This window comes from Amycolatopsis dongchuanensis (genome assembly GCF_039542405.1).
Classification (GTDB): Bacteria; Actinomycetota; Actinomycetes; order Mycobacteriales; family Pseudonocardiaceae; genus Amycolatopsis_E; species Amycolatopsis_E sacchari.
This window is the reverse complement of sequence record NZ_BAABIB010000161.1, coordinates 1-55477: the sequence shown is the minus strand read 5'-3', so window position 1 is coordinate 55477 and position 55477 is coordinate 1. Positions and strand designations below refer to the sequence as shown.

54 protein-coding genes and 1 pseudogene (1 of these 55 cut by a window edge) are annotated in these 55477 nt (G+C 72.5%); 38 read left to right on the top strand and 17 right to left on the bottom strand.

The features are described from left to right. The 6 genes from ABFX51_RS36945 to fahA all read left to right on the top strand — a co-directional run. The coding region annotated (locus ABFX51_RS36945) for an MFS transporter (protein ID WP_428832534.1) crosses the window boundary (this coding region is incomplete at its 5' end): on the top strand, nt 1–1169 show 1169 of its 1327 nt. Its footprint begins 158 nt before the window's first position. 11 nt (nt 1170–1180) lie between these two features. Beyond that, nucleotides 1181–2140 (top strand): MBL fold metallo-hydrolase, encoded by a 960-nt coding sequence (locus ABFX51_RS36940; RefSeq protein ID WP_091505441.1) that lies wholly within the window; start codon nt 1181–1183, stop codon nt 2138–2140. Between the two features lie 23 nt (nt 2141–2163). Beyond that, nucleotides 2164–3789 (top strand): FAD-dependent monooxygenase, encoded by a 1626-nt coding sequence (locus ABFX51_RS36935; protein WP_091505440.1) that lies wholly within the window; start codon nt 2164–2166, stop codon nt 3787–3789. Beyond that, complete coding sequence (locus ABFX51_RS36930) at nt 3764–4957, top strand: homogentisate 1,2-dioxygenase (RefSeq protein WP_091505439.1); 1194 nt, start codon at nt 3764–3766, stop codon at nt 4955–4957. The genes ABFX51_RS36935 and ABFX51_RS36930 overlap by 26 nt, the downstream gene beginning before the upstream one ends. Then, nucleotides 4954–5775 (top strand): hypothetical protein, encoded by an 822-nt coding sequence (locus ABFX51_RS36925; protein ID WP_346056571.1) that lies wholly within the window; start codon nt 4954–4956, stop codon nt 5773–5775. Before ABFX51_RS36930 ends, ABFX51_RS36925 begins: the two co-directional genes overlap by 4 nt. Next, the gene (gene fahA, locus ABFX51_RS36920) at nt 5772–6941 is read left to right on the top strand and encodes a fumarylacetoacetase (RefSeq protein ID WP_346056570.1); all 1170 of its coding nucleotides are present in this window, start codon (nt 5772–5774) and stop codon (nt 6939–6941) included. The genes ABFX51_RS36925 and fahA overlap by 4 nt, the downstream gene beginning before the upstream one ends. Nucleotides 6942–6964: 23 nt before the next feature. Here fahA and ABFX51_RS36915 read toward each other — a convergent pair whose 3' ends face one another. After that, nucleotides 6965–7555 carry an LURP-one-related family protein gene (locus tag ABFX51_RS36915; protein ID WP_346056569.1) on the bottom strand — a complete coding sequence of 197 codons (591 nt, stop codon included), beginning with the start codon at nt 7553–7555 and terminating at the stop codon, nt 6965–6967. A 95-nt stretch (nt 7556–7650) separates the two neighbouring features. On the opposite strand from ABFX51_RS36915, the gene ABFX51_RS36910 reads away from it, so the two are divergent. The 4 genes from ABFX51_RS36910 to ABFX51_RS36895 all read left to right on the top strand — a co-directional run bounded on the left by ABFX51_RS36910 (nt 7651) and on the right by ABFX51_RS36895 (nt 9626). Beyond that, on the top strand, nt 7651–8520 hold the full coding sequence (locus ABFX51_RS36910) for a LysR family transcriptional regulator (RefSeq protein ID WP_091505436.1): 870 nt from the start codon (nt 7651–7653) through the stop codon (nt 8518–8520). Nucleotides 8521–8621: 101 nt separating this feature from the next. Continuing rightward, nucleotides 8622–8780 (top strand): hypothetical protein, encoded by a 159-nt coding sequence (locus tag ABFX51_RS36905; RefSeq protein WP_177228624.1) that lies wholly within the window; start codon nt 8622–8624, stop codon nt 8778–8780. Between the two features lie 52 nt (nt 8781–8832). Beyond that, on the top strand, nt 8833–9156 hold the full coding sequence (locus ABFX51_RS36900; RefSeq protein ID WP_091505435.1) for an ArsR/SmtB family transcription factor: 324 nt from the start codon (nt 8833–8835) through the stop codon (nt 9154–9156). Continuing rightward, complete coding sequence (locus ABFX51_RS36895) at nt 9153–9626, top strand: SRPBCC family protein (RefSeq protein WP_091505434.1); 474 nt, start codon at nt 9153–9155, stop codon at nt 9624–9626. The genes ABFX51_RS36900 and ABFX51_RS36895 overlap by 4 nt, the downstream gene beginning before the upstream one ends. A gap of 192 nt (nt 9627–9818) precedes the next feature. Here ABFX51_RS36895 and ABFX51_RS36890 read toward each other — a convergent pair whose 3' ends face one another. Then, nucleotides 9819–15275, bottom strand: a complete 5457-nt coding sequence (locus tag ABFX51_RS36890) for an ATP-binding protein (RefSeq protein WP_091505433.1) — start codon at nt 15273–15275, stop codon at nt 9819–9821. A gap of 183 nt (nt 15276–15458) precedes the next feature. Between ABFX51_RS36890 and ABFX51_RS36885 the strand changes: the two genes are divergently transcribed. Continuing rightward, nucleotides 15459–15911 carry a DUF6314 family protein gene (locus ABFX51_RS36885; protein WP_091505432.1) on the top strand — a complete coding sequence of 151 codons (453 nt, stop codon included), beginning with the start codon at nt 15459–15461 and terminating at the stop codon, nt 15909–15911. A 6-nt stretch (nt 15912–15917) separates the two neighbouring features. On the opposite strand, the gene ABFX51_RS36880 is transcribed toward ABFX51_RS36885, so the two are convergent. Beyond that, on the bottom strand, nt 15918–16856 hold the full coding sequence (locus ABFX51_RS36880) for an alpha/beta hydrolase family protein (protein WP_346056568.1): 939 nt from the start codon (nt 16854–16856) through the stop codon (nt 15918–15920). 171 nt (nt 16857–17027) lie between these two features. On the opposite strand from ABFX51_RS36880, the gene ABFX51_RS36875 reads away from it, so the two are divergent. Then, entirely contained in the window at nt 17028–17312 is a 285-nt protein-coding gene (locus tag ABFX51_RS36875; protein WP_346056567.1) for a hypothetical protein, read from the top strand. Here the strand turns inward: ABFX51_RS36875 and ABFX51_RS36870 are convergent. After that, the gene (locus ABFX51_RS36870) at nt 17306–18328 is read right to left on the bottom strand and encodes a nucleoside hydrolase (RefSeq protein ID WP_346056566.1); all 1023 of its coding nucleotides are present in this window, start codon (nt 18326–18328) and stop codon (nt 17306–17308) included. The genes ABFX51_RS36875 and ABFX51_RS36870 overlap by 7 nt on opposite strands. 65 nt (nt 18329–18393) lie before the next feature. Here ABFX51_RS36870 and ABFX51_RS36865 point away from each other — a divergent pair, with 65 nt between their 5' ends. After that, the gene (locus ABFX51_RS36865) at nt 18394–19311 is read left to right on the top strand and encodes an SDR family oxidoreductase (RefSeq protein ID WP_346056565.1); all 918 of its coding nucleotides are present in this window, start codon (nt 18394–18396) and stop codon (nt 19309–19311) included. Here ABFX51_RS36865 and ABFX51_RS36860 read toward each other — a convergent pair. Further along, nucleotides 19302–20267, bottom strand: a complete 966-nt coding sequence (locus ABFX51_RS36860; RefSeq protein ID WP_346056564.1) for a helix-turn-helix transcriptional regulator — start codon at nt 20265–20267, stop codon at nt 19302–19304. The two genes, ABFX51_RS36865 and ABFX51_RS36860, sit on opposite strands and share 10 nt — an antisense overlap. A 30-nt stretch (nt 20268–20297) precedes the next feature. Between ABFX51_RS36860 and ABFX51_RS36855 the strand changes: the two genes are divergently transcribed. Further along, nucleotides 20298–20894: a TetR/AcrR family transcriptional regulator gene (locus tag ABFX51_RS36855; protein WP_346056563.1), complete on the top strand. Its 597-nt coding sequence runs from the start codon at nt 20298–20300 to the stop codon at nt 20892–20894. On the opposite strand, the gene ABFX51_RS36850 is transcribed toward ABFX51_RS36855, so the two are convergent. Beyond that, entirely contained in the window at nt 20895–22103 is a 1209-nt protein-coding gene (locus ABFX51_RS36850) for an FAD-dependent monooxygenase (RefSeq protein ID WP_346056562.1), read from the bottom strand. A 62-nt stretch (nt 22104–22165) separates the two neighbouring features. Then, nucleotides 22166–23380 (bottom strand): FAD-dependent oxidoreductase, encoded by a 1215-nt coding sequence (locus tag ABFX51_RS36845; protein ID WP_346056561.1) that lies wholly within the window; start codon nt 23378–23380, stop codon nt 22166–22168. Between the two features lie 125 nt (nt 23381–23505). Here ABFX51_RS36845 and ABFX51_RS36840 point away from each other — a divergent pair, with 125 nt between their 5' ends. The 3 genes and pseudogenes from ABFX51_RS36840 to ABFX51_RS39760 form a co-directional block, all read left to right on the top strand. Beyond that, on the top strand, nt 23506–24369 hold the full coding sequence (locus ABFX51_RS36840; protein ID WP_346056560.1) for an SAM-dependent methyltransferase: 864 nt from the start codon (nt 23506–23508) through the stop codon (nt 24367–24369). 61 nt (nt 24370–24430) lie between these two features. After that, nucleotides 24431–25300 carry an SAM-dependent methyltransferase gene (locus ABFX51_RS36835; RefSeq protein ID WP_091505422.1) on the top strand — a complete coding sequence of 290 codons (870 nt, stop codon included), beginning with the start codon at nt 24431–24433 and terminating at the stop codon, nt 25298–25300. Between the two features lie 10 nt (nt 25301–25310). Further along, nucleotides 25311–25571 (top strand): annotated as a pseudogene (locus tag ABFX51_RS39760) (alcohol dehydrogenase catalytic domain-containing protein); the annotation flags it as partial. Between the two features lie 382 nt (nt 25572–25953). Here the strand turns inward: ABFX51_RS39760 and ABFX51_RS36830 are convergent. Beyond that, nucleotides 25954–26841: a LysR family transcriptional regulator gene (locus ABFX51_RS36830; RefSeq protein WP_346056559.1), complete on the bottom strand. Its 888-nt coding sequence runs from the start codon at nt 26839–26841 to the stop codon at nt 25954–25956. A 114-nt stretch (nt 26842–26955) separates the two neighbouring features. Here ABFX51_RS36830 and ABFX51_RS36825 point away from each other — a divergent pair, with 114 nt between their 5' ends. Together ABFX51_RS36825 and ABFX51_RS36820 are read left to right on the top strand one after the other, a co-directional pair. Continuing rightward, nucleotides 26956–27708: an LLM class flavin-dependent oxidoreductase gene (locus ABFX51_RS36825; RefSeq protein ID WP_346056558.1), complete on the top strand. Its 753-nt coding sequence runs from the start codon at nt 26956–26958 to the stop codon at nt 27706–27708. After that, a complete protein-coding gene (locus ABFX51_RS36820) occupies nt 27705–28763 on the top strand; it encodes a saccharopine dehydrogenase NADP-binding domain-containing protein (RefSeq protein ID WP_346056557.1) in 1059 nt (352 codons plus the stop codon). The genes ABFX51_RS36825 and ABFX51_RS36820 overlap by 4 nt, the downstream gene beginning before the upstream one ends. A gap of 139 nt (nt 28764–28902) precedes the next feature. Here ABFX51_RS36820 and ABFX51_RS36815 read toward each other — a convergent pair whose 3' ends face one another. Continuing rightward, nucleotides 28903–30471 carry a DUF11 domain-containing protein gene (locus ABFX51_RS36815; protein ID WP_346056556.1) on the bottom strand — a complete coding sequence of 523 codons (1569 nt, stop codon included), beginning with the start codon at nt 30469–30471 and terminating at the stop codon, nt 28903–28905. 146 nt (nt 30472–30617) lie between these two features. Between ABFX51_RS36815 and ABFX51_RS36810 the strand changes: the two genes are divergently transcribed. Beyond that, nucleotides 30618–30791, top strand: coding sequence for a hypothetical protein (locus ABFX51_RS36810; protein ID WP_177228620.1), 174 nt, complete (start codon nt 30618–30620; stop codon nt 30789–30791). Nucleotides 30792–30795: 4 nt separating this feature from the next. Here the strand turns inward: ABFX51_RS36810 and ABFX51_RS36805 are convergent, their stop codons facing one another. After that, nucleotides 30796–31860 carry a DUF2235 domain-containing protein gene (locus ABFX51_RS36805; protein WP_346056555.1) on the bottom strand — a complete coding sequence of 355 codons (1065 nt, stop codon included), beginning with the start codon at nt 31858–31860 and terminating at the stop codon, nt 30796–30798. 159 nt (nt 31861–32019) lie between these two features. Here ABFX51_RS36805 and ABFX51_RS36800 point away from each other — a divergent pair, with 159 nt between their 5' ends. Further along, entirely contained in the window at nt 32020–32883 is an 864-nt protein-coding gene (locus tag ABFX51_RS36800) for an AraC family transcriptional regulator (RefSeq protein ID WP_428832535.1), read from the top strand. 17 nt (nt 32884–32900) lie between these two features. Here the strand turns inward: ABFX51_RS36800 and ABFX51_RS36795 are convergent, their stop codons facing one another. Next, nucleotides 32901–33443, bottom strand: coding sequence for a DUF3455 domain-containing protein (locus tag ABFX51_RS36795; RefSeq protein ID WP_091505416.1), 543 nt, complete (start codon nt 33441–33443; stop codon nt 32901–32903). A gap of 190 nt (nt 33444–33633) precedes the next feature. Next, complete coding sequence (locus ABFX51_RS36790; RefSeq protein WP_091505415.1) at nt 33634–34275, bottom strand: TetR family transcriptional regulator; 642 nt, start codon at nt 34273–34275, stop codon at nt 33634–33636. Nucleotides 34276–34356: 81 nt separating this feature from the next. On the opposite strand from ABFX51_RS36790, the gene ABFX51_RS36785 reads away from it, so the two are divergent. Beyond that, the gene (locus ABFX51_RS36785) at nt 34357–35220 is read left to right on the top strand and encodes an SDR family NAD(P)-dependent oxidoreductase (protein ID WP_091505414.1); all 864 of its coding nucleotides are present in this window, start codon (nt 34357–34359) and stop codon (nt 35218–35220) included. Between the two features lie 29 nt (nt 35221–35249). On the opposite strand, the gene ABFX51_RS36780 is transcribed toward ABFX51_RS36785, so the two are convergent. Next, a complete protein-coding gene (locus ABFX51_RS36780) occupies nt 35250–35546 on the bottom strand; it encodes a DUF1540 domain-containing protein (protein WP_091505413.1) in 297 nt (98 codons plus the stop codon). A 313-nt stretch (nt 35547–35859) separates the two neighbouring features. On the opposite strand from ABFX51_RS36780, the gene ABFX51_RS36775 reads away from it, so the two are divergent. The 6 genes from ABFX51_RS36775 to ABFX51_RS36750 all read left to right on the top strand — a co-directional run bounded on the left by ABFX51_RS36775 (nt 35860) and on the right by ABFX51_RS36750 (nt 41599). After that, nucleotides 35860–36078, top strand: coding sequence for a hypothetical protein (locus ABFX51_RS36775; RefSeq protein ID WP_091505412.1), 219 nt, complete (start codon nt 35860–35862; stop codon nt 36076–36078). A gap of 242 nt (nt 36079–36320) precedes the next feature. Next, nucleotides 36321–36929: an exosortase/archaeosortase family protein gene (locus ABFX51_RS36770; RefSeq protein WP_143249835.1), complete on the top strand. Its 609-nt coding sequence runs from the start codon at nt 36321–36323 to the stop codon at nt 36927–36929. After that, nucleotides 36926–38299: an XrtP-associated glycosyltransferase gene (locus ABFX51_RS36765; RefSeq protein ID WP_091505410.1), complete on the top strand. Its 1374-nt coding sequence runs from the start codon at nt 36926–36928 to the stop codon at nt 38297–38299. The genes ABFX51_RS36770 and ABFX51_RS36765 overlap by 4 nt, the downstream gene beginning before the upstream one ends. Further along, nucleotides 38296–39195 (top strand): septum formation family protein, encoded by a 900-nt coding sequence (locus tag ABFX51_RS36760; RefSeq protein ID WP_091505409.1) that lies wholly within the window; start codon nt 38296–38298, stop codon nt 39193–39195. Before ABFX51_RS36765 ends, ABFX51_RS36760 begins: the two co-directional genes overlap by 4 nt. Further along, nucleotides 39192–40907, top strand: coding sequence for a glycan biosynthesis hexose transferase WsfD (gene wsfD / locus ABFX51_RS36755; RefSeq protein WP_346056553.1), 1716 nt, complete (start codon nt 39192–39194; stop codon nt 40905–40907). The genes ABFX51_RS36760 and wsfD overlap by 4 nt, the downstream gene beginning before the upstream one ends. Further along, the gene (locus tag ABFX51_RS36750) at nt 40907–41599 is read left to right on the top strand and encodes a class E sortase (RefSeq protein ID WP_346056552.1); all 693 of its coding nucleotides are present in this window, start codon (nt 40907–40909) and stop codon (nt 41597–41599) included. The genes wsfD and ABFX51_RS36750 overlap by 1 nt, the downstream gene beginning before the upstream one ends. Before the next feature lie 240 nt (nt 41600–41839). Here ABFX51_RS36750 and ABFX51_RS36745 read toward each other — a convergent pair whose 3' ends face one another. Next, nucleotides 41840–42334, bottom strand: coding sequence for a MarR family winged helix-turn-helix transcriptional regulator (locus ABFX51_RS36745; RefSeq protein ID WP_346056551.1), 495 nt, complete (start codon nt 42332–42334; stop codon nt 41840–41842). Nucleotides 42335–42421: 87 nt separating this feature from the next. On the opposite strand from ABFX51_RS36745, the gene ABFX51_RS36740 reads away from it, so the two are divergent. After that, nucleotides 42422–42985, top strand: coding sequence for an NADPH-dependent FMN reductase (locus tag ABFX51_RS36740; protein ID WP_346056550.1), 564 nt, complete (start codon nt 42422–42424; stop codon nt 42983–42985). Between the two features lie 3 nt (nt 42986–42988). On the opposite strand, the gene ABFX51_RS36735 is transcribed toward ABFX51_RS36740, so the two are convergent. The 3 genes from ABFX51_RS36735 to ABFX51_RS36725 are packed head-to-tail and all read right to left on the bottom strand — an operon-like array spanning nt 42989 to nt 46142. Then, nucleotides 42989–43930 (bottom strand): phosphotriesterase family protein, encoded by a 942-nt coding sequence (locus tag ABFX51_RS36735; protein WP_346056549.1) that lies wholly within the window; start codon nt 43928–43930, stop codon nt 42989–42991. Further along, nucleotides 43927–45414, bottom strand: coding sequence for a xylulokinase (gene xylB, locus ABFX51_RS36730; protein ID WP_346056548.1), 1488 nt, complete (start codon nt 45412–45414; stop codon nt 43927–43929). Before xylB ends, ABFX51_RS36735 begins: the two co-directional genes overlap by 4 nt. Then, complete coding sequence (locus ABFX51_RS36725) at nt 45411–46142, bottom strand: SDR family NAD(P)-dependent oxidoreductase (RefSeq protein ID WP_091505402.1); 732 nt, start codon at nt 46140–46142, stop codon at nt 45411–45413. The genes xylB and ABFX51_RS36725 overlap by 4 nt, the downstream gene beginning before the upstream one ends. A gap of 218 nt (nt 46143–46360) precedes the next feature. Here ABFX51_RS36725 and ABFX51_RS36720 point away from each other — a divergent pair, with 218 nt between their 5' ends. The 9 genes from ABFX51_RS36720 (at nt 46361) to ABFX51_RS36680 (ending at nt 55459) form a co-directional block, all read left to right on the top strand. Continuing rightward, entirely contained in the window at nt 46361–47896 is a 1536-nt protein-coding gene (locus ABFX51_RS36720; protein ID WP_346056547.1) for a sugar ABC transporter ATP-binding protein, read from the top strand. A gap of 88 nt (nt 47897–47984) precedes the next feature. After that, the gene (locus ABFX51_RS36715; protein ID WP_346056546.1) at nt 47985–48989 is read left to right on the top strand and encodes an ABC transporter permease; all 1005 of its coding nucleotides are present in this window, start codon (nt 47985–47987) and stop codon (nt 48987–48989) included. Nucleotides 48990–49020: 31 nt separating this feature from the next. After that, nucleotides 49021–50019, top strand: coding sequence for a substrate-binding domain-containing protein (locus tag ABFX51_RS36710; RefSeq protein ID WP_091505400.1), 999 nt, complete (start codon nt 49021–49023; stop codon nt 50017–50019). Then, nucleotides 50019–51035 carry a zinc-dependent alcohol dehydrogenase gene (locus ABFX51_RS36705; protein ID WP_346056545.1) on the top strand — a complete coding sequence of 339 codons (1017 nt, stop codon included), beginning with the start codon at nt 50019–50021 and terminating at the stop codon, nt 51033–51035. The genes ABFX51_RS36710 and ABFX51_RS36705 overlap by 1 nt, the downstream gene beginning before the upstream one ends. Nucleotides 51036–51151: 116 nt before the next feature. Then, a complete protein-coding gene (locus ABFX51_RS36700) occupies nt 51152–51766 on the top strand; it encodes a glucose-6-phosphate isomerase family protein (RefSeq protein ID WP_346056544.1) in 615 nt (204 codons plus the stop codon). After that, nucleotides 51763–52401, top strand: coding sequence for a bifunctional 4-hydroxy-2-oxoglutarate aldolase/2-dehydro-3-deoxy-phosphogluconate aldolase (gene eda / locus ABFX51_RS36695; protein WP_346056543.1), 639 nt, complete (start codon nt 51763–51765; stop codon nt 52399–52401). Before ABFX51_RS36700 ends, eda begins: the two co-directional genes overlap by 4 nt. Further along, the gene (locus tag ABFX51_RS36690; RefSeq protein ID WP_346056542.1) at nt 52398–53336 is read left to right on the top strand and encodes a shikimate dehydrogenase family protein; all 939 of its coding nucleotides are present in this window, start codon (nt 52398–52400) and stop codon (nt 53334–53336) included. Before eda ends, ABFX51_RS36690 begins: the two co-directional genes overlap by 4 nt. Further along, on the top strand, nt 53333–54250 hold the full coding sequence (locus ABFX51_RS36685; RefSeq protein WP_346056541.1) for an NAD(P)-dependent oxidoreductase: 918 nt from the start codon (nt 53333–53335) through the stop codon (nt 54248–54250). Before ABFX51_RS36690 ends, ABFX51_RS36685 begins: the two co-directional genes overlap by 4 nt. A gap of 192 nt (nt 54251–54442) precedes the next feature. Next, on the top strand, nt 54443–55459 hold the full coding sequence (locus ABFX51_RS36680) for a zinc-dependent alcohol dehydrogenase family protein (RefSeq protein ID WP_346056540.1): 1017 nt from the start codon (nt 54443–54445) through the stop codon (nt 55457–55459). The last annotated feature ends 18 nt before the right edge of the window (nt 55460–55477 follow it).

Sequence of the window (55477 nt, the reverse complement as noted above, 5' to 3'; positions counted from 1 at the left end):
CCCTCAACGGCACCGCGGCGCTCCTGGCCTCCTTCGCCACGTTGGGCGTCAGCTTCGTCGCCCGGCCTATCGGCGGCGTGGTGGCCGGGCACCTCGGCGACCGCCTCGGGCGCAAGGCCGTGCTCGTCGCGACGCTGCTCCTCATGGGCATCTCCACGGTCGGCGTCGGCGTGCTGCCCGGCTACGGCTCGATCGGCGTCGCGGCGCCCGTGTTGCTCGTCGTGCTGCGCCTGCTCCAAGGCTTCTCCGCCGGCGGCGAGTGGGGCGGCGCCGCGCTCATGTCCGTCGAGCACGCCCCGCCCGGCCGCCGCGGCTACCTCGGCTCCTACCCCCAGATCGGCGTGCCGATCGGCCTCCTGCTGGCGAACCTCGTGTTCTTCACCGTCTCCACGCTCACCACGAAGGAGCAGTTCCTGGCGTGGGGCTGGCGCATCCCGTTCCTGCTGTCCGTCGTGCTCATCGCGGTCGGGTTCTTCGTGCGCGCCAAGGTTTCCGAGAGCCCCGTCTTCACGGAACTGCGCGAACGCCGTGCCCGCCGGTCCGCGCCGCTGGCCGAGCTGTTCCGCGGCAACACCCGGGAACTGCTCGTCGCGATCGGGCTGTTCATCGCCAACAACATGGTCGGCTACATCCTGATCGCGTTCATCAACTCCTACGGCACGCGCACGCTCGGCCTGTCCAGCTCCACGATGCTGTTCGTGGGCATGGTCGGCGCGGTCAGCTGGGGCGTGTTCACCATGCTCGCCGGGCGCTGGTCGGACTCGTGGGGCCGCCGCCGCACGTACCTCGTCGGCACGGTCGCGATGGCCGCGTGGACGTTCCCGTTCTTCCTGCTGTTCGACACCCGTTCGCTGCCGCTGATGCTGCTTTCGGTGGTGGTGCTCGCCTTCGGGCTCGGGCTGACGTACGGGCCGCAGGCCGCCGCCTACGCGGAACTGTTCCCGGCCGCCATCCGCTACAGCGGGGTCTCGTTCGCGTACTCCTTCGGGGCCATCCTCGGTGGCGGGTTCGCCCCGCTGCTCGCCACCTGGCTCATCGGCCTCACCGGCACGTCGCTGTCGGTGTCGGCCTACATGCTGCTGACCTGCCTGGTCAGTCTCGCCGCCGTGCTCGCCCTGCGCGAGCGTTCCGCCGCCGAGCGCGAAGCCTTCGTGCTCGCGGCCGACTGAAAGGACACCCCATGCCCAAACCGTTCGCCTCCTCCGCCGACACCGCCGCCAAGGAGCAGACGCTGGAGGTCCTCGCCGACGGCGTCTACGCGCTGACCGCCGAGGGCGACCCGAACATCGGCGCCATCGAGGGCGAGGACTTCCTCGTCTGCTTCGAGGCCCTCGCCACGCCCGTCGCCGCGCGCAAGTGGCTCGCGAAACTGCGGGAGCACACCGACAAGCCCGTGCGCTACCTGGTGCTCAGCCACTACCACGCCGTCCGCGTGCTCGGTGCAAGCGCTTTCCAGGCGGAAACCATCGTGGCGCACGAGAACACCAAGGCGCTGGTCGCCGAGCGCGGCAAGGAGGACTGGGAAAGCGAGTTCGCCCGCATGCCGCGCCTGGCCGAGGGCGCGGACTCGGTGCCGGGCCTGACGTGGCCCACGCTCACCTTCGCCGACCGGCTGACCATCGACCTCGGCGGCGACCGCGGCGAGCTGGTGCTGCAGTGGCACGGCCGCGGGCACACCGAGGGCGACATCACCGCGTGGCTGCCGCGCGAGAAGATCCTGTTCGCCGGTGACCTCGTGGAGGCCGAAGCCGCGCTCTACACCGGCGACGCCTTCCACCGCGAGTGGTCGTCGTCCACTTTGGACAACCTGAACGCGCTCGGCGCGGAGCAGCTCGTCGGCGGCCGCGGCGGGGTCAGCAGGGGCCGGGACGCGGTGGACGCCGCGATCGAGCAGACCCGCAACTTCCTGCGGGTGATGATCCGCGAGGTCGGCGCCGTCCAGCAGCGTGGCGGCACGCTCAAGGAGGCCTTCGAGGCCACGCACGCCGCACTGGTCGACGACTACGGGCACTGGCCGATCTTCGAGCACTGCCTGCCGTTCGACGTCTCGCGGCTGTGGGACGAACTGTCCGGTGTGGAGCGTCCGGTGATCTGGACCGCCGAACGCGACCGCGAGGTCTGGGCCCAGCTGCAGGGCTGACCGCCCGCGGAACGGAGCATCCGATGATCACCGCATCCTGGCAGGCCGCACCGGTGCTCGTGCTCGGCGCGGGCCCGGTCGGCCAGACCACCGCACTGCTGCTCGCCCGCTGGGGCGTGCCCACGATCGTGCTCGACCAGCGGCCGCACCGCGACAAGATCGGCTCCAAGGCGATCTGCCAGCAGCGCGACGTCCTCGACGTGTGGGAGGCCGTCGGCGCCGGGCGGCGGATCGCCGACGAGGGCGTCACCTGGACCACGGCCCGCACCTTCCACCGCGGCACCGAGTTGTTCAGCTACACCTTCGCCGAGCCCGGCCGCCCGGCGTTCCCGCCGTTCGTCAACATCTCCCAGACCCGCACCGAGGAGGTCCTCGACGAGCGGATCGCCGCGGAGCCCTCGATCGACGTGCGCTGGGGGCACCGCGTGACCGGCGTCGAACAGGACGGCGAGGGCGTGCGCGTGCGGCTCGACGACGGGCGCGAGCTGGCAGGCTCGTACCTCGTGGTGTGCGCCGGCGCGCGCTGCGACGACCTGCGCCGCCTGCTCGGCGTCCGCTTCGACGGCCACTCCTTCGACGACCGGTTCCTGATCTGCGACATCCGCACCGACCTGCCCGGCTGGGCGAGCGAGCGGCGGTTCTACTTCGACCCGGAGTGGAACCCCGGCCGCCAGGTGCTGATCCACCCGTGCCCGGACTCGACCTTCCGCATCGACTGGCAGGTCCCGGCGGACTACGACCTCGAAGCCGAGGCCGCGTCCGGCGCGCTGGACACGCGGATCCGCCGCATCATCGGCGACCGGGACTACGAGATCGTGTGGAAGTCGGTGTACCGCTTCCACTCCCGCGTCGTCGACCGGATGCGGTGCGGGCGCGTGCTGCTCGCCGGGGACGCCGCGCACCTCGTCTCGCCGTTCGGCGCGCGGGGCCTCAACTCCGGGGTCGCCGACGCGGAGAACGCGGCCTGGAAGCTCGCCTACGTCGGCCACGGCTGGGCGCCGGACGCGCTGCTCGACAGCTACCACGACGAACGGCACGCCGCCGCGCGGGAGAACCTCGCCGTCACGACCGCGACGATGGACTTCCTCGTGCCACCGGACGAACAGCGGGCGCGCCGCCGGATCGACATCCTGACCCGGGCCGCCGAAGACCCCGAGGCGCGGAAAGACGTCGACTCGGGCCGGTTGTCGGAACCGTTCTGGTACGTCGATTCCCCGCTCACGACCGCCGATCCGCAGCGCCCGTTCGCGGGGCGGCCGCCCCGTGGCCAGGTGCCGCCCGCCGGTCCCGGCGTGCTGCTCCCGGACGCACCGGTCGTCACACCACGCGGGCCGGGCCGGATCCGGGAGCTGGCCCGCGACGGGTTCCTGCTGCTGACCGCGCCCGGTGCCGATGACGGCGTGCTCACCGCCGCCGCGGCGGCGCCAGGCCCGGTCCGGGTCCTCGCGCTCGACGAGATCGACCCCGGCGGCGCGCTGACGGCCGCGCTCGGCGCCCGGCCCGGCGAGGTGTGGCTCGTCCGGCCGGACGCGCACGTCGCCGCCGTCCTCACCGATCACCGAGACATCACCCCGGCGCTCACGCGGGCGCTGGGCCACGACACCACCCGGAAGGAGAACTCCGATGGCCTACTACCGGCGGGTCGGTGACATCCCGCCCAAGCGGCACACCCAGCACCGCACCCCCGAGGGCGGTCTGTACTACGAGGAGCTGATGGGGGAGGAGGGCTTCTCGTCCGACTCCTCCCTGCTGTACCACAGCGGTGTCCCGTCGGCGATCGTCGACGCGACCCCGTGGGAGCTGCCGGACCAGACGCTGACGGAGAACCGCCCGCTGCTGCCGCGGCACCTCAAGCTGCACGACCTGTTCGACGAGGACTGGAAGGCCGTGGACGCCGTCACCGGCCGCCGCCTGGTGCTCGGCAACGCCGACGTCCGTCTGTCCTATGTGGTCTGTGGCGAGGCGTCGCCGTTGTACCGCAACGCGATCGGTGACGAGTGCGTGTACGTCGAGTCCGGGTCGGCGACCGTCGAGACCGTGTTCGGCGTGCTCTCCGCGCGGCAGGGGGACTATGTGCTCCTGCCGCGTGCGACGACCCACCGGTGGGTGCCCACCGGGTCGGATCCGTTGCGGCTGTACGTGATCGAGGCGAACTCGCACATCGCCCCGCCCAAGCGCTACCTGTCCCGGTACGGGCAGCTGCTGGAGCACGCGCCGTACTGTGAGCGCGACCTCCACGGACCGGGCGAGCCGCTGCTGGCCGAGGGCACGGACGTCGAGGTGCTCGTCAAGCACCGCGGCTCGCGCGGGATCACCGGCACGCGTTACGTGTACCCCACGCACCCGTTCGACGTGGTGGGCTGGGACGGGTGCCTGTACCCGTACACGTTCAACATCTCCGACTTCGAGCCCATCACCGGCCGCGTGCACCAGCCGCCGCCCGTGCACCAGGTGTTCGAGGGCACCAACTTCGTCGTGTGCAACTTTGTGCCGCGCAAGGTGGACTACCACCCGCTGTCGGTGCCGGTGCCCTACTACCACTCCAATGTGGACTCCGACGAGGTGATGTTCTACTGCGGCGGCAACTACGAGGCGCGCAAGGGCTCGGGCATCGGCCAGGGCTCGATCTCGCTGCACCCCGGCGGGCACAGCCACGGCCCGCAGCCGGGCGCGGTGGAGCGGTCGCTCGGCGTGGAGTTCTTCGACGAGCTCGCGGTCATGGTCGACACGTTCCGCCCGCTGGAGCTGGGCGAGGGCGGGCTGGCGTCCGAGGACCCCGCCTACGCCTGGACCTGGTCGGGCCGGGGGCCGGCGTGATCCCCGCGCTGGTCGCCGGGCTGTGCGACGACGCCGCGGTCTTCCCGCCCGGCAACGCTTCCCTGCCCGACGCGGTGCGCGCCTACCGCGAGCGGGCGGGGGAGTGGTACGCCGGGATGGTCGGCCCGCTGGTGCTCCCCGCCGATGCGCTGGCCCGGCTCGGTGAGCTGCTGCCGCCGGACGGGCCGCGGCTGCCGGTGTCGGTGACGCTGCCGGGCGGTCCCGCCGGGCTGCCCGGGGTGCTGACCGCGGCGGCGGAGCTGCCGGTCGAGCTACGTTCGGTCGAGGTGGCGTTGCCGGAAAGCGCTTTCGCGAGCGAGATCGAGGCGCCGGAGGGCCTGGACGTGTACGTCGAAGTCCCACGGGACGCGCGGCGGGCCGCGGTGCTGCAAGCGCTTTCCGGCCGCTACCGCGCGAAGTTCCGCACCGGTGGCGTGCGTGCCGACCTCTACCCGGACGAGACGGAGCTCGCCGGGTCGATCGCGGCGGTGGTCGCGGCCGGGGTGCCGTTCAAGGCGACCGCGGGCCTGCACCACGCGGTGCGCAACACCGATCCCGAGACCGGGTTCGAGCAGCACGGGTTCCTCAACCTGCTGCTCGCCACAGATGCGTTGCTCACCGGCGGCACGACGGCGCGGGCGAGGGAGCTTCTGTCCGAACGGGACGGTGCCGAAGTCGCGCGGCTGGTGGGAGAGCTGGACGACGACCGGGTGCGCGCGACGCGTGCGGCGTTCCTGTCGTTCGGCACGTGCAGCATCGGAGAACCGCTCGCCGAACTGGTCGAGCTGGGTGTGCTCAGGGAAGGAGTACCGGCGTGATCGAGGTGCCGGAGGGGTCGCTGTTCGGCTACGGCAACCTGCCCTACGGCGTGTTCTCCCGGCCGGGTGAGGAGCGGCGGGTCGGCGTCCGCCTCGGCGACAGCGTCGTCGACCTGGCGCTGCTGCTCGACGACGAGGTGTTCGCCGCGCCCACGCTCAACCCGTTCCTGGCGCAGGGCAGGGCCCGCTGGGACGAGGTGCGCGCCCGCCTGCGGGACCTGCTGCGCGGGGACGTCCCGGGTGAGGCCGTGCACCCGGTCGGCGAGGTGACGCTGCACCTGCCGTTCGAGGTCGCGGACTACGTGGACTTCTACGCGTCGGAGCACCACGCCTCGAACCTCGGGCGGCTGTTCCGCCCGGATTCGGACCCGCTGATGCCGAACTGGAAGCACCTGCCGGTCGGGTACCACGGCCGCGCGGGCACGGTCGTCGTGTCCGGGACCGACGTGGTGCGCCCGTGCGGGCAGCGCAAGGCGCCCGACGAGGCGGCACCGTCGTACGGTCCGAGCCGCCGCCTGGACATCGAGGCGGAGCTGGGGTTCGTCGTCGGCACGCCCTCGCCGCTGGGTGGGCGGATCGACGTGGACTCCTTCGCCGACCACGTGTTCGGTGCGGTGCTGGTCAACGACTGGTCCGCGCGGGACCTGCAGGCGTGGGAGTACGTGCCGCTCGGCCCGCACCTCGGCAAGAGCTTCGCCACGTCGATCTCCCCGTGGGTGGTGCCGCTCGCGGCGCTCGAAGCCGCGCGCGTGCCGCTGCCCGGGCAGGACCCGGAGCCGCTGCCGTACCTGCGGGGCCGCGAGGACTGGGGACTGGACATCGACCTGGTCGTGGAGTGGAACGGTGAGGAGGTCTCGCGCCCGCCCTACCGGACGATGTACTGGTCCCCGGCGCAGATGCTCGCGCACCTGACCGTCAACGGCGCGTCGGCCCGCACCGGCGACCTGTTCGCCTCCGGCACGATCTCCGGCCCGGAGAAGTCCCAGCGGGGCGCGTTCATCGAACTCACCTGGGGCGGCCGCGAACCGGTCACCGTCAAGGGCGAGCAGCGTACGTTCCTGGAGGACGGCGACGAGGTCACCATCTCCGCGACGGCACCGGGGCCGGACGGCGGCCGGATCTCCTTCGGCGAGGTCACCGGCACGATCCGGCCCGCCAGGGACTGACGTGTCCGAAGTGGACCGGCGGCTTACCGCGACTGCAGCGCGTCCAGCGCGACGGCCTGCGCGAGCAGGAGCCGCCGGTCCAGCGTCTCGTCGGAGATGGTCAGCACGTAGTGGTCGCGGAAGCGGGTCTTCTTGTCGAAGGTGGCGACCACGGTGTCGTCCCGCAGGAAGTCGAAGTGGTACTTCCACGGGAACGGGATGTCGCCGACCCACGGCAGGAAGTCCCACAGGCGGCGGAACAGCGCGATGGTCTCGTTGCGTTCGGTGACGGTGACCGACGTGGTGCCGGGCTGGTCGAGCTGCCAGGTGGAGCGCAGCAGCGACTGCCCGAACTTCTTGCCGAACACCCCGATCTGGCGCCCTTCGCCGTCGTTGACGTCGTACGCGCTGGCCAGGTCGATCACCTTGCGGGCGCGGAACGCGGCGAGCACGGACTGCTTCCCGGCGTCGGTGTAGAGCGTGACCTGCTCCTTGAAGGTCATCCGCTTCTGCTCGACGAACGCGACCAGCGGCCCCGGCTCGCCCTGCCCGTCATCGGCGAAGACCTCGTAGCGGTTCACCATCACGGTGACCTTCTGGTGCAGGTGGAACCGGTGCTGCTGCTGGATGTCCATGCCCGGATCTTCGCACTCTTCGTGCGGCCTGTCCGGAATTTCCGGAAATCTCCCCGGTCGCTGGCTGCGAGCGGATCCAGCGCTAGCATCGCTGGATGGAGTTGCGGCAGGTCGAGCACTTCCTGGCCGTGGCGCGGCACGGCAGCTTCACCGCGGCGGCGCGGGAGGTGCACATCGTGCAGTCGGCGCTGAGCGCGTCCGTGCGCAAGCTCGAGACCGAGCTGGGTGCGCCGCTGTTCGAGCGGACGACGCGCCGCGTGCTGCTGACCGAGGCGGGGCGGGCGCTGCTGCCCGTCGCGCGCCGTCTGGTCGCCGACGCCGTCGCCGCGCGCGGTGAGGTCGCGGCCGTCGCGGGGCTGACCGGGGGCCGGGTGTCGATCGGCACGATCCAGGCGCTCACCGTGGTCGACCTGCCGCGGGAGCTGGGCGTGTTCCAGGCCCGCCACCCCGGCGTGCGGATCCACGTCCGCGACGGCGCCGCGCCCGTGCTGGCCGCCGCCGTGGCCGGCGGGGAACTGGACCTGGCCTACCTCGCCGCCGACGGGCCCGTGCCGGCGGAGCTGACCACGTTCGCCCGGTGGCGGCAGCGCCTCGTGCTGGTGACCCATCCCGGGCACCGGCTCGCGCGCCGGGCCCGGGTTCCGCTGGCGGAGGTGGACGACGAGCCCTTCGTGGACTTCAGCGGCAGCGGCATGCAGACGATGATCCACCGGCGGTTCGCCGACGCGGGCCTGCGGCACAACCCCGTCTGCGAGGCGACGAACCTGCCGCTGCTGCTGGAACTCGTGGCGGCGGGGCTCGGCGTGACGATCGTGCCGGAGGCCATCGCCGAGCGGGCCGGGCTGCCTTTCGCCCGCCTCACCGGCGCCGACTTCACCCGGACCCTGTTCCTGGCGGGGCGGGGGCGGGAGCCGGTGAACCCCGCGGCGCGGGCGCTGCTGGCGCACCTGACCGCGAGCGCGTGAGCGTGGGGCCGGTGAACCCCGCAGATTCAGCGATCCGGCAGCTGAATCGCAGCGGAATTCAGCGTTGGACGTGCTCGGTCCTGGAGCGAAGACTCGGGGACATGGAGGCCGGAGAGGGACGCGACGTCGCGCGGCTGTTGCGGGTACTGGCGGTGCGGGCGTTCGTCCTCGCCGTCTTCGCCGCGCTCGCAGGCCTGACCACGGTGGCGATGGCGCTGGCGCTCGTGGGCTGCGGGCTCCTGTTCGCGCGCTCTCGATGAGGTGCGGGGGCGGGGTTGACCCGCCCACTATATTAGTGAAGACTAACGGTTAGTGAGTACTGACCGAGTTGAAGAAGGCTGGACCGCGCTCGCGGACGGGACGCGGCGCGCGATCGTGAGCCGCCTGGCGGAAGGGCCGCAGGCGGTGGGACAGCTCGCCGAGCACCTGCCCGTGACGAGGTCCGCGGTTTCCCAGCACCTGAAGATCCTCAAGAACGCCGGGCTGGTCAGCGAGCACGCGGTCGGCACCCGGCGGATCTACCGGCTCAACCCCACGGCGGTGGCCGCCTTGCGCGACCAGCTCGACACCTTCTGGCAGCGGGCGCTGACCAGCTACGCGGACGCCGCCGCGCAACCGACGGAGGAAGACCCATGACGCAGACCGAATCGACCGTGGTCCGGCGGCAGATCGTCGTCGACGCGCCGCTCGAGCGCGCGTTCGCCACGTTCACCGAACGGTTCGGCGACTTCAAACCGCCCGAGCACAACCTGCTCGGCGCACCCATCACCGAGACCGTGTTCGAACCCCGCGTCGGCGGCCACATCTACGACCGCGCGGCCGACGGCAGCGAATGCCGCTGGGCCCGCGTCCTGGCCTACGAACCGCCCGACCGCGTCGTGTTCAGCTGGGACATCGGCCCGACGTGGCAGGTGGAGTCCGATCCGGACCTGACCAGCGAGGTCGAGGTGCGGTTCGTCGCGGAGAGCCCCGAACGCACCCGCGTGGAGCTGGAACACCGCCACCTCGACCGGCACGGCCCCGGCTGGCAGTCGGTCGGCGGCGCCGTCTCCAGCGATGGCGGCTGGCCGCTGTACCTGGCCCGCTACGCCGCTCTGTTCGAGTAGGGCGGGCGGACTTCCGGGGCGGGCACGCAGGCCTGTCCCGGAAGTCCACTCGGGACAGTTGAGAGCGGCGGGTCGGTCGGCGGCGCCGTCTCCAGCGACGGCGGCTGGCCGCTGTACCTGGCCCGCTACGCCGCTCTGTTCGGATAGGACGGACCTCCGGGCGGGCGCGGAACGCCCGCCCGGAGGGTCCACTCAGGACAGTCGTGCCTCGATCGCCTCGATGATGCGCGGCCGCAGCTCGGCGGCGCGGATCACCGCGTCCACCGAACCCACCTCGACCGCGCGCTGGATGCTGTGCACCCGGTCGAACTCCGCCGCCACCTCGCCGAGCTTCTCCGCCCGGACCGACGTCCGCAGCTCGTCCAGCTCCGCGGTGAGCGCGGCCCGGTCGGCACCGGAGGCGGCCGCGACGCGGGCCTCCAGCTCCCGCACCCGCGGGTCGGCCGCCGTGCGCGCGTTGACGTCGCCCGCGAACACCGCGGCCGCGGCGGGGGCACCGCCGAGCACCGAAGCGTACGAGCCCTCCAGCGCCAGCACCGTCATGTTCGGGTTGAGCGCCTTCGAGAACACCACGAACGCGCCGCCGTGGTAGCGGGAGATCACGCAGAACACGATGGGGCCGCGGAAGTTCACGATCGCGCGCCCGATTTCGGCGCCGTACTCCAGCTGCAGCTTGCGCATCGACTCGGGCGAGCCGTCGAACCCGGACAGGTTGGCCAGCACGACCAGCGGCCGGTTGCCGCTGGCGGCGTTGATCGCCCGCGCGGCCTTCTTCGACGAGCGGGGGAACAGGGTGCCCGCCGTGTAGGCGTCCGGGCCGTCGGTGGGCGGGAACCCGCGCCGCGGCACCGAACGGGACTCGATGCCCAGCAGGCACACCGGGTACCCGCCCAGGTGCACGTCCTGCACCACGGCGGTGTCGGCGTCGGCCATGCCGGCCCAGCGTTCCAGCACCGGGTGGTCCTGATCCGCCAGCGCCCGCATCACCGTCCGGATGTCGAACGGCTTCTTCCGGTCGGGGTTGGCCTCGGGGGAGAAGATCTCGCCGACCGTGGTGAAGTCGCTGCCGACCACCGCGTGCGGGTAGCCGGAGATGTCCCGGTCCACCGGGTCGCTGGTCTGCGCCCGCCGCGGCCTGGGCTCACCGGGCGCGATGTAGGTGTGGTCGTAGTGCGCCAGCAGCACGTCCCGCGCCCCGGCCAGGTCCGGGGCCCAGTACTGCGCCTGCCCGTTCGGGCCCATCACCCGGTCGTAGCCGCCGATGCCGAAGTTGTCCTCGGCCGAGACGCCACCGGAGAAGTCCAGCGCCTGCTTGCCGGTCAGCACCATCGCCGAATCCGGCGTCATCACCAGGATGCCCTTGGTGTGCATCAGCATCGTCGCCTCGGCGTTCCAGTACGGCTGCGCCCCGACGTTGATCCCGGCCACCACGATGTTGATCTCACCACCGGCCTGGGTGAACTCCACGATCCGCTTGAGCGCCGCCGCCACCCAATCCATGTTCTCCGTACCCGAGTTCATCGCGATCCGGGCACCCGAGGACAACGCGTACCACTCCACCGGCACGCCCATCCGCTCCGCCAAATCGAGCGCGGCGATCACCCGGCGGCACTCCGGCTCCGACAACGCCCCGAGCGACTTCGTCGGATCACCCAGCAACACCACCCGCGTCACCCCCTCCGGATACCGCGCGGTCGGCGTGGTGACCACACCGGCGACCATCGCCGCCGAGTTGCGCCCCTTCGGCCGGTCCACCGGCACCAGCGCCGCGTTCTCGTCCAGGTCGTACTCCGTGAACTCGCCCAGCAGCCCGGTCAGCTCGTACGGGTACACCGTGCCGCGGCTGCTCGCGCGCAGCACCTTCTGGCGGTAGTCGTCAAGCGGCTCGACCGGCTCGTCCGACGGCTCCTCGACGCTGAGCTTCGCGGAACCCGTGGCGTCGAACGAGATCCGCACCGCGACCTTGGTCAGCGTGCCCGCCTCGCGGTCGCGCTGCCGTCCGATGAACAGGATCTCCTCCAGCCCGGCACCCGCCGTTGTGGGCAGCACGCGCCGGGAGATCATCTCCAGCTCCTCGCGGGTGAGCTCGCTCGGCGGCCACACGTAGACGACGATCCGGTTGGTGGGGAAGCGCTTCTTCGCCGGCCGCCGCGACTGCGCGCGGCGGATCGAGTCGAGGCACACCGCGATCGTGTCCTCGGCCGTGGGCAGCGCCACCAGCCTGCCGTCGTGCTCGCGCAGCTCCGTCAGGTCCCGCACCTGCGCGAACGCGACGAGCCGCTCGTCGGCCGGGTTCTCCCGCGCCACGCACTGGAAGAGGTAGACCTCCTCGTCGGTGGACGGCAGCCGGGTCAGGTCGAACTTCCGCAGCCGCTCCAGCTGCATCCGCTGCGCGATGAACGGGTGCAGGCCGCGGATCAGCCGCTCCTCCGCCATCCCCGTGGTGGACGGGCGGAACGTCAAGTGGTGGTGCATCACCGCGCCGCCGCGGCCGGCGACCGTGGTGGTCAGGCGGCGGACCTGGGGCGGCAGCGGGTGCGCCGCGACGACCTCGTGCAGCGCGGCGGCCGCCGCGTCCGAGTCCTCCGGCTGGTCCTCCCAGGCCAGGTAGACGTCGGCGTCGACGGTCTGCTCGCCGCCGGCCAGCTCGGCGAGCCCGTCGAGCGCGCTGCCCAGCGCCTCGAAGCCCACCGCGGCCGAGACCAGCGACTCCTCCGCGCGCTCGGCGACCACGAACCGGCAGCCCGCCACGTCGCGGGTGTGGACCGCGGTGAGGCCCTTGTTGCCGTAGTACCGCCGGGTCAGCACCTCCAGCAGCACGCTGTGGTCCAGACCGGGACGGCGGAGGCGGCGGCCCAGCAGCCGCACGAGCGGCTCGGTGCTGCGCACCATCTCGGCGATCCGCTCCGCGCGGTCCGGCGAGTCCGGGTGCGCGTCGAGGTGGTGCAGGTGCTTGCGGACGTCGGCGTACACGCGGGCCCGGTTGCGGCGCAGCAGGGGCTGCCCGAACCACGCGAACACGACCCCGCGCGCGAGGTCGGCGACCGCCGGGAAGCGCACCTGCGTCGCGGCGACGAGCCGCTCCAGCGCCAGGCCCGCGGGCTCGCGCAGCGTCTCGTCCGGCGGCGGCTCCCGCAGCCACGCGCGCAGCAGCGCCGCGACGGCACCCGCGTCGGCGGCCGCGCGCTGCTGGGCCAGGAAGATCCGGAACACCGCGGCTTCCAGCTCGGGGGTGCGCTCCAGGTCGCCGACCCCGTAGTGCCCCAGCGCCTTGGCGAGCTTGGCCTGGAACCGCTCCGGCAGCCCGGCCCGCTCGACGTCGAGGCTCTGCAGGTAGGTGTGGAAGTACTCGCGGGCGCTGTGCACGTGCGCGTCACCGCTGTCCTCCCCGCTGGGCCGGTTGCGGCTCAGCTCGGCGAGGTCGGCGAACACACCGACGAGGTCGAGCTCCCCGGCCAGCAGCCGGTGCCCCTCGTCGGCGGCGGCGCGGCGCGCGGCGAGGTAGTCGTCGAGCACGCGGCGCTCGTCGTGCGGGTCGACGTCGTAGCCCAGCAGCAGGCTGCGCAGGTCCTCCTGGCCGCGGGTGACCCGGCGGCCGGCCGGGACCCCGGCGGGCGCGACCGGCAGGTCGAGGTCCACGGCGCCGCCACCGGTGGCCTCCTCGGCCTCGGCGTCCCCGATCGGCTCCAGCCGCAGCAGCGGGGCACCGGTCTCGACCTGGCTGCCGACGGAGACGGGGCGCTCGGTCAGCCGCGCCTTGAACGGCGCCCGCAGCACCGTCTCCATCTTCATGCTCTCCAGCACCAGCACGGGCGCGCCGGCCTCGACCTCGGCGCCGACCTCCAGCGGCGTGGCGACCACCAGCGCGGGCGCGGGGGAGCGGACGACGCCGCCCTCGTCGCGGCTGACCCGGTGCGCCACCCCGTCCACCTCGACGAGGTGGATCGGCCCGTGCGTGCCGGTCAGCAGCCGGAACTTGGTGCCGTTGACGGAGATCTGGCCGCTGTAGGCGTCGAAGCGCTCGATCTCGACGTCGGCCGTGCGGACGTCCTCACCGGCCTCGATGCCCACGCGGAACCGCTGCGCGCCCACGCGCGCGACCCGCACGCGGTAGGTCTCGCCCCGCAGCTTGAGCGCCAGCGGGCGGCCGCTTTCGTGCTGCACCTGCGGGCGCCCGCCGAACGCCGTCGACAGCAGCCGCTGCCGTTCCGCGCGCTCCTCCTCCTCGTACGCCTCGATGGCGGCCGCGGCCAGCGCGACGCCGGAGTGCCGGTTCGACACCAGGTCGCCCTCGGCGCGCACGCGGTCGATCCAGCCGGTGTCGGCGCTGCCGTCGATCACCTCGGGCCGGTCGAGCAGGTCGAGCACGAAGCTCTTGTTCGTCGCGCCGCCCTCGATGATCACCGTGGTCTCGGCCATCGCGCGGCGCAGCCTGCCCAGCGCCTCGTCGCGGTCGTGCCCGTAGGCGATGATCTTGGCGATCATCGAGTCGAAGTCGGCGGGGATGGTGTCGCCCTCGCTGACCCCGGTGTCGACGCGGATGCCCGGCCCGGCGGGCAGGTCGAGACGCGCGATGCGGCCGGGGGAGGGGGCGAAGTCGCGGTCCGGGTCCTCGGCGTTGAGGCGGGCCTCGATGGCGTGCCCGCGCTCGGCGGGCGGCCTGCCCTCCAGCCTGCGCCCGGACGCGACCGCCAGCTGGGCCTTCACCAGGTCGAACCCGGTGGTGGCCTCGGTGATCGGGTGCTCGACCTGGAGGCGGGTGTTGACCTCCAGGAACGCGAACAGCCGGTCACCGGGGTGGTAGAGGAACTCGACCGTGGCGGCGCCGCGGTAGCCGACCGCGACGGCGAGCCGCTCGGCCGAGGCCTTGAGCTCGGCGGCCTGCTCCGGTTCGAGCACGGGCGAGGACGACTCCTCGATGATCTTCTGGTTGCGCCGCTGCACCGAGCAGTCCCGCACGCCCAGCGCCCACGCGGTGCCCTGGCCGTCGGCGATGACCTGGACCTCGACGTGCCGGGCGCCGGTGACCAGGCGCTCCAGGAACACGATGCCGCTGCCGAACGCGCGGGCCGCCTCCTGGCTCGTGCGCTCGTAGGCGTCGGCGAGCTCGGCCTCGCTGCGGATCACGCGGATGCCGCGCCCGCCGCCGCCGGCGGTCGCCTTCAGCATGAGCGGGTAGCCGATCCGCGCGGCGGCGGAGATCGCGTCCTCCAGGGTCTCCACCGCGCCGCGGCTCCACGGCGCCACGGGGACGCCGACCTCCTCGGCGATCAGCTTGGCGCCGATCTTGTCGCCGAGCTTGCGCATCGCGTCCGCGCTGGGCCCGATGAAGGTGACGCCGATGCGCTCGCACAGCTCCGCGAACGCCGGGTCCTCCGCGACGAAGCCCCAGCCGACCCACGCGGCGTCGGCCCTGGTCTCCAGCAGCGCGTGCTCCAGCGCCTTCAGGTCCAGGTACGGGCGCGCCGAGGCGGGACCGAGGTCGTAGGCGATGTCGGCTTCCCGCACGAACGTCGCGTTGCGGTCGACGTCGGTGTGCAGTGCGATGGTCTCGATCGGTGTCGCGGTTTCCGCGGCCAGCTCACGGACGGCGTGGATGAGCCGCATCGCGGCCTCTCCACGGTTGACGATGGCGATACGACTGAACACCGGATCGAGCCCCTCCCAAGGCACTCAGCGCACGGGTGGCCGACCGCGGATCGGCCGGGGTCCCACGTGCGGTTGACCGGTCGAGTGTAGCGACCGGGCGGAGGCGCGAAGCGTGCTCACCACCACTCCGCGGGCGGCGGGCATAGCATCGGGAAAGGCGCTGTGACGTGGGAAAGGGGTGCGATGGGGGCTACTGGTGAGTACGGCCCGGAGCGGCGGCTGTTCGCCGCGTTGCCCGGCGAGTGGGCGCTGTCGCGTGAGCTGCCGGGGCTCGGCTCGATGACCGGTACCGCCCGGTTCCGCCCGGCCGGGCCGGATCTGCTGCACTACCGGGAGGACGGCGTGCTGACGCTGGCCGGCGGGTCGTCGCACGAGGTGTTCCGCGAGTACCACTACCGGCTGGAGGAGGGGCAGATCCGCATCTGCTTCGCCGAACCGGGCCCGCCCCGCACCTTCCACGTGCTCCGGCTCGCCGAAACGCCCGGGGCCGCCACCGACGTGCACCTGTGCGGGCAGGACACCTACGTCGGCGAGTACGAGTTCCCCGGGGAAGACCGGTTCACCGTGCGCATGCGCGTGACCGGGCCGAAGAAGAACTACTCCATCCACACCGTCTACGAGCGCACCGTCCACTGAGGACGGTCACCGCAGGTGCCGGTCCAGCCAGCCGAGCACCCGGCCGGGATCGCGCTGGAAGTACGTGTAGCCGTCCCAGCGCCGGGTGGTGCCTTCGATCCAGTACAGGTCCTTCTCGGCGGGAATGGCGTCGTAGACGGATTGGACGTCTTCGGGCCTGGTCATCGCGTCGTCGCGGACCTGGTAGAGGAAGGCCGGGACGGTCACGTCCCCGGCCGCGCCGAGCGGTGACATGTCGTCCAGCCGGAAGCTCGTGTGGCGCCGGATGAGCTCCTCCAGGTCGTCGATGCGGCCGGCGGGCACGCCCGCGCGCTCCAGGCCGCGTTCCAGCACGAAGCGGACGGACAGGGGCTGGCAGCCCACGAGGCACCGGACGTCGCCGAACTCCTCCGGGTACCACGACATCGCGAACAGGGTGGCGTTGCAGCCCAGGCACCTGCTGAACAGGCCGACGGGCAGCCCGCGCAGCTCGGGGCGGCCGCGCACGTACCGCAGCGAGCCGACGACGTCCCGGGCCTCGAACCGGCCACCGGAGGTGACCCCGCCGTTGGCCGCGCCGCTGTGCCCGAAGTTGCGCAGGTCGTAGGTCAGCACGTGGTAGCCGGCGTCGTGCAGGAGCCGGTAGTCCGGCAGGAAGTCGACCTCGAAGTCGTTGCCGGCCGGTGCGCCGATCGAGCGCCAGGGCTCCAGGTGCGACGGCAGTCCCGCGCGGCTGAACCACCGCGGGTGGTTGACGATGACGACCCGGTCCGCGCCGGGGGCCGGGATGAACCAGCCCTCCAGCGGGACGCCGTCGAGTGCCGGGAAGGTGACGTCCTCGTACGCGAGGCCGTACTCGGCCGGGGTGTGCAGGATAGGGGAGCGGATCGAGCGGGCGAAACCGTCCGCCATGTGCCGCAGCGTCTGCTCGATCCGGTCCTGGGTGGCGGTTTCCTGAGCGGGCATGGTCCTTCTTCGCTGGTCGTCGCTGTGGTGCCGGGTCCAGCTTGCGGGCGGCTCCGCCCCGGAGTCCAAGACCGGTTGCGTACCCGTTCGTACCCGGCGGGTATCAACGACGGAGGGTTCGGACATGCCTCTCGGCCTTCTCGCCCTCGCTCTGGGGGGCTTCGGGAACCGGTGGCGGGCTACCGCGTCTCGGGCTACGCGGTGAGCGGGGCCATCACGCGGTTCGACCGCAAGAAGGTGCTGCTCTCGCTGATGTTCGGCGGCCTCACGGTCGCCAACGTCCTCGGCGTGCCGCTGGGCAGCGTGATCGGCGGGTACACCGGCGGCAAGGCCGCGGACCGCGCGCTGAACCGGACGCTGATGACGCTGCAGGCCGGGCTCGCCGTGCTGGGCGTGGGTTCACTGCGGCCCCGCCAGGCGCGGACCGGGAACGCCCCCGCGGCCACCGCTCACTGACTCCCGTTCAGCCCGGCGAGGAACACCTCCTCGAACCGGCCCGGATCCGCGCCCGAAGCCGCGATCACCTTGGCACCACGGGCATCCGGCCGGGTGCGGCCCGACTGCGGCCCGTCCTGCACCACGTCGAGCCGCACCGGCCGCACTCCCGTCACGACACGCGGATCACCGAACGCGGCCACCGCCGCCAGCGCGTCCCACCAGTAGAAGATGCCCAGCGCGATCCCGTCCCGCAGCACCGGGTGCGTCATGATCCGGTGCACGGTCCCGGCGCTCGCGGTGGTGCCCTCGGCCCCGATGCGGTCGACGTAGGCCTGCCTGATCGGCACCTGGTCGGTCGCGTCGAGCGGGGTGAGGACGACGGGCAGCGAGCGGAACACCTGCCGCGCCGACGCCGGGTCCAGCCACACGTTGAGCTCCTGCGTGTTGTCGAAACCGGGCAGCGCCTCGCCGAAGAGGTTGCCCGGCACCGAGACCGCGCCACCCATCACGTGCACCTCGCCGATCTTCCGCGCCACGGGGCTGCCCGGCGGCACGGCGCGGGCGAGGTTGCTCAGCGGTCCCGTCGCCAGCACGGTGACCTGGCCCGGAGCTTCGGCCAGCGTGCGCCGGATCAGCTGCGCCGCCGTGAGGGTGGCGGGCGGCGGGGTGCGCCCGGCGTCGCCGAGCGCGGCGGTGAGCACGGTTTCCATGTCCCGCACCGCACTCGCGGGTGCCGCGTGCACGCCGGGCTCGGCCCCCTCGGCGACCGGCACGTCCGGCAGCCCGCACTCCGCGAGCACGCTCAGCGCGTGCTGCCGCGTGCGGCCTGGCACGCCGAACCCGTTGTCCGCCACCGTGACCGCGCGCAGGTCGATCCGGTGCCGCTGGTGCTGCACGCACAGGTACGCCAGCGTCGAGGCGTCGTCGACGTCGAGATCGCTGTCGTAGATCACCGGCACCGGCCGCGGTTGCGCGGTCGCGGGTGTGGCGAGCAGTGGCAGGACGAGCACGAGCACCAGCAGGACGATCCGCACGGCAGCCTCCCCAGTGAGCGCCAACCATGACGCATCCTGTCAGGGTTCGCGGCGAAAGTGGCCGCATGAGCACTGACTTGGCAGGAAAGGTGGCACTCGTGGCGGGCGGGACCCGCGGCGCGAGCCGGGCGATCGCGGTGGAGCTGGGACGCCGTGGCGCGTTCGTGTACGTGACCGGGCGGACGTCCGGGCAGCACCGGTCCGAGGTGGGCAGGCCCGAGACGATCGAGGGCACGCTGGAGCGGATCGAGGAGGCCGGCGGCACCGGCACGGCGATCCGCGTCGACCACCTCGAACCGGACCAGGTGCGGGCGCTGGCCGAGCGCGTCGACCGCGAGCACGGGCGCCTCGACATCCTCGTCGACGGGCTGTGGGGCGGTGACGAGTACATCGGCTGGGGCAAGCGCGTGTGGGAGATGCCGGTCGAGCACGTGCTGCGGTCGATCCGGCTCGGCGTCGACGCGCACCTGATCACCAGCCACTTCCTGTTCCCGCTGGTGATCCGCAACCCCGGCGGGCTGGTCGTGGAGATGACCGACGGGACGGAGGAGTACAACGCGCGGTACCGCGAGGGCACGTCCATCGGCTTCTACGTGGCGAAGGCGGCCTCGCACAGCATCGTCAAGGCGCAGGCGCACGACCTCGCCGAGTACGGGGGCACCGCGGTGGCGATGACGCCGGGCTGGCTGCGGTCGGAGGCGATGCTCGACGTGTACGGCGTGACCGAGGAGAACTGGCGCGACGCGCTGGTGAAGGTGCCGCACTTCTGCATCTCCGAGTCCCCGCTGTTCGTCGCGAGGGCGGTGGCGTCGCTGGCCGCGGACCCGGACCGCGCGCGGTTCTCCGGGCAGACGCTCAGCAGCGCGCAGCTGGCGAAGGTCTACGGCTTCACGGACGCGGACGGCAGCAGGCCGGACGCCTGGCGGTACCTCGACGAGGTGCAGGGGCCGGGCAAACCCGCGGACGCCACCGGCTACCGGTGACGGTCGGCCATCCGCCGTGCGGCGTCCGCGAACGCGGCCCGCACGGCGGGTGGCCCGAGGACCTCCACCTCCACGCCGAGCCCGAGGAGCTGCCCCGCGGCGACGGGCGGTTCCTCCAGCGCCAGCTCGATTTCCACCCAGCCGTCGGCATCCGGCGGACCCGCCGCCCGCAACGCCGCGAGCGCCGAGTCGGCATCGACCAGCCGGGGCAGCAACCGCGTGCCGCGGGGGCTCAGCCGCAACCGCACCGGGTACCGCTGCAGCGACCGCTCGAACTCGGCCGACGACCGCTGCCACCAGCTTGCCAGGTCGAAGTCGGCGGGCCGCTCGAAGCGCTCGTCGCTCGGTTCGACCGTGGCGATGCGGCTGACCCGGTAGGTGCGCAGCGCCTCGCCGACCCGTGCCACCAGGTACCAGACCCCGGCCTTGAGCACGAGCCCCAGCGGTTCGAGCGTCCGCTCGACGGTGCCCTCGCCCCGCCGGTAGGTGACCGTGACGCGGTGCTGTTCCCACACGGCCCGCGCGATCTCCGCGAGGTGCCCGGCGTCCTCCTCCTCGGAGTACCAGCCCGGTGCGTCGAGGTGGAAGCGCTGCGCCAGGTGCTGTGCCTGCTCCCGCAGGGGCGCGGGCAGTGTCGCCGACACCTTCGCGTGCGCGGCGGAGACGGCCGTGCCGAGGCCGAGTTCGGCCAGTGCGCGCGGCACGCCCATCGCGAAGATCGCCACCGCCTCGCGGGAGGTCAGCCCGTCCAGCCGCGTCCGCCAGCCGTCGACGAGCCGCACCCCGCCGTACCGGCCGGTCTCCGTCCACAGTGGAACTCCCGCGGCCTGCAGCGCGGAGATGTCGCGGTGCATGGTGCGTTCGGACACCCCGAGTGCCCCGGCCAGCTCGGCCACCGTGGCGCTGCGCCTGCTCTGCAACGTGAACAGGAGGGCGACCAGACGTTCCGCGCGCATGCCCGCATTGTGCCCGCCTAGAATCGCGGCATGAGCTCCCGGCCGATGACGTTCACCGAGCACGCCCGTCGGGAGCAGATCATCGAGTGCACGATCGACCTCGTCTCCACGAAGGGTTACCGCGGCACGTCGCTGTCGGCCATCGCCGAACGGGCGGGTATCTCCAAGGCCGCGGTCCTGTACCACTTCTCCTCGAAGGAGAACCTGGCGCAGGCGGCGCTGGAGCACGTGTTCCGGCAGTTCGGGGACTACGTGCGCGAGCGCGTCGAAAGCCAGCCCGACTCCCGCGCGGCCGTGACGGCGTACGTGCGCGCGATGATCGGCTACCAGTCGGCGCACCGGCGGCACGTGCGGCTGATCACCGAGGTGCTGCTCGACGACCAGGACGGCACGAAGCTCAAGGCTCCCGGCTCGCACGACGCGGGCGGCCGGTGGCAGACGCTGGCCGGGCTGCTGGCGGACGGGCAGCGGGCGGGGCAGCTGCGGGAGTTCGACACGCGGGCGATCGCACTGGCGATCGGCGGCGCGATCGACGGGGTGGTGTCGCACTGGCTCGCCCACCCCGAGCTCGACCTCGACGCCGCCGCGGACGAACTCGAAAGGTTCGTCCTGGCGGCGATCGCGTAGCTACGAGGGGATCGGCGAGCGGGGCCCGGAGTCCGGCACCTCCGCGTAGTCCGGCAGTTCGAGGCCGTTGAGCGCGCGCTCGATCAGCTCCATGTCCCACTCCTCCGGCGCCGGGCCGGGTTCGATGCCGGGCCCGGGAACGTCGCGGCTGCGCGCGTTCAACCGACCGATCTCCTGGTTGGCCTCGACGAACGGGCGCATCCGCGCCTCGTAGGCGGCGAACCCCGCCTCCGGGTCCCACCCGGCGGCGGCCAGTTCACCGGCCAGCACGTAGGCGCCGACCAGCGCCAGGCCCGTGCCCTGCCCGGACAGCGGTGACGAGCTGAACACCGCGTCCCCGAGCAGCCCCACCCGTCCGCTGGACCAGCGGTCCAGCACCACCTGTGCGACCTGGTCGAGGTAGAAGTCCGGGGTGTCGTCCAGGTGCTCGAGGAGGCGCGGCGCCAGCCAGCCGAGATCGGCCGCCCGCTCGCGCAGCAGGCGCTTCTGCGCCTCGACGTCGCGGTGGTCGACGTCGAACTCGCCGGCGGGGAAGGAGAACATGGCCATCCCGCGGGTGGCGTCCTGGATGGGCCGCAGCAGGGCGGAGCGGCCGGAGGCGGGCTCCTGGTACTCCAGCAGCCAGCGGTCCAGCCCGAACTCGTTGGGCACGCTGTAGAAGGCCAGCACGTGCCCGAGGTGGCGGACGAAGCGCTCATGCGGCCCGAAGACGTGCGCGCGCAGCGAGGAGTGCAGCCCGTCCGCCCCGACGACCAGGTCGAAGCGCCGCCTGCCACCGCCCGCGAAGGTCACGTCGACGCCGTCCGCGTCCTGGGCCAGCTCGGTGATCCGGTCGCCGAAGACGTACTCGACGCCGTCGCGGGTGTCGTCGTAGAGCACCCGGGACAGGTCCCCGCGCAGGATCTCGATCTCCGAGATGTACCCGTCGCCGCCGTCGTCGTCCGCGCGGTAGGTCTCCAGGACGGCGCCGTCCGCGTCCACCACGTGCGCGCCGGCGGTTTCGGTGCGGACCGCGCGCACCGCGGGGTCGAGCCCCATGCGCCGGATGACCTCCTTGGTCACCCCGCGCGCGTCCACCGCCTGCCCGCCGGGCCGCAGCTCGGGGGCCCGCTCCACCACGGTCACCTCGGCTCCCCGCCGGTGCAGCCAGTGGGCCAGCGCGGGCCCCGCGATGCTCGCCCCCGCCACCAACACCCTGGTGCCGCTCACAGTGCCTCCCGCTCGTGCGTGTTCCTGCCGTCGGAGAGGTAGACCCCGCTGGGACGTAAAACTCATCGGCCCTGAGGCCGCGCGAAGGCGGGTGCGTGCTCGGGTCGCAGCCCGATCCCGCCGAGGTAGGCCGTCACACCCGCCAGCGCCGGGAAGCGGCGCACGGCCCGCAGCGGGGCGGGCAGCTCCGTCAGCGTGCCGTCGAGCGCGGGGCGCAGCAGCATGTCGTGCTCGCCCAGCTGCTGGCGCTGGATCACGCGCACCGGGAACTCCCGGCGCTTCTGCACCTTCGCCAGGTCCTTTGTGGACACCCGGCCGGAAAGCAGCGGCCCGGCGAGGATCCGTGCCGCGGCGACGGCGTCCTGCACCGCGAGGTTCACCCCGACCCCGCCGACGGGGGACATCGTGTGCGCCGCGTCCCCGAGGCACAGCAGGCCGTCGGTGTACCACCGCGGCAGGCGGCCCATCGTGGTCTCCAGCAGCTTCACGTCGTCCCAGGACCGGATCACCGACAGCACGTCCGGCGCCCAGCCGAACAACGCGCCGAGGCGCTCGCGGAACCACTCGATGCCCTGCGCGCGCAGCCGCGCGTCGTCGCCCTTGCGGATCAGGTACGAGGTCTGGAAGTAGTCGCCGCGGTCCATCGTCACCGCGGCCTGGCCACCGCCGAACACGCCGAACACCCGGCCGTCGCGCTCGGCGTGCGGCGAGGCGGGCACCCGCACCGACCACACGTCCATCGGCACGGGGAACTCCCTCGGCCGCAGCCCCGCCGCCCGCCGCACCACCGAATCGCGGCCGTCGCACGCCACGACGAGATCCGCGGCCAGCTCGCCGTCGCCGCTGGCGTCGCGGTAGGTCACGCCCGTGACCCGGCCGTGTTCGCGGCGCAGCCCGGTGATCTCGGTACCCATCCGGAGGTCCAGCGCCGGCTCGGCGTCGGCCAGCAGCTCCAGGAAGTCCCACTGCGGGACCATCGCTATGTAGGGGTGCCGCCCGCGCAACCGCCCGAAGTCCGCGGCCACGACGGTTTCGCCGTTGATCCGCATGCGCATCTCGGTCAGCTCCCGCCGCGGCAGGGCGGCGAAGCGCTCGCCGAGGCCGAGCTCGTCCAGCAGCCGCAGGGTGGACGGGTGCACGGTGTCCCCGCGGAAGTCGTGGAGGAAGTCGTCGTGCTTCTCCAGCACCGCGACCCGCACCCCGGCGCGCGCGAGCAGCAACCCCAGCATCACCCCGGCCGGCCCACCGCCGGCCACACAACACGTCACGTGCTCCATGGCACCGAGACTAACCGATCGGTCAGACCACTGACCACTCGGTCAGAACGCCTTCACGAAAGGGGCATCCCGGTCAGCGCTACTATCCGCACGGTCTGTGGCGGAACGATGACGAGTAGGCGGGCATGGCCGAGCGGTTCGAAAAGTTTCCGGTCGAGGGCGTCGACCTGGACCACCCCAACGTGGCCAGGGTGTACGACTACTACCTGGGTGGTAAGGCCAACTACGCGGTCGACCGCGTGTTCGCGGAGAAGGCGCTGGAGGCCTTCCCGTTCGTGCGCCCGGCGGCCAAGTCCAACCGGCTGTTCCTGCACCGCGCCGTGCGGTACCTGGTGAAGCAGGGTGTGCGGCAGTTCATCGACGTGGGCTCCGGCGTGCCGACGATGGGCAGCACGCACCAGGTGGCCGACGAGCTGAACACCGGCACCCGCGTCGTGTACATCGACAACGAGGCCGTCGCCGTCGCGCACTCGCAGATGCTGCTGGAACAGGACGGCGACCCCGACCGGCACGCGGTGATCCGCGCGGACCTGCGGGACCCGGACCTGTTGTGGCGCAAGGTCCGCGACAGCGGCGTCATCGACTTCGGGCAGCCGGTCGCGCTGCTGCTCATCGCCGTCCTGCACGTCACCCAGCCCGGCCCGGACGGCACGGACGTCGGCCCGGAGGCCGTCGCGCGCTACCGGGAGCTGCTCACCCCCGGTTCGTACCTCGTGCTGTCGCACGGCACCGCCGACGGGGTGCCGGAGAGCCGGGCGCGCGAGATGGCGGAGTTCGGCAAGATGTACGACAACACCGCGACCCCGGTGATCTGGCGCCCCCGCGCGGAGATCGAGGCGCTGTTCGGCGACCTGGAGATGGTCGAGCCCGGCGCCACCTGGACACCGCTGTGGCGCCCCGAGGAGAACGGCGACAACGCGCCCGACGTCCGGTTCGACTCGCCCAACGACTCCGTGGTGTGGGCGGGGGTCGGCCGCAAAGCCGGGTAAGCGCTTTCCGCCGTCGGATATCCTGCTCCACCAGGGCACCGAGACCGCGAGGAGCGCCAGTTTGCGCAAGGACGACAGCGAGCACGCGCCGGCGGCGCCGCGCGACCTGGATCTGGACAAGCCGAGTTCGGCCCGCGTCTACGACTGGTACCTGGGCGGCAGCACGAACTACGTCGTGGACCAGATGTTCGGGGAGAAGGCGGACAAGCAGTTCCCGCTGATCAAACCGCTGGCGATGTCGAACCGGCAGTGGCTGGGCCGGGTGGTGCGCGCGGCGCTCGACGAGGGCATCACGCAGTTCCTCGACCTGGGGTCCGGGGTGCCGACGGTGGGCAACGTGCACGAGATCGTGCGGCAGCACGCGGCGCCGAAGTCCGATCCCCGCGTGGTGTACGTCGACTACGAGCCCGTCGCGGTGGCGCACTCCGAGATCATCCTCGACAAGCAGGGCGCCACCAAGTGGGCCGGCGTGGTCCGCTGCGACCTGCGGGACCCGGAGGAGATCTTCGCGCACCCGGTCACCCGCAAGCTGCTGGACTTCCGCAAGCCGGTGTGCCTGCTGATGGTGTCGGTGCTGCACTTCGTGGGCGGCGGGGACAACGTGCTCGACCTCGTCGCGCGCTACCGGCGCCAGCTCGCGCCGGGCAGCTGGTGGGCCGCCAGCCACATCACCACCGACGACGCCCCCGAGGAGGGCGCCGCGCAGATCGGCGCGCTCGCCGAGTCCTACCGGCGCACGCAGAACCCGGCCTGGCTGCGGGACCGCGCGGAGTTCGAGTCGTGGTTCGCCGGGTTCGAGCTGGTGCCGCCCGGCATCGTGCACCTCACCGACTGGCGGCCGGACCCGGTGGAGGCCGTGTTCCCCAAGCTGGAACCGGAACAGGTCAGGCCGTTCTACTGGGCCGGCGTCGGCCGCGTGCCGGAAGGCTGACGAGTGCGCGCTGCTCGAACCGGGTGACGCGCTGGTGCGGCCCGTCACGGCGACGTGCGACCTCGACCGGGCGGTGATCGCGGGGCTGACGCCCTTCGACCCAGTGCCCTCGCTGGGGCACGAGTGCGTGGCCGAGATCGTGGAGCTGGGGCCGGACGTGCCGGGCCTCGCCGTGGTGCCGTGGCACGTTTCGTGCGGAAGCTGCGAGAACCGCCGCGACGGCGCGCCGTCGCGGTGCGCGGCCGTACCGCGGCACGCGATGTTCGGCCTGCCGCTGGGCGGGGACTGGGGCGGGCTGTTCGGCGCCGGACAACCTCGTCGACGCCTACCGCCGCGTGCTGCTCGGCCGGCGGCGCCTGCCCGGGGCGCCGGTGCTGGTGTTCGGCGGGACGAGCATCGGCCTGTGGGCGTGTGCGTTCGCCGGGGCGGTGAGCGGGTGGGCTACGTGGACGGCGACAAGCGCCGCCGGCGCATCGCGGCCGGGCATCCGAAGGGGCTTTCGTCGGCGCTGCGGGCCACCGCGCCGGGCGGGTACTGCCACAGCGTGGGCATCTACTTCGCCGACACGCGCGTGCCGACCGGGCCGATGTACCTGAACGCGGTCACGCTCACCACCGGCCCACCCGACGTCACCCCGCACCTGGCGGACGTGCTCACCGTCCTGAGTGGACACTGCCGGAGAGGTGCGCCACCGCGTACTCCCGGAACGCCGTCACGAGCGGCCCGTGGTCGTCCGCCCGCGTGGCGAGCACGACCTGGCACGGTTCGACGCCTTCGAGCGGGATCGCGGTGAGGTCCGGCCGCAGGGTGGCGATGCGGGCGGACGCCGGGAGGATGGCCACCGCCTGCCCGCTCGCCACGAGCTCGATCTTGTCGTCCGCCGCGTTGATGAGGGGACCGTCCGGCGCGCGGCTGCCGTCGGGGCGGGGGTCGATGCGCCAGAAGGCGTCCCACAGCGGTTCGTCGGCACGGGGGAGCGGTTCGTCGGCGATGTCGTCCAGCGTCACGGATTCCTTGCCCGCGAGGCGGTGGTCGACGGGCACGACGAGCACCCGGGGTTCCTCGTAGAGGGCGGTCACGCGCAGCCGGTCGGCCTGCAGCGGCAGCCGGGTCAGCACGGCGTCGGCGCGGTGGTCCAGCAGGGCTTCGCGGGTTTCGTGCCAGCCGAGGTTCACGGTGCGCACCTCGGCGTCCGGGAACCGGCGGCGCAGCTCCCGCACGGCCGGGGTCACGACCAGGTTGAGCAGGCTGCCGACCGTCAGCCGGTGGGGCCGGGAGGCCGCCAGTGCGCGCGCCGCCGCCCGCTCCGCCGAGCGCAGCAGCGCCTCCGCGTCGGCCAGGAAGGCCTCGCCCGCCTCGGTGAGCCGCGTGCCGCTCGGCGTGCGGTCCAGCAGGCGCACGCCGAGCTGCTGTTCGAGCCTGCTGATCTGACGGCTCAGTGAGGACTGCGTGACGTGCAGCGCGGCCGCCGCGCGGCCGAAGTGGCGGTGCTGCGCGAGCACCGTGAAGCACCGCACGAGTCGCAGGTCGAGGTCGGCCACCACCCCAGCCTAGCTGCGGTGTTGCGCGAACCGCATCGCCGCGTGCGGAACTTTCATTGGACGCGGGCCCGGGCGCCGCTCCACGGTGGGAGCAGCACAACGGGAGGATCTTCAATGGGAAACGTGGTCGAAGCGGCCCGGCGCGCGCTGGGGCCGGCCGGGGTGATGCTGCCGGTGTCGTTCACCGGGCTGCCTCCGGCGGCGGCGCAGCGGGAGGCGGCGGTCCGGTTGTCGGAGGCCGGCTGGCCCGCGGTCTGGACCAATGAGGTCGTCGGTGGCAAGGACGCGCTCGTGCAGCTCGCCGTGCTGCTCGCGGCGACGGAACGGACCGTGTTCGGCACGGCGGTGGCGAACCTGTGGGCCCGCGAACCGCAGACCCTGCACGCCGCGGCGGCCCAGCTGGCGGAGGCGTACCCGGGCCGGTTCGTGCTCGGTCTCGGCGTGGGGTACCCGGCGCAGGCGGAGGGCACCGGACGGCGGTTCGGCAGCCCGCTCGCGACTGTGCGGGACTACCGCGAGCGCATGGACGCCCCCACGGCGCCGCCCGCGCCCGAAGCGGCGTACCCCCGGCTGATCGCCGCCAACGGCCCGAAGATGCTCGCGCTCGCGGGGGAACTCGCCGACGGCGCACTGCCCGCGGGAGTGCCGCCGGAGTTCACCGCCGAGGCCCGGCGCGTGCTCGGCCCGGACAAGCTGCTGGTGGTCTGCCTGCCGGACGTGACGGAGGAGACGGCCGCGGCGCGGGTCGCCGCACAGCGGGCGGCGGGGGCCGACCACGTGGTGCTCATGCTGCCGCGGGACGGGGATTTCGCCGAGGGTGCCGCGAAGCTGGTGGCTCTGCACGAGGTTGTGGAGGCGGGACGATGAGCGGGATCTGGGTACTGGGCGGGACGGGCCGCACGGGCCGCGTGATCGCCGAGGAGCTGCTGGCACGGGGGATGTCGCCGGTCCTCGTGGGCCGGGATCAGGCACGGCTGGACGAACTGGCGGAGAAGCTGGGGGCGCGGACGCGGGTGGTGGCCTCGGCGTCGGCCGTGCCCGCCGCGGTCGCGGAGGAACGGCCCTCGGTCGTGGTCAACACGATCGGCCCCTTCAGCGGGACCGCGCTGCCGATCGCGCGCGCGTGCCTGCGGGGCACGCACTACCTGGACCTGTCGAACGAGCTGGCCGCCGTGACCGGCGTGCTCGACCTGCACGAGGAAGCGGTCGCGGCGGGGAGCTGCCTGGTGCCCGGTGCCGGGTTCGGCGTACTGGGCACGGAAAGCGTCGTGCTGCGGCTGTGCGCGGGGCAGCCGGCGCCGGAACGGGTGCGGGTGGACGCGGTGGCGTCGGTGGCGATGGAGGAGGGGATCTTCGGCGAGGCGCTCGCGGCCTCGCTGCTCGACGGCTTGACCGGCGGTAGCCGCCGCTACGCCGGTGGGCGGCTGGTGCGGGCGAGGCTCGGCAGCGGGTTCGAGCGGCTCACCCTGCCCGACGGGACGACGGTCGGCACCACGGCGTGGCCCTCCGGGGAACTGGAGGTGGCGTGCCGGGCCAGCGGGGCGCCGGACGTCGTCGCCGCGACCGGCGCGATGCCGTCCGGGCGGCTGGTGCGGGCGCTGCTGCCGGGGGTGGCCGCGCTGGTGTCCGTACCGCCGCTGCGCCGCGCACTGAAACGACGGCTCGCCGCGATGCGGGTCAAGGCGCGCCCGGCGCCGCGGGAGTTCACGTGGGCGCGCGCCAGGGCGTGGTGGCCCGACGGCAGCACACGGGAGGGCTGGCTGCGGGCGGGGGAGGGCATGGCGTTCACCGCCGCCGTCGCCGCGGAGGTCGCCGCGCGCCTCGCCCGCGGCGAAGGACGGCCAGGTGCCCGGACACCGGGTGCGATGTTCGGTCCCGAGCTCGCGGAGGCAGCGGGAGGACGGTTCGTCCCGGGCGCGTAGGACGGCCGTTCGGTCGTGCTGACCCCGGGCGGGTCGTCGAGGCGCCGACGAAGGCGATGCCGATCGGCTCCTCGACGGAAAACGGGGCGGGTGCCGGTCCGGCACCCGCCCCGCTGACCGTCCACTCGCGACTGTCAGGTCACGACACCGGGCGGCGCAGGCGCCTGCGCAGTGCCCAGCCACCGCCGAACAGGCCCAGCACCCCGGCGAAGCCCGCGGCCACCATCGGCACGGTGACGACCGTCACCGCGGCGTTGGAGGTGTTGTTCGCGGGCACCGGGTCCGGCTGGACACCCCGCACGGTCGCGGTGTTGCGCAGCAGGTCCACCGTGCCGTCGGCGGTGCCGGTCACCGTGATCTGCCTGCTCTGCCCCGCCGGCAGCAGCCCGCCGGTGCAGGTCAGCGTCGACCCGGAGACCGAGCAGCCCGCCGTGCTCGACGAGACGTTCGTCAGCCCGGCCGGGATCTGGTCGGTCACCGTGTAGCCGGACGAGTCGCCGCGGCCGTTGTTCGTCACGACGAGCAGGTACGTCACCGTCCCGCCGACGTTCACCTCCGGCGTCGCCGCCTTCACGATCGCCAGGTCCACCGGGAGCGGGGTGTTGGTGATCGTGCACGTGATGTCGTCACCGGGTTGCGGGGCCACCGCCTTGCTGGTGCCCGCCCCCGACGGCAGCACCGTCGTGCTGCCCGTGGTCGCGTTGCGGCACGTCCACGCCTGCGAGTAGCTCGCCAGCGAACTGCCCGCGGTCGCGGCCTCGCTCAGGGTGTAGCGGCCGCCGTTGGCGCGCGGCAGCACGGTGAGCGTGCCGGTCGTGGCCGTCGCGGCCGTGCCCGTCCTGGCCGAGCCCGCCAGGGTGCCCTCCGGCGAGGTCACCCGCAGGTCGAAGGAGTCGCTCGGCCGCACCCGCGAAGCCACGGACTTGGTGAGCGTCAGCTTCGAGGTCATGACGGCGAACGCGACGCCTTCGCCACCCCCGGTGCTCTGCAGCGTCTGCGAGAACGAGGTCGCGCCGACCGACTTGACCAGCACGGTGCCCCACGTCCCGTTGGTGCTGTTCGCACCGGCGCAGCTGACCGTCGTGGTGCCCAGCCCGGTCACGCTGTTCTGGCAGCCGCCCGCACCCGCGCCGGGGCTGAGCCGGGCGAGGAGGTCGATGCGCTGGTTCGACCGCCACGTGATGCCCTCGTTCGCCGCGGTCGCCTCGGCGTCCGCGCCGACCAGCGCGTAGCCGGTCACCTGTGCGCCCGCCGAGTCGCGGACCACGATGTTGCGCAGGGTCACCACGTCGACCCAGACCCCGGTCGTCCCGCCGGCGTTGGCCATCAGCGCGGGCTGCCCGGGGATGCCGCGGTAGGCGCGGTTGCCCAGGTAAGCGGGACCCCACGTCGGTACCGCGGCCGCCCTCAGCGGCCGGAACGCGTTCGTGCCCTGGGGCCGGTTGATGACGTTGAAGGTCATCGTGTAGCCGCCGGGGAGCCGCATCGTCATGTTCTGCCCGGCGCTCGACCGGGCCTGGGTGTCGTTGTAGTTCGCCATGTTGATCCAGCACAGTGTGGAGGCGCTCGGGCCACCGGCGCCGTACCCGCACGAGGCGGCCGTCTGCGCACCGGCGCCCGGTGCCGAGACCACCGCGGCCAGTGCCGCCAGCCCGCCCACGGCGAGCAGGCTGCCCAGCCGCGCCAGGCGTCTGCCGATTCGTGACATCGATCCCCTCCTTGGGTTTCGGTAGATGTCACCTCCTCGGACCGGAGGGCACCGGGAGAACCTCACGCGGCTCGTCCGAGCGGGGGAGGACCACTCGATGAGATGATCAAGGTTCGCGGACGCGGCCGGCGGTCAATCCTCCTGGTGTGCCTGAGGACGACGCGCTGGAAAGGTTTCTCCGGCGCTGCCGCGAGCACGGGATCGACCTGCAGGAGGCCCGGCGCGCGCTGGCGCACGCGCGCGTGGTGGTGCAGTCCGGCAAAGTACTGGAATCCGACCCGTACCGGCTCGCGTGGCGATGGCTGCGGCGCCGCGCCTGAGCGCCTATCCGCCGTACCGCTCGCGGAACGCCGCGAAGCCCGGCGGGCGGTACCGGTCGTCGCTGTCGTACCGGTCGGACGCCGTGGGGGAGAGCGCCATCCCCGCCGCGCCGGGGGTGTCGTGGCGGAGGCGGTGCCAGGGCCGCTGCAGCCGGTAGAACCGCCGCCGCGACTCGTGCAGCGGCCCGGCCGGGTCGGGGGCCACGGCGGGCAGGGAACCGCCTTCCGCGCCCCAGCCGCCCGCCTCGGTGAACGCGTCCTTCCGGAACCCGAGCCCGAATTCCGCGGCCTGGTCGGCCATCCACAGCAGCGCGACGTCGGCCGACGACGCGTCCGGGTAGCCGCCGCCGACGTCGCCGTGCACGCCGGGGAACCACACCTGCCGCACCACCTGGCCCGGCTCGGGTTCCCGTTGCGTCCACAGGGTCGGCGCGAACGGACGGCGCTTCTCGTCGATCGAGACCGCGTGGCACGCCCCGTCGACCCGGCCGCTGAGTTCGGTGTCGTGGAACGCCCACCGGCGGTTGAGCAGCCGGGTCAGGAACGCCGGGCCCACCGCGGGCACGCCGAGGCTGCCGACGGTGTCCCACACGCCGATGAACCGGATGCGGGTTTCGTGGCTGTAGGAACGGCGGAACAGCTGGGACTCCACGTCACGCGGGCGCACCGCCCTCGCCCGGTACAGGTCGTACGCCTCGGGCAGCCGGTACGCGTGCTCGTGCCGCAGCACGCCCGCGTTGCGGATCAGGCCGGCCGTGCTGCGGGCCGTGTACGCGCCCCGGCTGAACCCGAACAGGAAGATCTCGTCGCCCGGCTGGTAGTTGTCCACGACGAAGCGGTACGCGCTCCGCACGTCACGGGACAGGCCGAACCCGAACGCGCCGCCCCGCAGGCGTTCCCGCCGGTAGGTGCCGACGCCGGGGTGGTAGTAGAGCAGCTGGGGCACGCCGTCGGTCTCGTCGGCCACGGCGAGCGCCAGCTTGGTCACGTTGGTGGGGCACGGTTTGCCGCCCTGCAGCTGGTCGGGCCGGTTCCAGGTGCCGTCGCAGCAGATCACCAGTCGTCTCATGGCGGGCCTCCCCGCGGTCGGTGGCGGATGCCGCTCCCCGGAGCGCAGGATAGACCCCAGCGGCCGATCCGCGCGGGTTCTTGCCTGATCCTGCCCCGTTCGCCAGGATCGGGCTTGCGGGACGCGCGGCGGCGCTGCTTGTGTGGGAGCGTGCAGACGTTGCTGGACGAGATCCGCGAGCGCATCTCCGCGCACGCCCGGCCGGACCTGGGCAGCGCCGTGCCGGGGCTGCTGCTGTCCAAAGTGGACCAGGTCGAGCCCGAGTACGCGCTGTCCGAACCGCTGCTGATCGTGATGGCGCAGGGCGGGAAACGCTTGCTGCTGGGGGACCGGGCGTACGAGTACCGCGCGGGGCAGTGCCTCCTGGTCACCGCCGACCTGCCGGTCACGGGGCACTACGTCGACGTGGCGCCGGGCCGTCCGGCGCTGTCGCTGGGGCTGGTGCTGCGGGCGGCCGTGATCGCCCCGCTGCTGCTGGAGGCCGCGGCCGGGCGAAGGCCCCGGCCCGAGGCGGCCATCGCGACGTGCGAGGCCGGGCCCGACCTGCTCGACCCGGTGGCGAGGATGCTGCGCCTGCTCGACCGGCCCCAGGACGTGCGCGTGCTGGCCCCGCTCATCGAACGGGAGATCCTGTGGCGCCTGCTGACCGGGCCGCTCGGCGGCCGGGTCCGGCAGATCGGGCTCGCCGACGGCGAGCTCGCGCACGTGACCAAGGCGATCCGCTGGATCCGCGAGCACTACGCCGAGCCGATGCGGGTCGAGGACCTCGCGCGGCTGGCGGGGCTGAGCGTTTCGGCGTTCCACCGGCACTTCCGCGCCGTCACGACGTTGAGCCCGCTGCAGTTCCAGAAGCGGATCCGGTTGCAGGAAGCGCGTTCGCTGCTGCTGGCGCGGCCCGGGGACGTCGCCGGGGTCGGGCACCTCGTGGGGTACGACAGCCCGTCGCAGTTCACGCGCGAGTACCGGCGCCTCTTCGGCGCCCCGCCGGGACAGGACGCGGCCCGCCTCCGCGCGGACGCGTGAGGCGGGCCGGGCCGGGGTCAGGCGGGAGAGTAGAAGCGGTACTCCGCGGAGTAGGGGACGGCCTGGAGCGCTCCGTCGGTGCACTGGCCCGCCGGCGCGACGCCGCCGCGGGTGGCCAGCCGCTGGATGTAGTCCACCGAGCCGAACAGCCCGGTGCCGCGGTTCGCCGTCGCCTTCAGCAGCAGCTGGGGCACGGCTCCCTCGACGGGCACGTTCGCGACGGCGCTCCCGGTGACGGCGCTGCCGTCCGCCGGGGAGATCCACTGTGGACCCTTGGTGTGCAGCACCACGGTGCTCCCGGAGCGCAGCACGGCGGCGGGCTCCAGCAGCGTCCACGCGCCCGCCGAGCACGTGTACACCTGTGCCCCCTGCTCGACGTGGGCGGCCAGGACGAGCTTGTGCCCGTCGGGCACCTGGAGCTCCGGCGGAACGGGGGTGTACCGGGTGGTGGCGCTAGTGGTCTGGACCTTTTCGGTCGTCGTGGCCGTGGTGGCGCCGGCATAGCCCGCGGTCACCAGACCCGCGGCGAGCAGGACGGCGACCGGTAGTGCACGTTTCATCGGAAATCCTTCCGGATCGGCTCGGGGCCTCGCACTGGGTGGTACGGGCCCCGGCGACCGCCGGCTCACGTGCCGGGGCGTTCGGACGCCATCGCTGCACGTTCAGGCAGCGGCAGCCCGGCCGGGACCTGGGCGGGACGGTGCACGGTGCGGCCGATCGCGTCCGCCGCCCACCCCCGGGGTCTCGTCATCAGCGGGCGAGCCCGCGGGCCATCGCCCGCAGCAGGCGCGTCAGGCGTGGTTCGAAGTCGAGCGCGGCGTGCTCCCAGCGCGGGTTCTCGGCGTAGAGCCGGGCGAGCGTCGCCGTGGGGTGGGAGACCTGCCAGAGGTTCGCGGTGATGCCGACCGCGGCGGTCACCAGGTCCCGTGCCTGGGCCGGGGTCAGCGCGCCCGCCTTCGCCAGCGCCTCCACGATGTCGTCGTAGGCCCCGAACGACGCCGCCTTGAACCGGCGCGCGCGGTCGATCGCGACCTCGCCTTCGAGGCTGAGCGGGACGTGGGTGAGCAGGTCGCAGAACAACGGCTGCGCGGCGAGGGTTTGCGCGACGGCGGAGGCCGTCTGCTCGGGGGTGAGGTCGTGCGCGCCGGAGACGCGGGCGAGGAGGGTCTCACGCCACTGCCGCCAGCCGCGTTCGGCGAGCTCGAGGAGGAGTTCCTCCTTGCTGTCGAAGTAGCGCCGGACCGCTGAGGGGTGCAGGCCGGCGGCCTCGGTGACGGCGGCGAGCGTGACGTGGCGGACCCCGCCCCGTTCGGCGGCGAGGGTGCGCGCCGCGGCGAGGAGGTCCTCCGTGCGCTGGAGCTTGGCTTCCTGCGAGCGGGCGCGGCGGTGCATGACCCCACTGTAACGCACGTCCCTTGCGTTACGTGCTACGGTGGTTTTAACGCAATCGGATTGCGTAAAAGGAGAGCTGTCATGTCCCAGGTTTTTCTCGTCACCGGTTCCTCGCGCGGCCTCGGCCGCGAGATCGTCACCGCGGCACTGGCCGCCGGGCACCGGGTGCTGGCCACGGCCCGCGACCCGCGTTCGCTCGGCGACCTGGTCGCGGCCCACGGCGACCGCATCCGCGCGGCACGCTTCGACGTCACTGACGCCGGGGCCGCGGAACGGATCGTCGCCGAGGCGGTCGAGGCCTTCGGCCGGCTCGACGTGGTGGTGAACAACGCGGGCCAGGCTGACCGCGCGGCACTGGAGGACACGACGCTGGAGGCGTTCCGGCGGCAGATCGACACCAACTTCTACGGCACCGTGTACCTGAGCAGGGCCGCGATCCCGGTGCTGCGCCGCCAGGGCGGCGGGCACCTCATCCAGGTGTCGTCGGTCGGCGGGCGCATGGGCACGCCGGGCCTGAGCGCCTACCAGGCGGCGAAGTGGGCCGTCGGCGGGTTCTCCGAGGTGCTCGCCAGTGAGGTGCGGCCGCTCGGCATCAAGGTCACCGTGCTCGAACCCGGCGGGATGCGCACGGACTGGGCGGGGTCGTCGATGCACACCCCGCCGGTCAGCGAGCCCTACCGGGCCACGGTCGGCGCCGGGGCCGAGGCGATGCGGAACTTCAAGCAGGAGGCCTACGGCGACCCGGCCAAGGTGGCGCGGGTCGTGCTGACGGTCGCGGGGCTCGACGAGCCCCCGCTGCGGCTGCTGCTGGGCAGCGACGCCTACCGGCTCGGGCGGGGCGCCTGGGCGCGCCGGCTGGACGAGGACGAGAAGTGGCGGGAGCTCAGCGTCTCCACCGACCACGACGAGGCCGGCGGGGACGTCACGCGCTGGGCGGGGGAGTAGCCGGGCCGCGGGCGCGGCCCGGCCGTGCGCTACACCGGGGTGTAGGTGAGGCAGTTCGCGGCGTGGTCACCACCGGGGCCGACGCGCACGCCGGAGGCGGTGCATTCCAGCGAGGAGTTGAACCGGCAGTCCGTCCGGGAGCAGGCGCCGACCTGTGCGACGACCTTTTCCAGGCCGCCCTTGGTGTTCAGCGGGACGAAGGTGCCGCAGTCGGCCGAACCGTTCTCGCCGCTCACGGTGATCGCGTACGCGTGGCAGCCGTCGTGGTTGTAGGAACAGCCGGTGACCGTGCAGTCGGCCACGGGGGGCATCTCGGTCGTGGTCATCTCCGCCTCCTGGGAACTGTTTCGTGGTGGGTCGTCGATGCGGTACCCCGGAGAATGCCACCGCATGCCTCTTGGCGCAGTTTCCCGTTGTTTAGGTGAGCCTTTCCTGATTCCCTTTTCCGGCCGTGTTTTCCCAGCTCCGGGGCCCCCTGTGAATTCCCCGGCGGAATGGCCCGAATCGCATTCCCGCCTCATCGGGTGAGGCGGGGCCTCCCCGGCCGCGGCCTCCTCCGCGCGGAGGAGGCCGTCATGTCCGCCGCACCGGGCGCGTCTTCAGGGTCGTAGTCGGCGAAGTGAGAGGACAGCCATTCAGATGTACGCAGGTGGAATCAACCCCCACATCGGTGGGACGGCCGGGGGTGTCGGCGGGGTGCTCGCGGCCACGGGCTCTCCGGCGCTCGGTCTGATGCTCGCGATCGGAGCGATGCTGATCTTCGCGGGCCTGACGTTCGTCCGGAAGAACGTGGTCGCGCGCAACCTCGCCGCGCTCGGCGGTGACGTGCCGCGGCCGTTCGGGGGAGGGGCCGTCTGAGGGGAGACGGCGGGAACCCGGTGCCCGGGCGGATGACGCATCCGCCCGGGCACCGGGCTGTCCGGGGCCCTGCGCCGATGACCCGTTCGGGGCCGTCATGTCCGCCGCCGTCCTCCGGTCCTAGGGGGAGAGAAAGTCGTTGCGAAGGCGAGGGGACTGTTGACTCGGATGTACGCAGGTGAAACCAGCCCGCAGGTCGGCGGGGCTCTCCCGGTGCTCGGACGGTGCGGGGGAGGACTCTCGTGAGCAGTGAAAGCATCCCGGCGCCGTGGGCGGGCGTCCCGGCGGGCGCGCCGGGTGACTCCGGCAGGAGACACGCGTGGGTGGGCTGGCTGGCCGCCGCGTGCTGCGCCGCGATCGTCGTGACGATGATCGTCTTCCAGGAACGCTACCGCGTGGGGGAGACGTGGCTCGCCAGTGAGGTCGTGAGCGGTGTGCTGGGCCAGCACACCTTCCCGCTGCCCGGCCGTCCCGTCATGTACTTCCAGACCTCGGCGTCGCCGGGGATCATGGGCATCATCGTCTCGCTCGCGTGCAGCAGCGTGCTGCTGGTGGCCCCGCTGTTCGCGATCTCCGGCGCGATGTTCCTGTCCACCGCCCGCTCCCGGGGCCGCGTCGTGCTCGCGACGCTGGTCGCGTTCGTCATCATCGCCGTCGCCAACAACATCCGGCTCACGCTGATCGTCGCGCTCGCCGGGAGGTTCGGCAAGACCGGGCTCGACTGGGGGCACGTGCTGATCGGCTCGCTCGTGATGCTCGCCGCGGGCGGTGCCGCGATCCTCGTCTACCTCCGGATCATGACCGGCCACCGGCCCCGCCGCAGGCGCAAGGAGGAGGCGGTCGAGGGATGAGCCTCCTCGAGGTCTCGATCAGCCTGTCGTTCTTCCTCGGCCTGATCTTCCTCGCGTACGTGTGCATCCTGGTGCGCGGGTTCCTCAAGGCCAAGCCGGAACGCCCTGGCGACCCCGGGGCGCTGGACTGGCACTTCATCATCCCGTGCCGGGACGAACAGGCCGTCATCGGCGGCACGCTGGACTACCTGGAGACCACGTTCCCCGAGGCGCACCTGTGGGTCATCGACGACGCCTCCACCGACGGCACCGCCCGCATCGTCGCCGGGCACGCCGAGCGCAACGCCAACGTCCACCTGCTCACGCGGCGGCTGCCGGACGCCCGGCTCGGCAAGGGCGCCGCGCTGAACCACGGGTACCGGGAGATCAGCGACCACGTCGGGGACACCGGGGCGCGGGCGAAGACGATCGTCGCGGTGGTGGACGCCGACGGCAGGCCGTCGCCGAACATGCTCCAGCTGTGCGCCGGACCGGACGCGTTCGAGGACGAGACGGTCGGCGCGGTGCAGGTCGAGGTCCGCATGGTCAACCGCGACGTGGCACGCCCACTGCCCGGCAAGGGGCCGCTGGCGAACAGGTTCGCCGCGATGCTCGCCCGCATGCAGGACATCGAGTTCCGCGGGCCCATCTCGGCCATGCAGATCACGCGCCGCAAGACCGGCACCGTGAACATGGGCGGCAACGGGCAGCTCAACCGGCTGACCGCGCTCGACTCCATCGCGGGCGAAAAGCGGGAGCCGTGGGGCAACGCGCTGCTGGAGGACTTCGAACTCGGGCTGCGGCTGATGCTCGCGGGCTGGAAAACGGCCTACAGCCGCAGTTCCTGGGTCGACCAGGAGGCACTGTGGACGGTGCAGCCGCTGGTGGTGCAGCGGACGCGGTGGGCGCAGGGCTCGATGCAGTGCTTCCGCTACCTGCCCAGGGTCTGGGGCTCGCCGTGCTTCTCCACCGCGGGCTTCCTGGAGATCCTCTACTTCATGCTGCGCCCGTGGGTGCAGGTGATCGGTTCGGTCGTGTACGTCATCCCGCTCGCGGTGTTCGCGTTCAACGCGGCGGCCTACCGCGACTTCATGCAGGGCTTCCTGCTCAACGGCGGGCTGCTGCTGATGTTCGCCTACGCGATCGTCGGCATCGGGGAGTTCGCGATCTGGGGCTGGTTCTACCGGTCCCGCTGCGAACCCGGGGTGAGCCGGCGCTCGGCCCTCTACTACGGGCTCGCGGTGGCGGTGTACTCGGTGCTCAACTACGTGATCGCCTGGCGGGCCTTCGGGCGGTTCGTCACCGGGCGGGGCAGCTGGAAGAAGACGCGGAGGAACAGCGAACTGGCCGGGGCGCAGCAGCCGGCCGTCGCGGAGGCGGTGGCGAAATGAAGCGGTCCGGAAAGGTGCGGCGCGGCTTCGTCCGCGGCGCCTGGGGAAGTCTGCTGGTGGTCGTGACGCTGGGCGGGGTCGCCCTCGCGGCGGCCGGGTTCATCCAGAGCCCGCCCGGCCTCGGCGCGGGGCCCCTGCTGACCAAGTGGGAGGTGGGCTCGTGCCACGAGCTCGACGAGGCGGTCGAGACGTCGTGGGCGTTCCTGACCGACACCAAGCCGTCCGTGCGCTGCGACGCCGAGCACACCACCGAGACCTACCAGGTGGTGGAGCTGACCGGTGAGCTGGCGGCGGCGAAGGAACGGCCGAGCCCGGTCCTGCTGCAGAAGGAGGGACCGCCCCTGTGCCAGGGCGATGCCCTGAACGCCTACGTCGGCGCGGACGACCGCGACGCGGTGCGGGACCTGACGACGGTGACGTTCTTCCCGACCTCGGAGGAGTGGAACGCCGGTGAGCGCCGCATGCGGTGCGACGTGATGAGTGTCCCTCGTGGACAGTTGTCGCCGGTCGCGGTGTCGTTCCCGTTCAAGGACGCCATGAAGACGAAGGAGGGCTCGCGCTTCCGCACGTGCCGCCTGGACGCGAACGAGGTGACGTGCGCGGTGCCGCACAACCGCGAGCTGGTCAACCCGTGGCTGCTGTTCGGCACGGACCAGATCGAGAAGGGCAGGGACTTCATGGTCGGCGTCGCGCAGCGGTTGTGCGGCCCCGAGGCCGAGGCCTACCTCGGTGCCCCGCTGAAGTCGCGGCCGGACCTCACTGTCGTGGTCGAGGTACCGGGTGACCCGTCGATCCGGCAGGACAGCAGGGTGGGCCGGTGCTGGCTGGCGCCGTCCGACCCGAAGGCGACCCTCGACGTCAGCGTGCGCTCGTACGCGAAGGGGGAGGGGGCGTGACCGTCGCGAAACTCGCCGCGCCGCTCGGGGCCGGGCGGCGCGCGTGGGGCTGGCTCGCCGAGCCGGGACGCCGGATCCCGGTCGTGTCCGCCACGATGGGTCTGCTGTGGACCGTGATCATGCTGTGCCGGCTGTTCGTCGGCGGCGCGGTCGGGCTCGCGGACAACTTCGACGGCCACCGCCTGATGTGCCAGCTGCAGGTCGCCTCGGTGCCGAACGGGCACGACGTGTGGGCGTACCTGAACCCGGTGTACGACACGCACGTCTGGTACGGCGAGGCGTGCAGCGCCGGTGGCACCGGGGAGCCGTACTACAGCAGCGAGTGGTACTTCCTGTGGCTGGCGAAGCTCCTGACGCCGCTGTTCGGTTACCACCACGCGCTCGACCTGCGGATGCTCGGGATCGTGGTGTCGGTGTTCTTCGGCGTCGCGATCGGGCTGATCTGCGCCGCGCTCCCGCTGCCGGTGTGGGTGCGGGTGCTGGTGGTGTCGCTGATCGGGCTGTTCACGGCCGACTCGGCGATCGCGCCGTACTTCATCTCGCCGCTGAGCGAGCCCGCCGCGATCATCGGGATGCTGTTCATCATCGCGGCCCTGCTGCGGCTGCTGCGCCGGAACTACGCCACGGTGTCCGACCTGCTGCTGGTGTCCGCCGCGGTGCTGTGGACGGTGGTGGCGAAGACGCAGACGATCACGATGTTCGCCGGGGTGCTGCCGGCGATGCTGATCCGGCCGGTGCGTTTTCCCTTGCTGGCGAAGATCTTCCGGCGTCGGCGGGAACCGGGGATGGGGCCGGAGCCGAGGCCGCGACTGGCGCGCCGCCTGGTCGTCGGCGGACTGCGCCGCACCCCGGCGTTCGCGATCTGCGGGCTGCTGGTGTTCGGCTGCCTCCAGTTCTCGGCGTCGCAGTCCCGGTGGCTCACCGAGATCTACTACTTCCACCAGGTGTTCGAGACGATCCTGCCGCTGGGTTCCGACCCGAAGCAGGACCTGCGGGACCTCGGCGTCGACGAAAGCCTCGCGAAGTACAACGGCGAGTCGATCCTGGCGCTGTCCGGGCCCGGCGAGGTGCCGCAGGGGTACCGCGAGTTCCTCGACACCATGAGCATGGGCAAGATCGTCGAGTTCTACGCCACGCACCCGGGGCGGATCTTCGCCGTGCTGGACAAGGGACTCGACGCGGTGACGGAGGCCAGGCCCGGCTACCTCGGCAACTACCTGCCGGACAGCGGCGAGCCCGCCTACGCGCACGAGAACCGCGTGTTCGTCGGGGAGGCGCTGTTCACGCTGTTCCGGCCGTTGCGGTGGGTGGTGTTCCCGGTGCTGTGGCTGGGTTCGCTGGCGCTCGGGCTGTGGCTGGCCTTCCACCGCAGGCTCGGGGCGTCGGGCCGGGGCCTTGGCTGGGTGCTCGCGGCGATGTCGCTGAACACCATGGCGCAGCTGGCGTCCGTGCTGCTGTCCGACGGGATGAACGACATCGTCAAGCACTCGGTCTTCGTGGTCTACAGCACCTACCTGCTGTTCCCGTTGCTCGTCGCCGCGCTCGGGGCGCTGGACAAGATCGGCAGGCCCGATCAGTTCCTGCCGGACCAGCGGCTGCCCAACACGGGGGTGCCGTGGCCGTGGCAGCGCAAGCGCCTGCGCCGGGAGGAGCGGATCCGGCAGGAGGCGAGACGGGCCGCGGAGCGGGAACGGGAGCTGGAGCCGGTGTGATGAGAACTGCGAACCGTGTGCGGCTGGGGTGGCGGCCGAGGCTCTACGGGGCGCTCGGCTCCACGTTCGTGACGATCGGGCTGGTCCTGCTGCTGTTCGGGGTGTACCACCTGTACGTGGTGCCCGCGAAGACCGACCGGGAGCAGCACGCGCTGGAGCAGGAGCTGGACCGGCAGTGGGACCAGCCCGATCCGGCCGGGTTGCCCGCGCCGGTCGTGGGCAACCCGTGGGACACCGGGGCGCCACCGAACGGGAAACCGTTGGTGCGCCTGACGATCCCGCGCCTGAACCTGCACTGGGTGGTGGTCGAGGGCGTGACGCTGGCGGACCTGCGCCGCGGTCCTGGCCACTACCCGGGCACCGCGTACCCGGGGCAGCTGGGCAACTTCGCGGTGGCCGGGCACCGCGCACCCCGCGTGTTCTGGGACCTGGACCAGGTCGCGGCGGGGGATCCGGTGTACGTGCAGGCAGGGTCCACTGTGTACACGTACACGGTGACGGGCACGGAGATCGTGCGGCCCAGCGACGTCGACGTGATCGCGCCGGTGCCGGACAACCCCGCCGCGCAGCCGGTGAAACAGGTGCTGACGTTGACGACGTGCAACCCGAAGTGGGCGAGCTACCAGCGCCTCATCGTGCACGCCGACCTGACCGGCGTGCGTACCGTGCCACCGGACACCGTGGTGGGCTGACCGTTTCCGGCAGGACCGGACGAATCCGGACGAACCGGGCCGCGTCACCCGGATGCCGGATGTGCCCCGGTCCGTGCGCGGGCATGCTCGGTGTCGCCGGTTTCCGGGCGATGACCGGGGGAGGATCGATGACAGCGGTGCGGCGCCTCGCCGTCGTGGGGGTGACGGCGATCGCCACCGCGGGGTTCTGCGGCCTAGGTGTCCACAGTAGACCGGATCGGACCGGCGCCGCTCAGCTCCTCACTCGCCGTTCAGCGGGCGCCGGTCGCCGAGCCTGCGGACGATCTTCTCCGAGATCGTCCGCAGGGCCCGCAGCTCGTCGGCGTCGAGGGCGTCGTAGACCACCTCGCGGACGTGTTCGACGTGCGCGGGCGCGGCCTCCCGCAGGTGGCTGTACCCCGCCTCGGTGAGGATCGCGTGCATGTAGCGGCCGTCGGCCGGGTCCGGCTCGCGGCGCACGAAGCCGCGCTTCTCGAGCCTGCCGACGAGGTGCGAAAGCCGGGACTGCTCCGAGTTCACCAGCACCGCCAGGTCGCACATGCGCATCCGGTGGTCTGCCTGATCGGACAGGCCCGCCAGCACGTAGTACTCCAGGTAGCTCAGCTGGGAGTCCCGCTGGAGCTGCCTGCCCATAGCGTGGGGCAGCTCGTTGAGCAGGAGCGTGAACCACTGCCAGGTCTTCAGTTCGCCCGCGTCCAGCCAGCGGGGCCCGGCGGAGGAGGGGGAACGTGACATGCGCCCAGTTTAGCACCGCCACTTGAACGTTCATATCAACCGCGCTAGGTTGCGTATGAACGTTCATACGAAAGGACCGGCAGAACCATGAGCGACCTCAAGATCGCGATCATCCTCGGCAGCACCCGCCCCGGCCGCAACGGCAAGGCCGTCGCCGACTGGGTGCTGGAGAAGGCCAAGGGGCGCAGCGACGCCGACTACGAGCTCGTCGACCTGGCGGACTTCCCGCTGCCGCACCTCGACGAGGCGATCCCGCCCTCGCTGGGCCAGTACGCCAACGAGCACACCAAGGCGTGGGCCGAGAAGATCGCCTCCTACGACGGCTTCATCTTCGTCACCCCCGAGTACAACCACTCGACCTCCGGCGTGCTGAAGAACGCCATCGACTACCTCTACGGCGAGTGGAACAACAAGGCCGCGGCGTTCGTGTCCTACGGCGCGCTCGGCGGCGCCAGGGCGATCGAGCACCTGCGGGCCATCGCCAGCGAGCTGCAGCTCGCGCACGTGCGCCAGCAGCTGTCGTTCTCCCTGTACACCGACTTCGAGAACTTCTCGGCGTTCAAGCCGGGCCCGCAGCACGACGAGGCGGCCGGCGTGCTGTTCGACCAGCTGGAGTCCTGGTCCCGCGCGTTGAAGACCGTCCGCGTCTGAGCGTCAGGACAGGGTGAGCAGCCGCGCCGGGTTGTGCCGCAGCATCTCGGCGACCGCGTCCTCGCCGACGCGGCGGGTGAGGCGCGGCAGGAACCGGCGCGGCAGGTAGTCGAGGCCGGGCAGCCCGCCGTAGGCCCGGTAGCGGCCGCGGCGGGCCACGTCCCCGCCCAGCAGGATTTTCGGCGTGTGCCCGGCGGTGACGAGTTGTTCGAGGTCGTCGAGGATCGCCGAGTCCGGCGCCTCGCGGTGCCGGGCCATGCCGTCGAACCCGAGGTACGCCCCGGCCGCCGCGAGTTCGGCGTGCAGGCCGGGGTCGAGGTTGCGGTCCACGTGCGCCAGCACCACGCGGTGCGCTGGAACCCCTTGCGCGGCAAGGAGTTCCAGCACCTCGAACGCCGCCGAGCAGTACTCCAGGTGCACCATCACCGGCACGCCCGTGGCCGCCGCCGTTTCGCCGACGGCGGCCAGCACGCGCTGCTCGAACGGCGAAATCCGCCAGTAGCCGACGCCCGCCTTCACCATGCCCGCCCGCACCGGCTCGCCATCCGGGCCGGTGGCGACCGGGCCGCGGGCGGGGGAGTCCTCGGCGGGCAGGCCCTCGGTGACGTCAGCGGTGAAGCGGGCGGTGAGGTCGTCCGCGTCCCGGAGCCAGTGCCCGTCGGGGTAGTGCTCCTCGCGGTGCGCGCCCGTCACGTGCACGACCTGGAGTCCGGTGGCGCGGCTGATCCGCGCGACGGCGGCCGGGTTCCGGCCCAGCCCCGTCGGCGTCGCCTCGACCATCGCCGAGATCCCCGCGGTGACAAGGGAAAGCGCTTCCTCGCCGCTCGCGGTCTCGTCGTCCAGCTCGTCCCCGGTGAGCAGCGGGCTCACCTGGAACAGGTGCTCGTGGTAGTCAGCCGGCCCGAACCCGGCGGCGGGCACGTCGCCGAGCACGGTCCGGATCACAGCGTCTCGAACCACGGTTCGAGCCGCCGGTAGGCGTCCATGAAGATCTCGTACTCCCGCGCGTAACGCTGGTGCGCGGCGGGATCCGGGCGTTCCTCCGCACGGTTCTCGGCGAACCGCCGTGCCACGTCGAAGGAGCCGAACACACCCGCGCCGACCCCGCCGACGATCGCCGCGCCGAGCGACGTGGCCTCGTCCGCCAGTTCCCGCCGCCGCACCGGCACGCCCCACACGTCGGCGAAGATCCGCAGCAGCACGCCCGCGTTCGCCGCCCCGCCGATCGCGTCCACGTGGTCGATGCTGGCGCCGTTCTCGGTGAACGCCCGCAGCCCGGTGTAGAGGTTGAAGGCCACGCCTTCCAGCACCGCGCGCGTGAGGTGCGCGGGACGGTGGTGCCGGGCCAGCCCGGCGAACACCGCGCGCGCCTTGGGGTTCCAGTACGGCGAACGCTCGCCGAGCAGGTGCGGCAGGAAGTACAGCCCGTCCTCGCTCGCGGTGACTTCCGCAGCGCCACTCAGCAGTCGGGAGTACCGCTCGTCGTCGCCGGGCGCGAGCGTGGACACGATCCACTCCAGCGACGCGCCGCCCGCCTGCATCGTGGCGGTGGGCACGAAGCGGCCGGGGATGACGTGGTTGAACGTCATCGTGCGCATCCGCGGGTCGTGCAGCGGCGCGTCGGCCGCGAGCGAAGCCCACGACGAAGAGCCGAGGTAGGCGTAGGCGCCGCTCGCCGCGTCGAGCACGCCCGCGCCCAGCGCCGCCATCGGGCCGTCACCACCCCCGAGCACCACCGGCGTGCCCTCGCGCAGCCCGGTCTCCCGCGCCGCTTCGGCGCTCACCTTCCCGACGACGGTGGTCGACGGGAGGATCTCGGGGAACAACGCCCGGTCGAGCCCGGCGGCGTCGAGCAGCTCACCGGACCAGTCCTCTGTGGACTGGTCGTAGGCGTTGGTGCTGCTGGCATCCGACGGGTCGGTGGCGAGCACGCCGGTCAGCCGGTGCACCACGTAGTCCTTCGCGAGCACGACGTGCCGCGTCCGCGCGAACGCCTCCGGCTCCCGGTCGCGCACCCACATCACCTTCGACAGGGAGTAGGTGGGGTTGAGCCGGTGCCCCGTGATCGAGTACCCCTTCTCCATCCCGACGCGCTCGACGAGCTGCGCGGTCTGGTCCACCGACCGCGTGTCCGCCCAGATGATGGCGGGCCGCACCGGGCGGCCGTCGTCGCCGAGCAGCACCGCGCCCATCATCTGCCCGGAGAACGAGATGCCCTCGACCCGGTCCAGCGCCGCCGGGTGCTGCGCGACGAGCCGGCGCGTCGCCGCGCAGACCGCGGCCCACCACGCGTCGGCGTCCTGCTCGGCCTTGCCGCGCGGGCCGAAGTCGGTGCCGTAGGTCTCCGTCACGGCGGCGAGCACGGTGCCGGTCTCGTCGACGAGGGTCGCCTTGTCGCCGGTGGTCCCGAGGTCGTGGGAGATGATCATCGCAGGGAGAACCCCCCGTCGACGAGCAGGTCGGTGCCGCAGCAGAACGAGGCCTCGTCGCTGAGCAGGTACTCGATCGCGGACGTGATCTCGCGCAGCTCGCCGAAGCGCCCGAGCACCGTCTCGGCCTTCCACTGCTCGTGCATGTGCTTCTTGAGCGCGTTGAGCGGGGTGTCGACGTAGCCGGGGGAGACCGCGTTGACGCGGACGCCGCGCGGCCCCCACTCGACCGCCAGCGAGCGGGTCAGCGCGCTGACCCCGGCCTTGGTCGTGTTGTAGACCGACTGCTTCTGCGGGTGGTTGACGATCGCGGTGCCGGACATCGACGCGACGTTGACGATGGCGCCGCCGCCGCGTTGCAGCAGCTCGCGCCCGAACTCGCGGCACGTCAGGAACACGCCGCGCAGGTTGACGCCCATCACCGCGTCGTAGAGGTCCATCGGCATGTCCTCGGCGGCGACGTCGTCCTCGACGATGCCGGCGCAGGTCACGAGGTCGACCGGCGTGGGGTCCTGCGCGTAGAGGGCGCGGACGACCTCGACCACGGACTCCTCGGAGCGCAGGTCCACCCGCGCCCCCTCGACGCCTTCGGGCAGCCGGTCGAGGCCGTCGCGGTCGAGCCCGTGCACGCGGGCGCCCTGGTCGCGCAGCGACTGGCACAGCGCGCTGCCGATCCCGCCTGCGGCGCCGGTGACGGCGATGCGGCGGCCGGAAAATCGCTCGGTCATCTTCCCCTCTTCGCGGACGCGGGCGAGTACGGCCCGTCACCACCGGGAGAAGAGGGCCGCACCGCCGGGTTCTGTAGTTTCGCTAGCTTATCTCACGCTGCGCAAGGTCCGATTAGGCCATCCGAGTGACGTGGGCCACGGCGGAGTCGGAAGGGGCTAGGCGATCGGCGGATCGATGTGTAGTTTCACTACAACTTGATTGGCACGAGGAGGTGCGCATGAGTAGTGCCGACCGGCCACCGGGGTCACCCCGGGTGGTGTTCTCGGCCCGCGGGGTCGGCCGGAGGTATCCGGGGGTCCGGGCACTGGAGGGCCTCGACCTCGACGGGTACGCGGGCGAAGTGCTCGCGGTCTGCGGGGCCAACGGCGCGGGCAAGTCCACCTTCGCCCGGCTGCTCGCCGGCCAGGAAGCCCCGGACGACGGCGAGATCCGGGTGGAAGGGCACGACGGCCCCGTCACCGGTCCCGCCGACGCCGAACGCGCCGGCATCCTCCTGATGCACCAGGAACCCCTGGTCGTCGACGACTTCTCGCTCGCGGAAAACGTGTGGCTGTACCGGCTCCGCGCGGGCAGCGACGTCCGGCCGTGGAAGCTCGCGCGCCGCGGGGACGACCCGGAGACGCGGCGGATCCTGAGCGACGTCGGGCTCGGCGACCTCGACCCGCGCATGCCCGCCCGGCAGCTCGCGCCCGGGCAACGGCAGATGCTCGCGCTGTCCCGCGCCACCGTCACGCCGCACCGCGTGCTGATCCTCGACGAGACCACCGCGTCCACCTCCGAGGAGCACTTCAAGGAGATCGAGCGCATGGTCGCGGCGGAGCGCGCCGCGGGCACCGCGGTGGTGTTCGTGTCGCACCGGATGCCGGAGGTCTTCGCGCTCGCGGACCGGATCGCCGTGCTGCGCAACGGAAACCTCGTCGACGTCGTCCGCGCCGCCGAGACGGACGCCGGGCACGTCACGACGATGATGATCGGCGAGGCCGTCACCGCGCTGGACCGCCCGCCCGCGTTGCCGGAGACCGCGGGGCCGCCCGCGCTCACCGTGCGCGGCCTGTCCGCCGGCTCGGCGCGCGACGTGTCGTTCGACGTCGCCAAGGGCGAGGTCGTGGGCGTCTACGGACTGGTCGGCAGCGGCCGTTCCTCCGTCGCGCGCTCGGTTTCCGGGCAGCAGCGGGCACTCGCCGGGGAGGTGTCGCTCGACGGCAACCCCGTCGTGCTGCGCTCGCCGGGCGAGGCGTTGCGGCGCGGCGTCGTGTACCTGACAGAGGACCGCAGGCGCGAAGGCTTCGTCGCGGACTTCACCAACGGGGAGAACCTCACACTGTCCACATTGGGCAGTTCCTCCCGGCTCGGTGTGCTGCGACGGCGTCGCGAGCGCGCTCGGGTCACCGAGCTGATCAAGCGGTTCCAGATCAAGGGCGGGCCGGACGTGCTCACCAGCACGCTCTCCGGCGGGAACCAGCAGAAGGTGTGCCTGGCCAAGTGGCTCGAGGCCGACCCCGAGGTGGTCGTGCTGGACGAGCCGACGAAGGGCATCGACGTCGGTGCCCGGCTCAACATCTACCGGATCATCCACGACCTGTGCCGCCAGGGCCGGGCCGTGCTCGTGGTCACGAGCGAGGCCGAGGAGGCGCTGATGCTGTGCCACCGCGTGCTCGTCCTGCGCGACGGGCGGGTGGCGGCCGAGTTCGACACGGCCGACGCGACGACGGACGACCTGATCAGGACGGCTTTGGGAGGAGAGGCGGCGTGAGGACTGCTTGCAGGTCCGAACCATTGAGCGCCACGCTTGCCGACGCGAAAACACTGTCGCGGCTTGCCGCGTCCGGGAAGGAGGCGGCGTGACCGCTGTGGAAGAAACGCTGGAGACGGGCGCTGGCAGCGAAGCCCGGTCGTTCTGGCGCGGGCGGGGTGCGGGCTGGCTGCGCCAGCAGTACCCGCTGCTGATCCTGATCGCGCTGCTGGTGATCGCATCGCTGGCGAGCGACGCGTTCCTCACCACCCGCAACCTGCAGAACCTCGTGCTGCAGATCTCGGTCACCGGCATCGTCGCGCTGGCGCAGCTGCTCGTCGTGATCTCCGGAGGCATCGACATCAGCGTCGGCTCGGTGCTGGGCCTTGCGTGCGTGCTCTCCGCCGGGCTGTTCGGCGGGTCGTCGGCGCTCGTCGGGCTGCTCGTGGCGCTCGTCGTCGGCATGGTGCTCGGCGCGGTGAACGGGTTCCTCGTCGCCTTCCGCGGGCTGGAGCCGTTCATCGTGACGCTCGGCATGCTCGCGCTCGCCCGCGGGCTCGTCTACGCCTACACCGAGGGCAGCCCGCTGACCCCCGCCGCGTCCGGCTTCACGGTCGCGGGCACGACGACCATCGCCGGTGTCCCGCTGCTGGGCATCATCTGGGTGCTCGTCGCGATCGGGCTGGCGTTCCTGTTGCGCCGCACAGTGTTCGGCCGCCGCGTGTTCGCCGTCGGCAGCCGGGTCGAGGCCGCGCAGGCCTCCGGCATCCCGGTGCGCGGCACGCTCGTCGCCGTCTACGTCATCGCCGGGCTGCTCGTCGGGCTCGGCGGCTTCCTGCTCGTGTCCCGCGTCGGCGCGGCGACGCCCACCGCGGGCAACCTGTTCGAGCTGGACGCGATCGCGGCCGTCGTCATCGGCGGCGCCCGCCTCAACGGCGGGCAGGGCCGCGTCGTCGGCACCGTGATCGGTACCGCCATCTTCGGTGTCATCTCCAACCTGCTGGTCCTGCTCAACGTCTCGACGTTCCTGCAGGACGCCTTCCGCGGCGCGCTCATCCTGCTCGCCGTCGGGCTCGCCACCATCGGCCGCGGGCGCTCCGCGCGCGGCCACTGACCCATCCACTGTGGACAATGGAGTTCTCGTCATGCGCAAAACCCGTGTGCTCGCCGCACTCGTCGCCGGTGCGACGCTGACGCTCGCCGCCTGTGGCACCGTCGGCTCCAGCGGCGGTTCGGCGGCCGCCCCCAAGCCCGCCAACGAGGTCACGATCGGCTTCGCCGCGCGCCAGATGGACGCGCCGTACTACGTGGCGATGCAGTCGGTGGCCGAGCAGAAATCCAAGGACAAGGGCTTCAAGCTGCTGTTCCAGAACGCCAACGGCGACCCCGTCACGCAGATCAACCAGGTCCAGACGATGCTGTCGCAGGGCGCGGACGTGATCGTGGTCGACGCCATCAGCCCCGAGACCGAGCGGGCGCAGCTGACGCAGGTCGCCGGCCAGGTGCCGCTGCTGTTCGTCGACACGGGCATCCCGGACGTCGGTGTCACGTCGATCCAGTCGGACAACCACGAGATCGGCCGCCTGTCCGGGCTGCTCACCGCGAAGCGCATCGGCAGCGGCAAGACCATCCAGGTCGGCGTGCTCAACGGCGGCCCGAACGACGAGATCGTCGGCCCGGCGCGGCAGAGCGGCTTCCTGGAGGGGCTGCAGCAGGGCGGCGTCACCGCGCAGGTCGTCGCGTCCGCCAGCGGCACCTACACGCAGGAACAGGCCGTGCCCGCGACCGAGTCGATGCTCGCCGCGAACCCCGGCATCGGCCTGATGCTGGCGCTCAACGACTCGATGGCGCTGGGCGCCCTGCAGGTGCTGCGCAACCAGGGCAACACCAAGGTGCTCGTCGCCGCGTCGGCGGACGGTCAGAAGGAGGCGCTCGCCGAGATCGCCAAGGGCTGCGACAGCCAGTACGTCTCGACGGGCCTGAACTCGCCGAACCTGGCCGCGGACGCCGCATTCGACGCCGCCATCGGCATCGCGACCGGCTCGGTGGACCCGAAGACGCTGCCCAAGACGCAGAACACCCGCGCCGAGGGCATCAACTGCGAGAACGTGTCCCAGTTCTACGACCCGAAGAGCATCTTCTGATGCCGGACGATCCGGGCGCGGTGGCCCGGGTGCGCGTGCACCCGGGCGGCACCGTGGCGCTGGAACGGGTGCCCCGCCCGGTGCCCGGGCCCGGCGAGGTCCTGGTCCGGCCGGTGTTCGTGGGGATCTGCGGCAGTGACACGCACGCGGTGGCGGGGGAGCACCCGTTCATCGACCTGCCGTACGCGCCGGGGCACGAGGCCGTTGGCGTCGTCGAGGAGACCGGACCGGAGGTGACCGGGCTGCGGCCCGGTGACCGGGTCGTGCTCGAACCCGGGCTCGCGTGCGGCCGGTGCCGCCGCTGTGTGGAGGGCCGCTACAACATCTGCGCCGAGCTGGCGGTCTTCGGCTGTCAGACGGACGGCGCGATGGGCGAGTACTTCACGGTGGCCGCGGACCGGCTGCACGTGCTGCCCGCCGACGTGCCGGACCTGGCCGCCGCGCTCGTCGAACCGCTCGCCACCCCGGTGCACGCGGTGCGCCGGGCGGGCGTGGGCGAGGGCAGCCGGGTCGTCGTGCTCGGTGCCGGGCCGATCGGGCTGCTGGTGGTGGCCGCCGCGCGGGCCGCCGGGGCCGCGGAGATCGCGGTGACCGATCCGATGCCCGCCAAGCGGGAGCGGGCGCTGCGGCTGGGCGCGGACACCGCGGTGGCACCGGAGGAAGCGCTTTCCGGGGACGTCGACGTGGTCTTCGACTGCGTCGCGGTCGAAGCCACCGCGCGGCAGGGGATCGGGCTGCTGGTCAAAGGCGGCACGTACGTCGTCGTCGGCGTGCCCGCGGGGCCGGTCACCGTGCCGCTGCACCTGGTGCAGGACAGGGAGATCACGGTGCTGGGCAGCCTCATGTACGTCCGTGAGGACGTCGAGGAGGCACTGCGCCTGGTGCGCACGGTGCCCGCCGACGAGCTGGTGAGCGGGATCTTCCCGCTGGAGCGGGCCGCGGAGGCGTTCGCCGCGGCCCGTGATCCGGAGCAGGTGAAGGTCCTGGTCCAGGTGTCCGGGCCCGCCGCGGTGTAGCGGCACTACCTCCAATCCGCCGAGCAGGGCTTTCCCTGCTTCGGCGCGCTCGGAAACCGGCGGAGGGGACACGTGTGCCCAGCGTCGTGTAGCAGAACTACAAGAAAGGTGTTGTGATGACGGAACCCCGTTCGGTCCCCGAACCGGGCGCGCTCGTCGTGGGAGTCGACGGCTCGCTCGCGGGGCGCACGTCCGGGTACGAGAAGCGGCTCGGCGACATGGGCGGCGTGTACCGGGACCAGGCCGCGTACGAGGCGCTGCTCGCCGAGCTGGGCGGAGACCACGTCGTGTACCGCGTGGAGGAGCACCGGTGCGCCGAAGGACCCGGCGCGCTGACGATCGGCACGTCGACACTGCTGCCGGGCCGGGTGGGCGAGGAGTTCGCGGTCACCCGCGGGCACCTGCACGCCGTGCCGGACCGGGCCGAGCTGTACCACTGCCTGAGCGGGCACGGGTTGCTGCTGCTGGAAACCCTCGACGGCCGCAGCGAGGCGTACGAGCTGGCGCCCGGCCGGGCCGTGCACGTGCCGGGGCACTGGGTGCACCGCAGCGTCAACACCGGTGACGAACCGCTCGTGACGTTGTTCTGCTACAACACCGACGCCGGTCAGGACTACGGCCTCATCGAACAGGCAGGCGGGATGAAGTCGCTCGTCGTGGCCGACGGTGACGGCTGGACGTTGCGGCCCAACCCCGACCACCGCGGCTACCCGGTGGAGGTGGTCGCGTGAGCGTCCTCGCGGACCTGGGCGCGCTGCGCGTGGTGCCCGTCGTGGAGATCGAGGACGCCGACGCGGCCGTGCCGCTCGCCCGCGCGCTCGTCGCGGGCGGGCTGCCCGTCATGGAGGTGACCTACCGGACGAGCGCGGCGCGGGCCGCGATCGAGCGGGTGGCCGCCGAGGTGCCGGAACTGCTGGTGGGAGCGGGCACGCTGCTCACCCCCGCGAAGGTCGCCGACGCCGCGGAAGCCGGCGCGCGCTTCGGAGTTTCACCGGGCTGCGGAGGCGGCGTCCTCGCGGCGGCGCGGGAGGCGGGCCTGCCGTTCGTCCCCGGTGCCGTCACTCCCGCGGAGATCATGGTCTGCCTCGCCGCGGGCTACGACGTGGTGAAGTTCTTCCCCGCCGCGGCCTACGGCGGGCTGGGCACGCTCCGGTCGCTCGCCGGGCCGTTCGCCGCCGCGGGCGTGCGGTTCGTGCCCACCGGCGGCGTTTCCCCGGACAACCTCGCCGAGTACCTGGCCCTGCCCGCGGTGCTCGCCGTGGGCGGGACGTGGGTGGCGCCGCGCGCGGACATCAGCGCGGGGAAGTGGGACGAGATCGCCGCGCGGGCCCGCACGGCGGTGAAACTGGTGGAGGCCGCGTCATGACCGTCGAACTGCCGGAGCCGGCGCAGCGCCCCACGCTGTACTTCATCGGTGTCACCACGAAAAGCTCCTCGATCCGCACGGTGTTCCCGCGCTGGGCCGGGCACCTCGGCCTCGACGCGGTGCTGGAAGGCATCGACCTGCCGGTGCACGCGCCCGCCGCGGACTACCGCCGGGTCGTGGAGTTCCTCGCCGCCGACGAACTGGGGCGCGGCGCGCTGGTCACCACGCACAAACTCGACCTGTTCGCCGCGTGCGGCGACCTGTTCACCCGCGTGGACCCGCTGGCGGAGCTGATGCACGAGACCAGCTGCCTGTCCAAACCGGACGGTGGTGTGGTGGCACACGCCAAGGATCCCATCTCCTCGGGGCTCGCGGTCGACGCGATCCTGCCCGCCGGGTACTGGGAGGGAACGGGCGCGGACGCGTTCGTGATGGGCGCGGGCGGTTCGGCGATCGCGATCACGTGGTACCTGAGCAGGCCGGGCAAGGACCGGCCGCGCCGCATCGTGGTGTCCGACCCCGACCCGGCGCGGCTCGAAGCGCTGCTGCGCGTGCACGCGGACGCGGGAACGGACCTGGAGATCGAGACCGTCGTCGTGCCCTCACCCGGCGACAACGACCGCGTGCTCACGGATCTGGCGCCCGGTTCGTTCGTCGTCAACGCGACGGGGCTGGGCAAGGACGCGCCGGGTTCGCCGTTGACCGGCAAGGCGGTCTTCCCCGCGGACGCGGTCGCGTGGGATCTCAACTACCGCGGCGAACTGGTGTTCCTGGACCAGGCGCGGGCGGCGGGGCACGTGCGCGTGCACGACGGCTGGGTGTACTTCCTCCACGGCTGGACGCAGGTGATCGCCGAGGTGTTCGGCATCGAGATCGCCACGGAGGGCCCGGAGTTCGAGGCGCTGAGCGAGCTGGCGTCGGGGGCGCGGCGATGAAGATCCTCGTGACGCCCCGGTCGCTGACGAAGGCGGGGCTCGACGGCGTGCCGGAGCTGGCGCCGCTGACCGAAGCCGGGTACGAGCTGGTGCCGGGCCCGGCGGGGCGGCTGCCCGCGGAGGAGGACCTGCTGGACCTCGTGCCCGGCTGCGGTGGCTGGCTCGCCGGGGTCGAGCGCATCACCGACCGTGTGCTGGCGGCGGCGCCGGAGCTGCAGGTGATCAGCCGCAACGGCGCGGGCACGGACGCGATCGATCTTGACGCGGCGCGTGCGCGAGGGGTGCGTGTGGAGCGTGCGGCCGGGGCGAACGCGCAGGGGGTGGCCGAGTTGACGCTCGCGCTCACGCTGTGCGCGCTGCGGGACGTGCCGTGGTCGGCGGCGTCGGTGAGGAGCGGGGGCTGGAGCCGTGCGCAGGGCCGGGAACTCGCCGATGTGACCGTGGGTGTGGTGGGGCTGGGGGAGATCGGGCGGCGCGTGGCGTCGGCGTTCCGCGCACTCGGCGCGCGCGTGCTCGGGTACGATCCGTTCGTGTCCACTTCGGACGCTGTTTCGCTGGACGAGCTCTTCGGTCGCAGCGATGTCGTCACGCTGCACTGCCCGCCGCCGTCCGACGGAAAGCCTTTGGTGACAGCGGATCTGCTGGACCTGGCGCCACGCGGCGCGGTGCTGGTCAACACGGCCCGGTCGGTCTTGGTGGACGACGATGCGGTGCATGCCGCGTTGGAGGGGGAGCGGCTGAGCGCGTACGCCGTGGATGCTTTCGACACCGAGCCGCCCGAGCTGACCCCGTTGCTGCGACACGAAAGGGTCCTCGCGACGCCCCACATCGGAGGCTACACGGACGCCAGCATCCGCCGCGCGACAGCGGCTGCGGTGGCGAATTTGCTGGCTGTGCTGGGAGGTGTCGTGTGAAGGCGGTGGTGTATGACGCGCCGTGGTGGTGCGGGGTCGCGAGCGTGCGGTGCTCGACCGTAGCCGGGGCGGATCTGTCGGTTCTGCTGGGAGGTGCCGTGTGAAGGCGGTGGTGTACGAGGCGCCGCGGTCGTGCGGGGTCACGAGTGTGCGGTGCGCGACGGATCTGTTGGCTGTGCTGGGAGGTGTGGCGTGAAGGCGGTGGTGTATGACGCGCCGCGGTCGTACCGGGTCACGAGCGTGCCAGACCCGGAGCCGGGGCCGGATGAGGTGCTGCTGCGGGTCCTGATGGCCGGGTTGTGCGGTACCGATCTGCACCTGCACGAGGGTGAGTTCGGGCCTCGCTATCCGCTGGTACCCGGGCACGAGATCGTCGGCGAGGTGGTGCGCACCGGTGAGGCCGTGACCGGGTTGCGACCGGGGCAGCGGGTGGTGCTGGACAACACTTCCCGGTGCGGGGACTGTGCCCCGTGCCGGCGGGGGATGGGACACTTCTGCGCGAACCTGCGAGCGCAGGGCGTGACGGAGCCGGGCGGGTTCGCCGAGTACCTGACGGCGCGGGAGGCGAACTGCTTCGCCGCCGACGACCTGCCGGTGGAAGTGGCCGTGTTCGCGGAGCCGCTCGCGTGTGTCGTGCGGGGGCTGGACCGGATAGCGCTTTCCCCGGCGTCGGACGTGGTGATCTTCGGCGCGGGCCCGACGGGGTTGCTGCTGGCGCAGCTGGCCGCGCACTCGGGCGCGGGACGCGTCACCGTGGCGGCGCCAACCCCGTCGAAACTGGCGAAGGCGGCGGAGTTCGGCGCGGACCACACGGTGCGCCTGGACCGTGCCGATCCGTCATCGGGCATTGCGGCGCTGCGTTCACTGGCACCGGACGGCTTCGACGTGGTGATCGACGCGACCGGCGCGGTTTCCGTGCTGGCCTCGACGTTCGGCTTGGCACGCGACGGCGGCACCATTGTCGTGTACGGAATGGCGCCCGAGTCGGCACGCTGGCCGGTGCCGGCGTACGAGGTGTTCCGCCGCGAGCTGACGATCCTCGGTTCGTTCGCGCAACTGCACGGAATCGAGCCGGCACTGCGCCTACTGCGCACGGGCCGCGTACGCACCGATGGCCTGATCACGCACCGCTTCACGCTGGGCGAGTACCCGCAAGCGCTTGCGGCGGCGGGGGAGAGTGGTTGTTTGAAGGCCGTGCTGGTGCCGTAACGGTGGGTCGGGGCGGGG

Bases quoted from the DNA above. Each gene is read 5' to 3' on its own strand.
- ABFX51_RS36940 (WP_091505441.1), top strand. From the start codon at position 1,181: ATGCCCAAACCGTTCGCCTCCTCCGCCGACACCGCCGCCAAGGAGCAG.
- ABFX51_RS36935 (WP_091505440.1), top strand. From the start codon at position 2,164: ATGATCACCGCATCCTGGCAGGCCGCACCGGTGCTCGTGCTCGGCGCG.
- ABFX51_RS36930 (WP_091505439.1), top strand. From the start codon at position 3,764: ATGGCCTACTACCGGCGGGTCGGTGACATCCCGCCCAAGCGGCACACC.
- ABFX51_RS36915 (WP_346056569.1), bottom strand. From the start codon at position 7,555: ATGGACATCCAGCAGCAGCACCGGTTCCACCTGCACCAGAAGGTCACC.
- ABFX51_RS36910 (WP_091505436.1), top strand. From the start codon at position 7,651: ATGGAGTTGCGGCAGGTCGAGCACTTCCTGGCCGTGGCGCGGCACGGC.
- ABFX51_RS36905 (WP_177228624.1), top strand. From the start codon at position 8,622: ATGGAGGCCGGAGAGGGACGCGACGTCGCGCGGCTGTTGCGGGTACTG.
- ABFX51_RS36895 (WP_091505434.1), top strand. From the start codon at position 9,153: ATGACGCAGACCGAATCGACCGTGGTCCGGCGGCAGATCGTCGTCGAC.
- ABFX51_RS36885 (WP_091505432.1), top strand. From the start codon at position 15,459: ATGGGGGCTACTGGTGAGTACGGCCCGGAGCGGCGGCTGTTCGCCGCG.
- ABFX51_RS36880 (WP_346056568.1), bottom strand. From the start codon at position 16,856: ATGCCCGCTCAGGAAACCGCCACCCAGGACCGGATCGAGCAGACGCTG.
- ABFX51_RS36865 (WP_346056565.1), top strand. From the start codon at position 18,394: ATGAGCACTGACTTGGCAGGAAAGGTGGCACTCGTGGCGGGCGGGACC.
- ABFX51_RS36860 (WP_346056564.1), bottom strand. From the start codon at position 20,267: ATGCGCGCGGAACGTCTGGTCGCCCTCCTGTTCACGTTGCAGAGCAGG.
- ABFX51_RS36855 (WP_346056563.1), top strand. From the start codon at position 20,298: ATGAGCTCCCGGCCGATGACGTTCACCGAGCACGCCCGTCGGGAGCAG.
- ABFX51_RS36845 (WP_346056561.1), bottom strand. From the start codon at position 23,380: ATGGAGCACGTGACGTGTTGTGTGGCCGGCGGTGGGCCGGCCGGGGTG.
- ABFX51_RS36840 (WP_346056560.1), top strand. From the start codon at position 23,506: ATGGCCGAGCGGTTCGAAAAGTTTCCGGTCGAGGGCGTCGACCTGGAC.
- ABFX51_RS36825 (WP_346056558.1), top strand. From the start codon at position 26,956: ATGGGAAACGTGGTCGAAGCGGCCCGGCGCGCGCTGGGGCCGGCCGGG.
- ABFX51_RS36820 (WP_346056557.1), top strand. From the start codon at position 27,705: ATGAGCGGGATCTGGGTACTGGGCGGGACGGGCCGCACGGGCCGCGTG.
- ABFX51_RS36815 (WP_346056556.1), bottom strand. From the start codon at position 30,471: ATGTCACGAATCGGCAGACGCCTGGCGCGGCTGGGCAGCCTGCTCGCC.
- ABFX51_RS36805 (WP_346056555.1), bottom strand. From the start codon at position 31,860: ATGAGACGACTGGTGATCTGCTGCGACGGCACCTGGAACCGGCCCGAC.
- ABFX51_RS36795 (WP_091505416.1), bottom strand. From the start codon at position 33,443: ATGAAACGTGCACTACCGGTCGCCGTCCTGCTCGCCGCGGGTCTGGTG.
- ABFX51_RS36790 (WP_091505415.1), bottom strand. From the start codon at position 34,275: ATGCACCGCCGCGCCCGCTCGCAGGAAGCCAAGCTCCAGCGCACGGAG.
- ABFX51_RS36785 (WP_091505414.1), top strand. From the start codon at position 34,357: ATGTCCCAGGTTTTTCTCGTCACCGGTTCCTCGCGCGGCCTCGGCCGC.
- ABFX51_RS36780 (WP_091505413.1), bottom strand. From the start codon at position 35,546: ATGACCACGACCGAGATGCCCCCCGTGGCCGACTGCACGGTCACCGGC.
- ABFX51_RS36775 (WP_091505412.1), top strand. From the start codon at position 35,860: ATGTACGCAGGTGGAATCAACCCCCACATCGGTGGGACGGCCGGGGGT.
- ABFX51_RS36765 (WP_091505410.1), top strand. From the start codon at position 36,926: ATGAGCCTCCTCGAGGTCTCGATCAGCCTGTCGTTCTTCCTCGGCCTG.
- ABFX51_RS36760 (WP_091505409.1), top strand. From the start codon at position 38,296: ATGAAGCGGTCCGGAAAGGTGCGGCGCGGCTTCGTCCGCGGCGCCTGG.
- ABFX51_RS36750 (WP_346056552.1), top strand. From the start codon at position 40,907: ATGAGAACTGCGAACCGTGTGCGGCTGGGGTGGCGGCCGAGGCTCTAC.
- ABFX51_RS36745 (WP_346056551.1), bottom strand. From the start codon at position 42,334: ATGTCACGTTCCCCCTCCTCCGCCGGGCCCCGCTGGCTGGACGCGGGC.
- ABFX51_RS36740 (WP_346056550.1), top strand. From the start codon at position 42,422: ATGAGCGACCTCAAGATCGCGATCATCCTCGGCAGCACCCGCCCCGGC.
- xylB (WP_346056548.1), bottom strand. From the start codon at position 45,414: ATGATCATCTCCCACGACCTCGGGACCACCGGCGACAAGGCGACCCTC.
- ABFX51_RS36725 (WP_091505402.1), bottom strand. From the start codon at position 46,142: ATGACCGAGCGATTTTCCGGCCGCCGCATCGCCGTCACCGGCGCCGCA.
- ABFX51_RS36720 (WP_346056547.1), top strand. From the start codon at position 46,361: ATGAGTAGTGCCGACCGGCCACCGGGGTCACCCCGGGTGGTGTTCTCG.
- ABFX51_RS36710 (WP_091505400.1), top strand. From the start codon at position 49,021: ATGCGCAAAACCCGTGTGCTCGCCGCACTCGTCGCCGGTGCGACGCTG.
- ABFX51_RS36705 (WP_346056545.1), top strand. From the start codon at position 50,019: ATGCCGGACGATCCGGGCGCGGTGGCCCGGGTGCGCGTGCACCCGGGC.
- ABFX51_RS36700 (WP_346056544.1), top strand. From the start codon at position 51,152: ATGACGGAACCCCGTTCGGTCCCCGAACCGGGCGCGCTCGTCGTGGGA.
- ABFX51_RS36690 (WP_346056542.1), top strand. From the start codon at position 52,398: ATGACCGTCGAACTGCCGGAGCCGGCGCAGCGCCCCACGCTGTACTTC.
- ABFX51_RS36685 (WP_346056541.1), top strand. From the start codon at position 53,333: ATGAAGATCCTCGTGACGCCCCGGTCGCTGACGAAGGCGGGGCTCGAC.